General features: G+C 71.5%; 51 protein-coding genes, 1 pseudogene and 1 riboswitch. Of the genes and pseudogenes, 18 read left to right on the forward strand and 34 right to left on the reverse strand.

The genetic code is table 11. The features are described from left to right. Positions 1-21: 21 nt before the first annotated feature. Positions 22-663, reverse strand: coding sequence for an ECF transporter S component (locus D8M34_RS13250; protein WP_025104860.1), 642 nt, complete (start codon positions 661-663; stop codon positions 22-24). After that, positions 654-765, reverse strand: a riboswitch (TPP riboswitch). It overlaps the preceding gene by 10 nt. Before the next feature lie 77 nt (positions 766-842). Here D8M34_RS13250 and D8M34_RS13255 point away from each other — a divergent pair. Further along, positions 843-2,333 (forward strand): D-alanyl-D-alanine carboxypeptidase family protein, encoded by a 1,491-nt coding sequence (locus tag D8M34_RS13255; RefSeq protein WP_126894227.1) that lies wholly within the window; start codon positions 843-845, stop codon positions 2,331-2,333. Between the two features lie 50 nt (positions 2,334-2,383). On the opposite strand, the gene D8M34_RS13260 is transcribed toward D8M34_RS13255, so the two are convergent. From D8M34_RS13260 to D8M34_RS13270, 3 genes are all read right to left on the reverse strand, one after another. Further along, on the reverse strand, positions 2,384-4,660 hold the full coding sequence (locus D8M34_RS13260; RefSeq protein WP_126894228.1) for an ABC transporter ATP-binding protein: 2,277 nt from the start codon (positions 4,658-4,660) through the stop codon (positions 2,384-2,386). Further along, a complete protein-coding gene (locus D8M34_RS13265) occupies positions 4,657-6,384 on the reverse strand; it encodes an ABC transporter ATP-binding protein (RefSeq protein ID WP_025104863.1) in 1,728 nt (575 codons plus the stop codon). The genes D8M34_RS13260 and D8M34_RS13265 overlap by 4 nt, the downstream gene beginning before the upstream one ends. A gap of 208 nt (positions 6,385-6,592) precedes the next feature. Next, positions 6,593-7,654 carry an enoyl-CoA hydratase/isomerase family protein gene (locus D8M34_RS13270; protein WP_126894229.1) on the reverse strand — a complete coding sequence of 354 codons (1,062 nt, stop codon included), beginning with the start codon at positions 7,652-7,654 and terminating at the stop codon, positions 6,593-6,595. A gap of 110 nt (positions 7,655-7,764) precedes the next feature. On the opposite strand from D8M34_RS13270, the gene D8M34_RS19420 reads away from it, so the two are divergent. After that, on the forward strand, positions 7,765-9,717 hold the full coding sequence (locus tag D8M34_RS19420; protein WP_202976265.1) for an ATP-binding cassette domain-containing protein: 1,953 nt from the start codon (positions 7,765-7,767) through the stop codon (positions 9,715-9,717). Between the two features lie 55 nt (positions 9,718-9,772). Here the strand turns inward: D8M34_RS19420 and D8M34_RS13280 are convergent, their stop codons facing one another. The 11 genes from D8M34_RS13280 to D8M34_RS13330 all read right to left on the reverse strand — a co-directional run bounded on the left by D8M34_RS13280 (position 9,773) and on the right by D8M34_RS13330 (position 18,634). Further along, positions 9,773-10,222: a hypothetical protein gene (locus D8M34_RS13280; protein WP_025104866.1), complete on the reverse strand. Its 450-nt coding sequence runs from the start codon at positions 10,220-10,222 to the stop codon at positions 9,773-9,775. Positions 10,223-10,523: 301 nt separating this feature from the next. Continuing rightward, entirely contained in the window at positions 10,524-11,846 is a 1,323-nt protein-coding gene (hemL, locus tag D8M34_RS13285; RefSeq protein WP_085605583.1) for a glutamate-1-semialdehyde 2,1-aminomutase, read from the reverse strand. 91 nt (positions 11,847-11,937) lie between these two features. Continuing rightward, complete coding sequence (hemB, locus tag D8M34_RS13290; RefSeq protein WP_126894230.1) at positions 11,938-12,915, reverse strand: porphobilinogen synthase; 978 nt, start codon at positions 12,913-12,915, stop codon at positions 11,938-11,940. Next, on the reverse strand, positions 12,912-13,709 hold the full coding sequence (locus D8M34_RS13295) for a uroporphyrinogen-III synthase (protein WP_025104869.1): 798 nt from the start codon (positions 13,707-13,709) through the stop codon (positions 12,912-12,914). Before D8M34_RS13295 ends, hemB begins: the two co-directional genes overlap by 4 nt. Next, positions 13,706-14,707, reverse strand: coding sequence for a hydroxymethylbilane synthase (gene hemC, locus D8M34_RS13300; protein WP_126894231.1), 1,002 nt, complete (start codon positions 14,705-14,707; stop codon positions 13,706-13,708). Before hemC ends, D8M34_RS13295 begins: the two co-directional genes overlap by 4 nt. A 5-nt stretch (positions 14,708-14,712) precedes the next feature. Beyond that, complete coding sequence (hemQ, locus tag D8M34_RS13305) at positions 14,713-15,390, reverse strand: hydrogen peroxide-dependent heme synthase (protein WP_174235391.1); 678 nt, start codon at positions 15,388-15,390, stop codon at positions 14,713-14,715. A gap of 80 nt (positions 15,391-15,470) precedes the next feature. Continuing rightward, entirely contained in the window at positions 15,471-15,743 is a 273-nt protein-coding gene (locus tag D8M34_RS13310) for a hypothetical protein (protein WP_025104872.1), read from the reverse strand. Then, positions 15,730-16,137: a phage holin family protein gene (locus D8M34_RS13315; RefSeq protein WP_025104873.1), complete on the reverse strand. Its 408-nt coding sequence runs from the start codon at positions 16,135-16,137 to the stop codon at positions 15,730-15,732. The genes D8M34_RS13310 and D8M34_RS13315 overlap by 14 nt, the downstream gene beginning before the upstream one ends. A gap of 1 nt (position 16,138) precedes the next feature. Further along, positions 16,139-16,552 (reverse strand): hypothetical protein, encoded by a 414-nt coding sequence (locus D8M34_RS13320; RefSeq protein ID WP_025104874.1) that lies wholly within the window; start codon positions 16,550-16,552, stop codon positions 16,139-16,141. Between the two features lie 169 nt (positions 16,553-16,721). Further along, the gene (locus D8M34_RS13325) at positions 16,722-18,230 is read right to left on the reverse strand and encodes a protoporphyrinogen/coproporphyrinogen oxidase (protein WP_126894232.1); all 1,509 of its coding nucleotides are present in this window, start codon (positions 18,228-18,230) and stop codon (positions 16,722-16,724) included. 92 nt (positions 18,231-18,322) lie between these two features. After that, positions 18,323-18,634 (reverse strand): metalloregulator ArsR/SmtB family transcription factor, encoded by a 312-nt coding sequence (locus D8M34_RS13330; RefSeq protein ID WP_029989796.1) that lies wholly within the window; start codon positions 18,632-18,634, stop codon positions 18,323-18,325. A 66-nt stretch (positions 18,635-18,700) separates the two neighbouring features. Here D8M34_RS13330 and D8M34_RS13335 point away from each other — a divergent pair, with 66 nt between their 5' ends. Then, positions 18,701-19,594, forward strand: coding sequence for an NAD(P)H-binding protein (locus D8M34_RS13335; protein ID WP_126894233.1), 894 nt, complete (start codon positions 18,701-18,703; stop codon positions 19,592-19,594). Between the two features lie 51 nt (positions 19,595-19,645). Here the strand turns inward: D8M34_RS13335 and hemE are convergent, their stop codons facing one another. Next, positions 19,646-20,668 (reverse strand): uroporphyrinogen decarboxylase, encoded by a 1,023-nt coding sequence (gene hemE, locus D8M34_RS13340; RefSeq protein WP_126894234.1) that lies wholly within the window; start codon positions 20,666-20,668, stop codon positions 19,646-19,648. Positions 20,669-20,740: 72 nt separating this feature from the next. Between hemE and D8M34_RS13345 the strand changes: the two genes are divergently transcribed. Genes D8M34_RS13345 through D8M34_RS13355 form a run of 3 tightly spaced genes read left to right on the forward strand, consistent with a single transcriptional unit; the run spans position 20,741 to position 23,098 of the window. After that, the gene (locus tag D8M34_RS13345; RefSeq protein WP_126894235.1) at positions 20,741-22,057 is read left to right on the forward strand and encodes a glutamyl-tRNA reductase; all 1,317 of its coding nucleotides are present in this window, start codon (positions 20,741-20,743) and stop codon (positions 22,055-22,057) included. 25 nt (positions 22,058-22,082) lie between these two features. Further along, positions 22,083-22,673 carry an HhH-GPD-type base excision DNA repair protein gene (locus tag D8M34_RS13350; RefSeq protein ID WP_085605601.1) on the forward strand — a complete coding sequence of 197 codons (591 nt, stop codon included), beginning with the start codon at positions 22,083-22,085 and terminating at the stop codon, positions 22,671-22,673. Then, positions 22,673-23,098: a DUF1801 domain-containing protein gene (locus D8M34_RS13355; protein ID WP_085605603.1), complete on the forward strand. Its 426-nt coding sequence runs from the start codon at positions 22,673-22,675 to the stop codon at positions 23,096-23,098. The genes D8M34_RS13350 and D8M34_RS13355 overlap by 1 nt, the downstream gene beginning before the upstream one ends. Before the next feature lie 93 nt (positions 23,099-23,191). On the opposite strand, the gene D8M34_RS13360 is transcribed toward D8M34_RS13355, so the two are convergent. The 3 genes from D8M34_RS13360 to D8M34_RS13370 form a co-directional block, all read right to left on the reverse strand. After that, positions 23,192-24,871, reverse strand: a complete 1,680-nt coding sequence (locus D8M34_RS13360; RefSeq protein WP_126894236.1) for an ABC-F family ATP-binding cassette domain-containing protein — start codon at positions 24,869-24,871, stop codon at positions 23,192-23,194. 278 nt (positions 24,872-25,149) lie between these two features. Next, on the reverse strand, positions 25,150-25,848 hold the full coding sequence (locus D8M34_RS13365; protein WP_062765568.1) for a hypothetical protein: 699 nt from the start codon (positions 25,846-25,848) through the stop codon (positions 25,150-25,152). A gap of 46 nt (positions 25,849-25,894) precedes the next feature. Further along, positions 25,895-27,280, reverse strand: coding sequence for a glycine--tRNA ligase (locus tag D8M34_RS13370; protein ID WP_062765571.1), 1,386 nt, complete (start codon positions 27,278-27,280; stop codon positions 25,895-25,897). Between the two features lie 116 nt (positions 27,281-27,396). Between D8M34_RS13370 and D8M34_RS13375 the strand changes: the two genes are divergently transcribed. Beyond that, positions 27,397-28,866 carry a peptide MFS transporter gene (locus tag D8M34_RS13375; protein WP_025104884.1) on the forward strand — a complete coding sequence of 490 codons (1,470 nt, stop codon included), beginning with the start codon at positions 27,397-27,399 and terminating at the stop codon, positions 28,864-28,866. 12 nt (positions 28,867-28,878) lie between these two features. Here D8M34_RS13375 and D8M34_RS13380 read toward each other — a convergent pair whose 3' ends face one another. Together D8M34_RS13380 and D8M34_RS13385 are read right to left on the reverse strand one after the other, a co-directional pair. Continuing rightward, positions 28,879-29,568 (reverse strand): GNAT family N-acetyltransferase, encoded by a 690-nt coding sequence (locus D8M34_RS13380; RefSeq protein ID WP_025104885.1) that lies wholly within the window; start codon positions 29,566-29,568, stop codon positions 28,879-28,881. Positions 29,569-29,616: 48 nt separating this feature from the next. Next, a complete protein-coding gene (locus D8M34_RS13385; RefSeq protein WP_126894237.1) occupies positions 29,617-30,237 on the reverse strand; it encodes a hypothetical protein in 621 nt (206 codons plus the stop codon). Between the two features lie 56 nt (positions 30,238-30,293). Between D8M34_RS13385 and D8M34_RS13390 the strand changes: the two genes are divergently transcribed. Next, positions 30,294-31,733 carry an MFS transporter gene (locus D8M34_RS13390; RefSeq protein WP_126894238.1) on the forward strand — a complete coding sequence of 480 codons (1,440 nt, stop codon included), beginning with the start codon at positions 30,294-30,296 and terminating at the stop codon, positions 31,731-31,733. A 90-nt stretch (positions 31,734-31,823) separates the two neighbouring features. Here the strand turns inward: D8M34_RS13390 and D8M34_RS13395 are convergent, their stop codons facing one another. From D8M34_RS13395 to D8M34_RS13410, 4 genes are all read right to left on the reverse strand, one after another. Beyond that, positions 31,824-32,222, reverse strand: coding sequence for a hypothetical protein (locus tag D8M34_RS13395; RefSeq protein WP_126894239.1), 399 nt, complete (start codon positions 32,220-32,222; stop codon positions 31,824-31,826). Between the two features lie 230 nt (positions 32,223-32,452). Next, positions 32,453-33,418 carry a serine hydrolase gene (locus D8M34_RS13400; RefSeq protein ID WP_025104889.1) on the reverse strand — a complete coding sequence of 322 codons (966 nt, stop codon included), beginning with the start codon at positions 33,416-33,418 and terminating at the stop codon, positions 32,453-32,455. Positions 33,419-33,529: 111 nt separating this feature from the next. Beyond that, positions 33,530-35,515 carry a M13 family metallopeptidase gene (locus tag D8M34_RS13405; protein ID WP_025104890.1) on the reverse strand — a complete coding sequence of 662 codons (1,986 nt, stop codon included), beginning with the start codon at positions 35,513-35,515 and terminating at the stop codon, positions 33,530-33,532. Between the two features lie 45 nt (positions 35,516-35,560). After that, positions 35,561-36,109, reverse strand: coding sequence for a DnaJ family domain-containing protein (locus tag D8M34_RS13410; RefSeq protein ID WP_126894240.1), 549 nt, complete (start codon positions 36,107-36,109; stop codon positions 35,561-35,563). Positions 36,110-36,203: 94 nt separating this feature from the next. Between D8M34_RS13410 and D8M34_RS13415 the strand changes: the two genes are divergently transcribed. Next, positions 36,204-37,526: an MATE family efflux transporter gene (locus tag D8M34_RS13415; protein ID WP_126894241.1), complete on the forward strand. Its 1,323-nt coding sequence runs from the start codon at positions 36,204-36,206 to the stop codon at positions 37,524-37,526. A 110-nt stretch (positions 37,527-37,636) separates the two neighbouring features. After that, a complete protein-coding gene (locus tag D8M34_RS13420; protein WP_105950556.1) occupies positions 37,637-38,005 on the forward strand; it encodes a hypothetical protein in 369 nt (122 codons plus the stop codon). Between the two features lie 27 nt (positions 38,006-38,032). On the opposite strand, the gene D8M34_RS13425 is transcribed toward D8M34_RS13420, so the two are convergent. After that, a complete protein-coding gene (locus tag D8M34_RS13425; RefSeq protein ID WP_126894242.1) occupies positions 38,033-38,698 on the reverse strand; it encodes a TrmH family RNA methyltransferase in 666 nt (221 codons plus the stop codon). Between the two features lie 128 nt (positions 38,699-38,826). Between D8M34_RS13425 and D8M34_RS13430 the strand changes: the two genes are divergently transcribed. From D8M34_RS13430 to D8M34_RS19290, 6 genes are all read left to right on the forward strand, one after another. Then, complete coding sequence (locus tag D8M34_RS13430; protein ID WP_085605622.1) at positions 38,827-40,110, forward strand: Nramp family divalent metal transporter; 1,284 nt, start codon at positions 38,827-38,829, stop codon at positions 40,108-40,110. A gap of 20 nt (positions 40,111-40,130) precedes the next feature. Then, positions 40,131-40,430, forward strand: a complete 300-nt coding sequence (locus tag D8M34_RS13435; protein ID WP_085605624.1) for a hypothetical protein — start codon at positions 40,131-40,133, stop codon at positions 40,428-40,430. A 44-nt stretch (positions 40,431-40,474) separates the two neighbouring features. Then, positions 40,475-41,107, forward strand: coding sequence for a metal-dependent transcriptional regulator (locus D8M34_RS13440; RefSeq protein WP_126894243.1), 633 nt, complete (start codon positions 40,475-40,477; stop codon positions 41,105-41,107). Between the two features lie 95 nt (positions 41,108-41,202). Continuing rightward, on the forward strand, positions 41,203-42,012 hold the full coding sequence (locus D8M34_RS13445) for an HAD-IIA family hydrolase (RefSeq protein ID WP_025104898.1): 810 nt from the start codon (positions 41,203-41,205) through the stop codon (positions 42,010-42,012). Position 42,013: 1 nt separating this feature from the next. Next, positions 42,014-42,583 carry a YdeI/OmpD-associated family protein gene (locus tag D8M34_RS13450; RefSeq protein WP_126894244.1) on the forward strand — a complete coding sequence of 190 codons (570 nt, stop codon included), beginning with the start codon at positions 42,014-42,016 and terminating at the stop codon, positions 42,581-42,583. Continuing rightward, complete coding sequence (locus D8M34_RS19290) at positions 42,580-42,744, forward strand: hypothetical protein (RefSeq protein WP_164498178.1); 165 nt, start codon at positions 42,580-42,582, stop codon at positions 42,742-42,744. The genes D8M34_RS13450 and D8M34_RS19290 overlap by 4 nt, the downstream gene beginning before the upstream one ends. 21 nt (positions 42,745-42,765) lie before the next feature. On the opposite strand, the gene D8M34_RS13455 is transcribed toward D8M34_RS19290, so the two are convergent. From D8M34_RS13455 to D8M34_RS13490, 8 genes are all read right to left on the reverse strand, one after another. After that, complete coding sequence (locus tag D8M34_RS13455) at positions 42,766-44,397, reverse strand: ABC transporter ATP-binding protein (protein WP_126894245.1); 1,632 nt, start codon at positions 44,395-44,397, stop codon at positions 42,766-42,768. Next, positions 44,394-45,473: a serine hydrolase domain-containing protein gene (locus D8M34_RS13460; protein ID WP_126894246.1), complete on the reverse strand. Its 1,080-nt coding sequence runs from the start codon at positions 45,471-45,473 to the stop codon at positions 44,394-44,396. Before D8M34_RS13460 ends, D8M34_RS13455 begins: the two co-directional genes overlap by 4 nt. After that, complete coding sequence (locus D8M34_RS13465; RefSeq protein WP_126894247.1) at positions 45,470-46,597, reverse strand: enolase C-terminal domain-like protein; 1,128 nt, start codon at positions 46,595-46,597, stop codon at positions 45,470-45,472. The genes D8M34_RS13460 and D8M34_RS13465 overlap by 4 nt, the downstream gene beginning before the upstream one ends. After that, complete coding sequence (locus D8M34_RS13470) at positions 46,594-47,784, reverse strand: anhydro-N-acetylmuramic acid kinase (protein WP_126894248.1); 1,191 nt, start codon at positions 47,782-47,784, stop codon at positions 46,594-46,596. The genes D8M34_RS13465 and D8M34_RS13470 overlap by 4 nt, the downstream gene beginning before the upstream one ends. Beyond that, positions 47,784-48,689 (reverse strand): N-acetylmuramic acid 6-phosphate etherase, encoded by a 906-nt coding sequence (gene murQ, locus D8M34_RS13475; protein WP_085605635.1) that lies wholly within the window; start codon positions 48,687-48,689, stop codon positions 47,784-47,786. The genes D8M34_RS13470 and murQ overlap by 1 nt, the downstream gene beginning before the upstream one ends. Continuing rightward, positions 48,686-49,573 carry an ABC transporter permease gene (locus D8M34_RS13480; RefSeq protein WP_085605636.1) on the reverse strand — a complete coding sequence of 296 codons (888 nt, stop codon included), beginning with the start codon at positions 49,571-49,573 and terminating at the stop codon, positions 48,686-48,688. Before D8M34_RS13480 ends, murQ begins: the two co-directional genes overlap by 4 nt. Next, positions 49,570-50,541, reverse strand: coding sequence for an ABC transporter permease (locus D8M34_RS13485; RefSeq protein WP_025104906.1), 972 nt, complete (start codon positions 50,539-50,541; stop codon positions 49,570-49,572). Before D8M34_RS13485 ends, D8M34_RS13480 begins: the two co-directional genes overlap by 4 nt. Positions 50,542-50,608: 67 nt before the next feature. After that, positions 50,609-52,159, reverse strand: coding sequence for an ABC transporter substrate-binding protein (locus D8M34_RS13490; protein WP_025104907.1), 1,551 nt, complete (start codon positions 52,157-52,159; stop codon positions 50,609-50,611). Between the two features lie 165 nt (positions 52,160-52,324). On the opposite strand from D8M34_RS13490, the gene D8M34_RS13495 reads away from it, so the two are divergent. Further along, entirely contained in the window at positions 52,325-53,227 is a 903-nt protein-coding gene (locus D8M34_RS13495; RefSeq protein WP_085605640.1) for a MurR/RpiR family transcriptional regulator, read from the forward strand. 1 nt (position 53,228) lies between these two features. Further along, positions 53,229-53,662: pseudogene (locus D8M34_RS13500) on the forward strand (hypothetical protein); the annotation flags it as partial.

Raw genomic sequence — 53,662 nt, forward strand, 5'->3', positions numbered from 1 at the left:
TGGGAGCGACCTGCGCCGCCATCAGACGCGCACGCGCGCCTCGCGCCCGGAGCCGAAGCGGTCCAGCGCCCCCGTCGCCGCGATGCCGCGGGCGAGCACCCACGACAGGGCACCGGCGATGACGGCGCCGGAGATCACGGTGCTCACGAGGTAGATCACGGTGAACGCGGGACCGGAGCCGGCGTACCAGAGGATGAGGTTGTTGATGCCTCCCGCGAGCGCAGCGCCGGCACCGGCGAGGATCGCGACGGGCAGCGACCAGCGACGGTAGAAGAACAGCAGGAAGACGAGCTCGGCGCCGAGACCCTGCACGAGGCCCGCTTCGAGCGTGAGGAAGCCACCCCACTGGTTGCCGATGAGCGCCGAGACGACGGCGGCCAGCAGTTCGACGTAGATCGCCGCACCGGCCTTGCGGATGATGAGGCCGCCGAGCACTCCGGCGAACAGCCACGGTCCGTCCAGGAGCCCCTGGAGCCCGGGGAGCAGCGGCTCGAGCAGGGCCTTGGGGCCGAGGTACCCGACGTTCCAGGCCAGGAAGATCAGGCCGGCGGCGACGCCGAGCACGCTGGCGACGACGATGTCGACGATGCGCCACCGCAGATAGCTGCGCGCCGGAGCGCCGGTCGTCTTCGTGGACGAGGATGCGGACGTGGACGTACTCATGTGAACTCCTCCCTGCGCTGGCATGACCCAGATCAGGTTCGACGGTCGAAGCGCGATTCGCTCCCTCTCAGCCCGGCCCGCCGGACTCCCGTGGTTGTGCTGTCGATCCTAGCGTCTTCCGCCCGCGCGTCCCGAGCCGCGCACGGCGGATTCCTGGCGGCATTCGGTACCGTAAGCGAGTGACCGCTTCCGATCCCCCTGAAGAGGCGTCCGGCGGCGTCGGCGTCGACGCGCGGCCCGAGGACTCCACCCCCGCGTCCTCGCAGACCGTCGACACGCTGCCTGCGACCACGACGGAGACCGTCGCGTGGGCCGATGCCTCGACACCGGCGACCGCGCTGACCTGGGTCGACACGGACGTGGTCGAGTCCGGGTCGTCGACGCCGGAGTTCGACGCCACCCCGGAAGCCGAGGCCGCCCCCGGCCTGCTGCGCGACGCGACGCTGCGTCCGGCGATCGCCGGCCCCGGCCTGCTCGTCCCGCTCGGGGTCCTCGCCGGGCTCGTCGCCTCCTACGCCGGAAGCACGCTGCTCTGGCCGTTGCACGAGGTCGCCCCCACCGTCCAGGCCGTGGAGGTCACCCCGGTGGCCGCCCCCACCGCCGCGCTCGCCTGGCCGGAGGTGGGCGACGGCGCCGTGGGCATCGCCGGGATGACCACGGCCGCGTCCACGACCGCCCCGGTCAGCATCGCGAGCATCACCAAGGTCGTCAGCACGCTCATGGTGCTCGACCGCCTGCCCCTCGCCCCCGGGGAGCAGGGCCCCGAGTTCTCCTTCACCTACGCCGACAGCATCCGGTACTGGGACTACCGGATCTCGAACCAGTCCGCGCTGGATGTCCCCGTGGGCGGGGTGCTGACCGAGTACCAGCTCCTGCAGGGCACCCTGCTCGGTTCGGCCAACAACTACATCGATCGGCTCGCCGCGGAGATCTGGGGCTCCAATCGGGAGTTCGCGGCCGCCGCCGAGGTCTGGCTCGGCGAGCGCGGGCTCTCCGGGATCACCGTGGTCACGCCGTCCGGATTCGACGCGCGCAACGTCGCCACCCCGGAGGCGCTCGTGGCTCTCGGCGAGCTCGCGATGCAGAATCCCGTGTTCGCGGAGATCGTGGGCACCCGGTCGGTCGAGCTGCCGGGGGCCGGCACGGTGGAGAACACGAACGGCATGCTCGCGGACCCGGGGGTCGTCGGCATCAAGACCGGCACACTCGTCGGCTGGAACCTGCTGACGGCGAAGGACGTCTCCGTGGGGGACTCGACGGTCCGCCTCTACGCCGCGGCGCTGAACCAGGAGGACGACGAGGCGCGTCTCGCCCTCACCCGAGCCCTCTTCGCGCAGACCGAGGCGGCGCTGCAGGCGCAGGGCCCCGCCGTTCCCGCCGGGACGGTGGTCGGACGCGTCCGCACCGCCTGGGGCGAGGAGGTCGACGTCGTGACCGGTGAGGACGCGGATGTGGTGCTGTGGAACGGGGCGAGCGCGACCGCGTCGGCTGTGTTCGATCTCGGCGAGCAGCGCGAGGCGGACGGCGACGTCGGCACCCTCACCACGGCCGGCCCCATCGACACCACCGAGACCGCACTCGTCCTCGCCGAAGACGTGGACGGCCCGAGCCCGTGGTGGCGCCTCACCCATCCCCTCGAGCTGTTCGGCATCGACGCGGACCGCTCCTGACGACTGACGCCCCGCTCCGAGTCCGGAGCGGGGCGTCAGGGCGATGACGATCAGGGACGAGGCGACGCGCCGTCCGCCCCGTCGTCGAGGAGCGCCTGCGCGGCGGCCGCCTCCGCTCCGGGAAGCTGGGCACCGACGGCGGCACCCGCCACGGCATCGGCCGCCTGCTCCTCCGCGCGGACCTCGGCGTCGGCCTCTCCCGTCACCACGACCGGAGACGACCCGGTCAGGGCCGCTTCCGCGTCGAGGTCGGTCGCCGCCTGCTCGAACTGCGACTGGTACAGCCGCCAGTACGCGCCCTGGGCGGCGATGAGCTCGTCGTGCGTGCCCTTCTCGACGATGTCGCCGTGCTCCATCACGAGGATGAGGTCCGCGTCGCGGATGGTCGACAGCCGGTGCGCGATGACGAACGAGGTGCGCCCCTGCCGGAGAGCGGCCATGGCGTTCTGCAGCAGCAGCTCGGTGCGGGTATCGACCGCCGAGGTGGCCTCGTCAAGGATGAGGATCGACGGCTGCGCCACGAACGCCCGGGCGATCGTGATGAGCTGCCGCTCACCGGCCGAGACATTCGACGCGTCCTCGTCGAGCACGGTGTCGTACCCATCCGGAAGCGCGTGCACGAAGCGGTCGACGTAGGTCGCCCGCGCGGCGGCCAGCACCTCCTCGTCCGTCGCGGTCGAGCGTCCGTAGCGGATGTTCTCGCGGATGCTCCCGGCGAACAGCCAGGGGTCCTGGAGCACCATGCCGGTGCGGGACCGGAGGTCGTCACGCGTGATGGTCGAGATGTCCTGACCGTCCAGCGTGATCCGTCCGCCGCTGAGTTCGTAGAACCGCATGATGAGGTTCACGAGCGTCGTCTTGCCGGCACCCGTGGGTCCGACGATCGCGACGGTCTGCCCCGGCTCCACCCGGAACGACAGATCGGTGATGAGCGGACGCTCCGGCGAGTAGGAGAAGGAGACGTTCTCGAACTCGATCACGCCCTCCCCTTCGCGCAGAGCAGGGGCGTCGGGGGCGTCGGCGTCCTGCTCATCGGCGTCGAGCAGGTCGAACACCCGCTCCGCCGAGGCGGTGCCGGACTGCACGACCGCGGCCATGCCGCCCAGCTCGGACAGCGGCTGCGTGAACTGCTGCGAGTACTGGATGAACGCCTGCACGTCGCCGAGCCGGAGCTGCCCGCTCGCGACCATGAGCCCGCCGAGCACCGCGATGCCGACGTAGGTGAGGCTGCCGACGAAGGTCATCGCGGGCATGATGATGCCCGAGAGGAACTGCGCCTTGAAGCTCGCCTGGAAGAGCTCCTCGTTCTCGGCCTTGAACTTGTCCAGCGCGTCCTGCTCGCGGCCGAACACCTTGACCAGCGCGTGGCCGGAGAAGGCCTCCTCGACCCGGGCGTTGAGCCGGCCGACCTTGCGCCACTGCGTGCCGAAGGCCTTCTGCGACCGCGGTCCGATGACGCCGAAGATCACGCCCATGAGCGGAAGCGCCACGAGGGCGACGAGGGCGAGCTGCCACGAGATCGAGAACATCATCACGAGCACGCCGATCACCGTCAGCACGGCGGTCAGTGCTCCCGACAGCGACTGCTGCATGGTCTGGGTGATGTTGTCGATGTCGTTCGTCACCCGCGAGATCAGCTCGCCGCGCTGCACCTTGTCGAAGTACGCCAGCGGGAGCCGGTTGATCTTCGCCTCGACGGCCTCGCGCAGCCGCCACATGGTGCGCACCATGATGACGTTGATGACGTATCCCTGCAGCCAGCTGAGGAACGCGGCCACGACGTAGATCGCGAGAACCGCGGCGATCACCCAGCGCAGCGCGTCGAAGTCGATGCCGTCGCCGACCCGGAAGTCGCCGAGCGCGCCCACCTGGTTGGCGAAGTCGTTCTGCCCGGCGTCCCGCAGCGCGTCGACGACGACGTCCTGCGGGGTCCCGGCCGGGAAGCCGGGGAAGTCGCCGGTGGGCTGACCGAGCTGGATCGAGATGAAGCCGCGATAGACGATGTTCGTCGCCTCGGCGAGCACCTTCGGGGCGGCGACGGTCAGCACGACCCCGATCGCACCGAGGATCGACACGAAGACGAACCACACCGCGGAGGGCTTGAGCAGCCCGATCATCCGCGCGAAGCTCGGGCCGAAGTTGTCGGCCTTGCCCGGCGCGACGCTGTCCCAGTCGCCGGAGTTCTGCCGCGCCTGCTCGGCGAGCTCCGCCTCGTACTGCTCCTCGGCGGTGAGCTCCCGCTCGACCGTGGGCGCGGCGGCCGCGCCCCGTCCGCGACGGCGCCGACCCTGGGTCCCTGAGCTTGTCGAAGGGTCCTGCTCGCTCATGCGTCCACCCCCAGCTGCGACTCGACGATCTCGCGATAGGTCTCGCTGGTCTCCAGCAGCTCCTCATGGGTTCCGACGCCGACCATGGTGCCGCCCTCGAGGACCACGATGCGGTCCGCGTCGGTGATCGTGGAGACGCGCTGCGCGACCACGATCTTCGTCACGTGCGGGAGCTCGCGCCAGAGCGCCTGCCGCAGCCGGGCATCCGTCGTGAGGTCGAGCGCGGAGAAGGAGTCGTCGAACACGAGCACCTGCGGCCGGTGCACGATGGCCCGCGCGATCGCCAGGCGCTGGCGCTGACCGCCGGACACGTTCGTGCCGCCCTGGGCGATGCGGGAGTCGAGGCCGTCCGGCATCTCCTCCACGAAGTCGCGCCCCTGGGCGATCTCCAGCGCGTGCCAGAGCTCCTCGTCGGTGGCGTCCTCGCGGCCGTAGCGCAGGTTGGACGCGACGGTGCCGGTGAAGAGGAAGGGACGCTGCGGCACCAGGCCGATGCTGTCCCACAGCGCCTCGACGTCGGCCTCGCGGACGTCTACGCCGCCGACGTGCACGGACCCGCCGGACACGTCGAACAGGCGCGGGATGAGCGAGACGAGCGTGGTCTTGCCCGACCCGGTGGAGCCGACGATCGCGACGGTCTCGCCCGGCTCCGCGGCGAAGCTGATGCCGGTGAGGACGGGGGCGTCGGCGCCGGGGTACGTGAACTCCACGTCGTCGAACGCGACGGCACCCGGGGTCGGGAAGACGGTGACGCCGTCCACCGGGCGGGTCATCGTGGACTCCGTGTTCAGCACCTCGCCGATGCGCTCGGCGGAAACCGCGGCGCGCGGGATCATCATCGCCATGAAGCTCGCCATGATGACGCCGCCCATGATCTGGCCGATGTACTGCATGAAGGCGAACAGGGTGCCCACCTGCACGGTGCCGTTGTTGACCTCGATGCCGCCGAACCAGATGACGGCGACGACCGTCACGTTGAGGATGAGCATGAAGAGCGGGAACAGCAGCACGAACAGCGAGCCGACCTTGCGGCCGACGACCATGATGTCGGTGTTCGCGCCGCGGAAGCGCTCCTCCTCGATGCGCTCCCGGACGAAGGCCCGCACCACGCGCACGCCGGTGAGCTGCTCGCGCATGATGCGGTTCACGTTGTCGAGCTTGCCCTGGTAGCTGCGGAAGAGCGGGACCATCCGGCCGATGACGAGCGCCGCGAGGACGAGGAGCACGGGGACGGCGACGGCGATCAGCCAGCTCAGCTCGGCGCTGGTGCGCACGGCGAAGATGATGCCGCCGATCGCGAGCAGCGGAGCGGTGACGAGCATGGTCGCGCCCATCATCGCCAGCATCTGCACCTGCTGCACGTCGTTCGTGTTGCGGGTGATGAGGGATCCGGCACCGAACTGCGAGACCTCGCGCTCGGAGAAGCCGCTCACCTTGCCGAACACGTCGGCGCGGATGTCACGGCCGGCGCCCATCGCGGCGCGGGCGGCGAAGAAGGTCGCGATGACCGAGGCCACGATCTGGCCGAATGACACGGCCAGCATGAACAGGCCGGTGCGCCAGATGTACGCGGTGTCGCCCTGCGCGACGCCCTTGTCGATGATGTCGGCGTTGAGGTACGGCAGGTAGAGGGTGGCGGCCGCGCTGGCGAACTGGAAGACCAGCACGGCGACGAGGAGCCACTTGTAGCGTGACAGATATCGGAGGAGGAGTTTTCCCAGCACAGGCGTACTTTCTCGGAAGGAGGAGGCGGCGGATCTCCCGGCAGACGGATGCCGACCGACGACCGGCCATAGGACAGGGTGCCACGAAGCGGCGACATTCGGATCCCCCTCCGGGAGGACCTTCGCTCACAGCGAACCGGTGCCGTGTCACCCACGTCTTTCTGCACGCAGGTGATCAATGGCCGCCCCTAGAGAACTGAGGCGCGCGTCAGAACAGCGCGGGCTGCGGAACGTAGTCTCGGGCGGGCGCCCCGGCGTCGGGGCCGAGCTCGGCGAGGGAGGCCGGCTGCCACCGCGGGTTGCGATCCTTGTCGACGAGCTGCGCGCGGATGCCCTCCACCAGGTCGGGGTGTTCGTTCACGAACCAGAGCACCCGGCGGTACTCGCCCTCCAGCGCGGCGCGGAGCCCGGTCATCTCCCGGGCCTCCCGCACGGCGTCGAGCGTCACGACGAGGCCCGTCGGAGCCAGATCGTCGAGCAGGTCGGCGACGGCCGCCGCTTCCTCGGTGCCGAGCGCGCGGAGCCGCTCGAGGATCTCGGGCACGGTCGGGGCGGCGAACGCCTCGTCGATCCACTCCCGCGCGGCGGGAAGCGAGGACGGCTCCGGCGTCTCGTCGAAGAGCAGGACGATCTCGCTGGGACTCGTCGGGTCGGCGCGGTAGGCCAGCGCCTCGCGCAGCGCGTCGAGGCGGTCGGAGGGGACGAAGTGATCCGCGAAGCCCGCGTACACGGCGTCGGCACCGTTCATCGTGGCCCCGGTGAGGCCGAGGTACTCGCCGAGCCGTCCCGGCGCCTGCCCCAGCAGCCAGGTGCCGCCGACGTCGGGCGTGAAGCCGATCCGGGTCTCCGGCATGGCGAGCTTCGAGCGTTCGGTGACCACGCGGATCGCGGCATGCCCTGCCAGACCGATACCGCCGCCCATCGTGATCCCGTCGGCGAGCGCGACCACATGCTTCGGGTACTCCGCGATCATGGCGTTCATCGCGTACTCGCCTCGGAAGAACTCCGCAGACTGCTCCGGATGGCCGGACGTGATCTGGCCGTGCAGGCGACGCACGTCGCCGCCCGCGCACATGCCGCGCTCCCCCGCGCCGTCGATGAGGACGATCTGCACGTCGGAGTCGTCGCGCCAGGCCACCAGCGCCTCCGTGATGGTCGCGATCATGTCCTCGTCGAGCGCATTGATCGCCTCCGGGCGGTTGAGCGTGAGTCGCCCGAGCGCTCCTTCGGTGCGGATGAGGACACGGGGCGCGGCGGGGGTATCGGTCACGGGTGCCAGGCTACCCCGTCGCGTGCGGCCGGATTCCGCACGAAATGCGGGTTCCGGGGCGGTTTTCCGGCAGGATAGGAGGAACTGTTCATCGCAACGAGAGGTCCCGGATGCCCGAAGGACAGGTGCTCGAGTTCACGAATGTGACGAAGCGCTTCAACGAGGTGACGGCCGTCTCGGATTTCTCCGCCCGTGTCGAGCCCGGCGCCGTCACCGCCTTCCTCGGCCCCAACGGTGCCGGCAAGACGACGACCCTGCGCATCCTGCTCGGCCAGGTGCGCGCCACGTCCGGCACCGCCACGATCGGCGGGGCCGCCTACGCCGAGCTGCGGCAGCCGCTGCGCACGATCGGCGCCGTGCTGGAGGAGACGGCCTATCGGCCGCGCCGCACGGCGAGCCGTCAGCTCACCATCGCCGCGAAGGCCAACGGCATCCGCCTGGCCCGCGTCGACGAGGTCATCTCCCTCGTCGGCCTGGAGGGCGAGGCGGACACGCGCATCGGCGGGTTCTCTCTCGGCATGCGCCAGCGCCTCAGCGTCGCCCACGCGCTCCTCGGCGACCCCGGCGCCCTCGTCTTCGACGAGCCGGCGAATGGCCTCGACCCGGAAGGCATCCGCTGGATGCGGCTGCTGATGCGTCGCCTCGCCGACGAAGGGCGCACGGTGCTGGTCTCCTCCCACGTGCTTAGCGAGATCGAGCAGGTCGCCGACCACGTGCTCGTGCTCTCCAAGGGACGCCTCGTGCTGTCGAGCGGCATCGAGACGCTGGCCGATCCGGCCGGCGGCTCCGTGGTCGTCGACTCGGCCGATCGCCCCGGCCTCACGACCGCGCTGGTCGCCGCCGGGTTCGACATCGAGGTGCTCCGCTCCGGGCTGACCGTGCGCGGGACCGACGCCAGCCGCGTCGGCGCCGTCGCTGCGGAGGCCGGTATCGCTCTCAGCACGCTCGTGCAGCGTGGCCCGACGCTGGAGGACGTCTTCATCGACCTCATGCGGGGCGGCCGCTTCGACACCGCCCCGGCGCTCGATCAGACGGAGGCTGCCGCCGAGGATGCCGAGTCCGCGACCGCCGCCGAGGCTCCGGCAGAGGAGTCTCCGACGGACGGCCCGTCGACGGATGAAGCCGCCGGGACCGCCGCTGCGGCTCTCGCAGCCGGCGGCACCGCCGCGCTCGCCGACGACCTGACGCCTCAGGCCACGGGCCCTGTCACCGCCGAGAGGATCGCCGACGACACCGCTCCGACCGACGAGGCGGATGCCACCGCGGACGAGGATGCGACCCGGGCTGTTCCCGTCGTCTCCGCCGACGACGACGCGACCCGGATCCTGCCCGTGGTCGACACGACCGCAGACGCGCAGCCCGCGGATGCGGATGCCGACGCGGAGGCCGAGGACTCGCCGTCGTTCGACGACATCCTCTTCGGTGCGCCCGCGCCCGTCGCCGAGTCTCCGCGGCGGTCCTTCGCCGCCCTGTTCGCAGCCGCGTCCGCCGACGCGGAGACCGAGTCGTCCGCGCAGCCGGCGGCGACGGACGCTCCCGGCGAGACCGAGTCCGAGTCCGAGTCCGAGACCGAGGCGGAGTCGCCGTCGACGACCGACGAGACCCCCGCCGAGACCCCCACCGAGGCCGTCGGCTCGGCTGCCGATGCACCGGACGACAGCACGAGCACCGACGCGCCCGACAGCGCCTCCGGTGACGAGGAGCCCGCGGGCGTGGAGTTCTTCACCGGCTTGGACGCCTCGTCGGCGGACGATGAGACCGCGCCGTCCGAGGACACCGCCGAGGCCGCAGCGCAGGGTGAGGACGCCTCTCCTGCGTCCGACGACGACCCGCGATCGGCCGCCGTGAGCTCGATGCTGGCCGCCGCCGCACGCGCCTACTACGAGGACGAACCGCGCGACTACCCGCTCGCTCCGGCGGAGGAGACGTCGCCCGGCGAGGGGGCTCCGCAGGACGAGATCGCGAGCGACGAGTCTGCAGACGACACGGAGACCCCGGCGGAGCAGCACGCCCCCGCGGACGACCGTGGGGACGAGCACCACCACGACGAGCACCACGGCTAAGCCCCCGCAGCAGAACGCCCTCCCGGTCGACCGGGAGGGCGTTCTGCATCCGGGATCAAGCCGGACGTGGTCGGATGACCGGGCGCCGACTGCCCTTCGACACCGGGGTCGGAGCCGTGGCGACGATCTCCTCGACCGTCGTGGGCTCCTCGGACACCGGAAGGCGCAGCGCCTGCGTCAGCGCCAGGCCGTGCCGTGTGGTCAGGATCAGGCGGTTGTACTGCGGATCGCCCTCGAGATCGACGACCACGCTCGGACGTCGACGGCGGATCAGCACGAAGTCGAGGCTCCCCGCGGCCTTCCAGCTCCCGGCGGCCAGCACGCCCGGGATGTGGGTACCCGGATTCGGGACGCCGCGGAGCCAGGTCCAGGCGTCGTCTGTCAGCTGGACCTTGGTGATCGTGTCGCGCACGATGCGGACGTTCTCGCGGTGGAAGGTGGCGGCACGTTCGATGGGCGAGAGCACGACCTCGAGTTGCGTCTGGTCCAGCAACAACGTCACCATGCCCCCAGTCTGCCAGCGCCGTCCTCCCGGTTGGCTGGAAGTTGCTCACAGGAACGCAACGATCCCTTGTCGGATTCCCTCAGTCCTGCCCTCACGACTCCTTCGCGAGGACAGGCTCCCACGCACGAACAGGCGCTGCCGCGGGCGGAAGCCTGGCTCCGCGTGAAGGCCTGATGCCGACGGCCTTCGGGCCCGCAGGCGTTCGCGGGAGATCAGGCAACGGTGTCCAAGGGTTCCTGCCCCCGCGCGGCTGCCTGTTCTCACGCGAACGAGTCACGCGAACGAACAGCGGGAGCAGCGATCAGGGGCGCGCGGTGTGGGCGGCCTGGGCGGCGTGCGGCAGGGCGGCCTCGATGCGCTGGAGCTCGTCCTCGCCGTGCGCGGCGGTGAGGAACCAGGCCTCGAAGACGCTCGGCGGCAGCGCGACGCCGTGCTCGCGCATCGCGTGGAAGAACGCCGCGTACCGGAACGACTCCTGCGCCTGCGCCTCGGCGTAGTCGCGCGGGGCGGAGGCGCGGAACGAGGCGCTGAAGAGGTTGCCGGCGGAGGCGAGGGCGTGGGTCACTCCGGCCTCGGCGAGTGCGCGGTCGAGAGCCGACGAGACCCGAGCGGCTGCGGCGTCGACGGTCGCGTAGACCTCCGGCGTCGCGAGGCGGAGCGTGGCCAGGCCCGCGGCCACGGACAGCGGGTTCCCGGAGAGCGTCCCCGCCTGGTAGACGGGGCCGAGGGGCGCCAGGAGGTCCATGACCTCGGCACGGCCACCGAGCGCCGCCAGCGGCATACCGCCGCCGACGACCTTGCCGAAGGTGAGGATGTCGGGAAGGTAGTCCTCCCCCGCCTGCGCCTGGAGGCCCCAGAAGCCGGCCGGGTGCACCCGGAAGCCGGTGAGGACCTCGTCGAGGATCATGAGGGCGCCGTGGGCGTGCGCGGTCTCCGCGATGAGGCGGTTGAAGCCCGGGAGCGGGGGCACCACGCCCATGTTCGCGGCCGAGGCCTCCACGATGACGGCCGCGATGCGGGGACCGTGCTCGGCGAAGACGGCGGCGAGCGCCTCGGGGTCGTTGTAGCGGATCACGAGCGTCTGCGCGGCGATCGGTGCGGGCACGCCGGCAGAACCGGGCAGCGCGAGCGTGGCGACCCCGGAGCCCGCCTCGGCGAGCAGGCCGTCGGAGTGGCCGTGATAGTGGCCGGCGAACTTCACGAGCAGATCGCGGCCGGTCGCACCGCGGGCGAGGCGGATCGCGGTCATGGTGGCCTCGGTGCCCGTCGAGACGAGACGGACGCGCTCCACGGGACGGATCTCGCCGAAGCGGACGCGGTCGGCGATGAGCGCGGCGAGCTCGACCTCCCCCTCGGTCGGAGCGCCGAAGGAGAGCCCGCGGGTGGCGGCCTCCTGCACGGCGGCGACGACCTCGGGCTGCGCGTGTCCGAGCAGTGCGGGACCCCAGGAGGCGACGAGGTCGACGTACTCGCGACCCGCGGCGTCGGTCACGGTGGCGCCGCGCGCCGAGGCGAGGAACCGCGGCGTCCCGCCGACCGACCCGTAGGCCCGCACCGGAGAGTTCACCCCGCCGGGGATCACCGCACGGGCGGCAGAGAAAAGGTCGTCATTGCGGTCGGTCATCGAGGCTCCTCCGTGATGCACGGAACTCTCCCGGCATCCCTTCCAGGCTAACCCGCCGCGTCTCCCCCGGAGGCCGCCGGCCGACGAAGGCTCAGCCGCGCAGCCAGCGGGCTGCTTCGGTGGCCCAGTACGTCAGCACCGCGTCGGCGCCCGCCCGGCGGATCGACAGCAGCGACTCGAGGACCGCGGCGCGCCGATCGATCCATCCGTTCGCGGCGGCGGCCTCGATCATCGCGTACTCGCCCGACACCTGGTACGCCCAGACCGGGACGGTCACGGCGTCGCGCACCTCGCGCAGCACGTCGAGGAAGGCCATCGCCGGCTTCACCATGACGATGTCCGCGCCCTCGTCCTCGTCGACCAGCGCCTCCCGCACGCCCTCGCGACGGTTGCCGGGGTCGAGCTGATACGTGCGGCGGTCGCCCTGGAGCTGCGAGTCCACGGCTTCGCGGAACGGGCCGTAGAACGCGCTCGCGTACTTCGCGGCATACGCCAGGATCAGGGTGTCGGTGAAGCCCTCGGCGTCGAGCGCCTGACGGATCACGGCGACCTGGCCGTCCATCATCCCGGACAGCCCCAGCAGCTGCGATCCCGCGCGCGCCTGGGCGAGGGCCATCGAGGCGTATCGCTCCAGGGTCGCGTCGTTGTCCACCGAGCCGTCGGCGGCGAGGACGCCGCAGTGCCCGTGATCGGTGAACTCGTCGAGGCAGAGGTCGGTCTGCACGACGAGCGCGTCGCCGACCTCGGCCGCCAGCGCCTCGGTGGCGACGTTCAGGATGCCCTGCGGGTCGTCCGCGCCGGAGCCCCGGGCGTCGCGCACGGCGGGAACGCCGAACAGCATGACCCCGCCGATCCCGGCCTCCGCGGCCTCCACGGCCGCGGAACGCAGCGAGTCGATCGAGTGCTGGGCGACGCCGGGCATCGACCCGATGGCGACCGGCTCGCTGATCCCTTCGCGGACGAAGAGCGGGAGCACGAGCTGACGCGGCTCGAGAGAGGTCTCGCGCACGAGGTCGCGGACGGCGCGCGACTGACGCAGTCGGCGCAGGCGGATGTCGGGGAAGCTCACGGCGCGAACTCGTCTGCCGCATGCGGAAGGGTGAACTGCGACACGGCCTCGATCAGCGCATCGATGGTCTGCCGATCGGCGACCACCGAGACGGGCAGGCCGGCGCGCTCGGCGTCCTTCGCCGTCCGCGGGCCGATCGCCGCGAGCAGCGTCTCGTCCGGGATCTCGGGGAACTGCTCCCGCACCTGCTCGGCCACCGAACCGCTGGTGATGAGGATCGCGTTGATCCGGCCGTTCTCGACGTCGCGCCGGATGCGCTCCGTCACCGGAACGCCGACCGTGCGATAGGCGACGACGCCGTGCACGTCGTGTCCCGCCTCGGACAGCAGGATGCTCAGGACGGGCTTGGCGATCTCGCTGCGCAGCGCCAGGATGCGGCGCGGCTCGTGCTCCAGAGCGATGAGCTGCTGCGCCATGCCCTGCGCGGAGTTGTCCTGTTCGGGGACCAGGGCCACCTCGTAGCCCACGGCCTGCAGCGCCGCGGCCGTCGTCTCCCCCACGGCCGCGATCTTCGTGGTCTTCGGCACGACGGCGCGGTGGGCGAACAGCACGTCCACCGTGGTCGCGCTCGTGACGGTCAGCCAGTCGAACTCGCCGGCCGCGAGCTGCTCCAGCGCACGGTCGAGGGTCGCCTGATCCGTGGTCGGAGCGAAGTTGATGAGCGGGGCGACGACGGGGACGGCGCCGAGAGCGCGGAGGCTCGCGGCGACGCTGTCGCCCCAGGGGCCGCCACGGGGCACGAGGATGCGCCAGCCGTCCAGCGGTCGGTCCTGCTTGCTTTCAGAAGTGGTCATGACAATTCGGATTGCTCTTGAGGGACGAGGTCGGCCGCCCCTTGATCGAGCAGCCGACGGGCAACAGCGAGCCCGAGCTCACGCGCTGCGTGCATCGGGTCTGCACCATCGGCAGCATCCGCACCATTGCCACTGCCGTTCCGATGAATATACTCCCCGTTCAGGGCTTCCGTGACGTCCAGACCGATCCGCCGACCGCCGTCCGGGGCGTAGACGACCGTCCTGACGCGGATCTCGGAGTCTTGGACGACGGCGTACGCCGCCATGGGGGCTTGACAACCGGCATCCAGTCCCTCCAGGATGGCGCGCTCGACGGTGATCGCGAGCCGCGTCTCCCGATGATCCAGCGCCGACAGCGCCGTGCGCAGCTCCTCCGGCGCGTCCGCCCGTGTCTCGACCGCCAGGGATCCCTGGCCGGGAGCGGTCGGCCATTCCGCGAGGCCGAGCTCCTCCCGATGCAGCGGCGAATCCGTGCCGAGTCGCGAGAGGCCGGCGGCGGCGAGGATCACGGCGTCCAGCTCTCCAGAGGCGACGCGCGCGAGGCGGGAGTCGACGTTGCCGCGGATGTCCACGACGTGGGCGCGAGGCGCACGGCGGTGGACCTGAGCGATACGTCGCGGCGACCCGGTACCCACGGCGCTCCCCGCCGGGAGCTCGTGCAGCGGGATGCCGTGTCGGGTGAGCACGACGTCGCGGGCATCCTCCCGTCGGGGCGTCGCGGCGATGACGAGCGACTCCGGCACCGCGGTGGGGAGGTCCTTGAGGGAGTGCACGAGGAAGTCGCACTCGCCGTCGAGGAGGGCCTCACGGAGACGGGTGGCGAAGATGCCGAGGCCGCCGATCTCCGACAGCGAGGCGCGATTGGTGTCGCCCTCGCTGGTGATCGGGACGAGCTCGACGCGGCGGCCGGTGACCTTCTCGAGCGCGGCGGCGACGTGACCCGACTGCGCCTGCGCGAGCGCGCTGCGGCGGGTGCCGAGACGGATGGGGGTGCTCATGGCGCTTACTGCAGCACGTCCGCGATCTCGTCGAAGCGCAGGCGGCGCCCCGTGTAGAAGGGCACCTCCTCCTTCACGAACATGCGGGCGTCGGTGTAGCGGAGGTCGCGCATCATGTCGACGAGGTCGGTCAGCTCGTCGGCTTCCAGCGGCAGCAGCCACTCGTAGTCGCCGAGGGCGAAGGAGGCCACCGTGTTCGCGATGACGCCGGTGAACGCCGCACCCTTGCGTCCGTGATCAGCGAGCATCGCGCGACGCTCGCTCTCCGGCGCGAGATACCACTCCGGCGTGCGGACGAACGGGTAGAGGCAGAGCCAGTCCTTGGGCTCGATGCCGCGGAGGAAGCCGGGGACGTGCGCGCGGTTGAACTCCGCGTCACGGTGGACACCCATGACGTTCCACACCGGGAGGAGCGAGCGCAGCATCTCGGTGCGGCGCAGGCGGCGGAGAGCCTTCTGCAGCTCCTCGGCGGTGGCGCCGTGCAGCCACACCATGAGGTCGGCGTCGGCCTTGAGCCCGGAGACGTCGTAGAAGCCGCGGACGGTGACGCCGGAGTCCTCGACGTGCGAGACGATCGACTCGAGCTCGGTCGCATCGTTCTCGGTGACGGGGGCGTCAGGATTGCGTCGCCAGACGGCCCAGAGGGTGTAACCGGACGGGTTCTCTTCGCGCAGGTCGGACATGATCCCAGTCTGCCCCCTTTGCGGAGGCGCCGCTAATCAGGGGAATACTGCCCCCGCCCGAGGGCGGTGCGGGGGGTGGCTCAGCGCGCGATGGCGCGGGCGATGGCCCACACGGCCCCGCCGACGGCGGCGGCGATCCCGACCGTCGCGGCGATCGCGGCAGCCGGATTGCGGTCCGCGAACGCACGCGCCTTGACGGCGGCGCGCGCCGACGCCTTCTCGACGCGCCGCGGGATGTTCCCCTTGACCTCGATGGCGGCGAGGGCCGCCTTCAGCTCGGCGCGCGCGGAGGCGACGGGATCGACGATTCCCGCGGGGACCGCGGTGCGCGGCAGCGACTCAGGGGTGCTCATCGCCGGCCTCCTTCACGATTCGGATGTCTTCGGCCACGGCTTGCGCGGGGTTCTGGCGACGGAGCACCTTGCGGAACTTCAGGATGCCGAGCAGTGCGAACAGCAGCACGGCGATGATGAGGATGCCGAACACCGCCAGCGCGGACAGCCACACCGGCCACCACGACGACAGTCCCGCGATCGCGAAGACGAGGATCACGGGCACGGCCCAGAACAGGAAGAACAGCGCGACGAGGAACCAGACGGAGCCGACCCCCGCGTCCTTCGCGGTGCGCGACACCCACGCCTTGGCCGCGTCGATCTCGGCCTTGACCAGATTCGTGACGAGCTCCGGCAGGTCGCCGAGCAGCGTCAGCAGGCTGTCGTCGGCGCGATCCCGATATCCGCGGGGCATGTCAGTCGTCGGACTTCCGCGGGGCGGGCTTCTTCGCGGCCGGCTTCGCCGCGGCGGGCTTCTGGGCCTCGGCGGCGCGCTCCTTGACCTCGTCGACCGCGTCCTCCGCGGCGTCCGAGATCTCCTCGGCCGCGTCCTTGCCGGAGGCGATGACGGCATCGAGCTTCTGTCCGGGGGTGCCGTCCCCGGTGACCGACTTCACGATCTTCACGGCACCGGTCCAGACGGCTCCCGGGACCGCGGCGGCCTTGTCGCCGACGAAGCCCTTGACCTTGTCGACGCGCTCCTGCACGGGGTCGGTGTTCCAGACCTTCAGCCACTGCGTCTTGATCTGCTCGTAGCGCTCGCGTCCTGCGCGGGTGCCGAGCACATAGCCGACGCCGAGTCCGACGACGAGTCCGATCTTCCCCTTCATGGGGTCTCCTCACGTTGTTCCGGCTGTGGTCCGTCCCGGGGGACGCCGATCGCCCGCGTCTCCACCGCGATCAGGTACCCAGCGTAACGCCGTATGCCGATTTCGGCATCAATCGATCAGAGGGTTGACACAGAGGCGTCGAGCGCACTCGCGCGTGCTCGGCGGACGCTCAGTCCCAGAGGAGAGCGCGGCGCAGGCGGTCCGCCTCGTTCGCAGCGTCCGGCACGACCTGCGCGAGCCCCGTGCCCGCGAGCCAGGCGCCCACAGCGGCCAGTCCTGGCACGGCCTGCACGGCCTGACGCGCTGCGGCACGCCGCTCCCCCGAGCCGATGATCGACGCGGGCTGCGCCTGCACGAAGCGCCCATGATGACCCGCCACGACCTGATCGGGCGACAGCGGGACGCCCAGGAGCGCCGAGGCCTCCCGACGGGCGAGGTCAATTGCGGCCTCGTCCTCCAGCGCCGCGGTGGCCGCCGGTTCCCCCTGCGCACCGAAGGAGACGCGGACCACCTCGCGGTCGCCCGCGGCCTCCCGCACCCACGACCACTTCGCCGTGGAGTGTGTGAGCGCCTTCGCCGTGTGGCTGTGCGGAACGGTGAGCACGCCGGTGCCGCGGGGCGGGGTGCGCAGCGCGGGCGCGTCGAGCAGCAGACTGATGATCTCGATCTCGGGGGCGGGCGCGGCGTCGGCGGCCGCGAGGGCGGGTACGGCGCCCGCGAGCAGCTCCCGCGCGCCGTGCTCGGAGGTCGCGACGATCACGGCGTCGGCGACGAGCTCCGCCTCCTGGGTCGCCTCCTCCCCCTCGATCGGCTGGTCCGCGGCGGGCTCCTCGACCACGACGCGCCAGGTGGTGCCGTCGGTGGTGAGGCGACGGGCCCGGACGCGAGTACGGACGGTCGCACCGAGTTCGTCGAGGTCGGCCGCGAGGGCGTCGACGAGCACGCTCATGCCGCCGACGAGCCCCTCGACGGCGGCACCGGGTGTCTTCGCGCCGCGCGACGCACCCTCTCCGCGGAGGGCCAGCACCGCACCGGACAGGGAGCCGACGCGGGTGAGGGCGGCGTTGAGCCCGGGGGCGGCGACATCGATGTCCACGTCCTCCGGGGATGCCGAGTAGACGCCCGTGGTGACGGGGGCGACGAGGCGGTCGCGCACCTTCTCCCCCATACGCGAGGCGACGAGGCGGCCGAGGCTCAGCTGGTGCCCGATCGTGAGCGGCGGGCGCACCCGGTCGAGATAGGCCCGCCAGGCGCCGGACCAGCCGATGATGCGGCGGACGTCGTCCTGGAACGGGTTGCCGGGGATGCCGAGGATGCCGCCGGCCGGAAGCGGAGCCGCGCCGCCGCCGGGGAGCCCGGCGAGCCACGCCCCTCCCGCCTGCGGCGTCACGACGCGGTCGGAGAGGCCGAGGTCGTCCACGAGGGCGCGGACATGCCCGCCCTTCGTCGCGTAGCTCTCCGCCCCGGCGTCGACGACGACCCCGTCCAGGGCGACCCTGCGGATCACGCCGCCCAGGGCCTCGGACCCCTCGAGCAGCGTCACCCGCATGCCGACCTTCGCGCACTCACGGGCGGCCACCATTCCGCCGACGCCGCCTCCCACCACGACGACGTGCTTCTGTGCGGCACGGGCGGCCAGGTCGGCCGGTTCAGCGGGTGCGGGGCGCTCGGGGCTCATGCCTCCATCCTTCCACCGCCCCTGTGCTTCGAATCGCCCGATTGGCCGGATAATCGCCGCGGATGCAGCCAGGTGCGCGATTCGAACGGAGGTCAGGCCCGACTACGCTTGCGGACCTCGCGGAGGACGATCTGCTCGGGGCAGACGGTGGAGAGGAAGTCGCCGACCGAGAGGGCCAGGCGTTCGCCGACGAGCGAGTAGAAGATGCGATTGGCGTCGCGACGCTCGGAGACGAGGCCCGCCTGCCGCAGCACGCTCAGGTGCCGGGAGATGGTCGGTCCGCTCGCGGAGAACCGCGACGCGATCTCCCCGGCGGCGAGCTCCCCCTCCTTGAGGTCCTGCAGGATCTGCCGCCGGGTGGGATGGGCGAGCGCCGCGAAGATGTCGGATGCGCTGTCGGCCATGCTTGCAATATAGCACCTTCGCTAGATACAGTTTCGCCAGATAGCTAATTAGCGAAGGAGAACACCATGAAGGTCGCCATCACCGGAGGCAGTGGATTCGTCGGCCGCGCCCTCGCCGATCGCCTGGAGGAGCCCGTGGTGATCTCCCGACGCTCCGGCACGGACATCACGGACGTCGATGCGCTGACCGCAGCGTTCGCCGGGTGCGACGCCGTGGCCCACTGCGCCGGGATCAACCGGGAGATCGGCGACCAGACCTTCCGCCGCGTGCACGTGGAGGGGACGGCCGCCGTCGTCGAAGCCGCCCGCCGCGCCGGTGTCCGACGCCTCGTCATGGTGAGCTTCCTCCGCGCCCGTCCCGACTGCGGCTCCGGCTACCACGAGTCGAAGTGGGAGGCCGAGGAGATCGTCCGCGGCTCCGGGCTGCCGCACACGATCCTGAAGTCCGGGATGATCTACGGCCCCGGCGATCACATGGTCGATCACGTGACCCGCGCCGTCCGCACCCTCCCCTTCTTCTGGACGGTCGGCTACCGCGAACGCACCGACCGCCCGGTCCCGGTCGAGGATGCCGCGGACGTGCTGGTGGCCGCGCTGGAGGGGCGGATCCCGGAGCCGACGGTCGCGGTGATGGGGGCGGACGAGGTGACGCTCGGAGAGGCCATCCGCCGGATCGCCCGTGTCGCCGGACGCCGCCCCGCCTTCCTCCCGGTGCCGACCTGGGTCCTACGGGTGCTCGCGCAGCTCACGGAGTGGACCATGGTCGTGCCCCTGGTGGCGAAGGCGCAGGCGCGGATGCTCGCGGAGGGTGTGAGCGAGCCGGCACCGTGGGCGCCGGAGCCGCCGGAGGGCATCCGCCCCTCACGACCGTTCGACGACGACAGCATCCGCGCGGCACTGCCCACCGGGCGCTTCGGCCTGTCGGACCTGCGGCTGGCGCGCGCGCTTCGAATCGCGTGAATGGCTGCATCTGGGCCGCAGATGCCGCAAAGCAGGCGATTCGAACGGAGGTCAGCCGGCGTGCACGAGCTCGACGATGCGCGTGAGCTGGTCGGGATCGGTCTCCGGGGGCACGCCGTGGCCGAGGTTGAGGATGTGCCCGCGGGCCGCGCGACCGCGCTCGAGCACGTCGCGGACATGCGCCTCGAGCACCGGCCACGGCGCGCCGAGGAACGCGGGGTCGATGTTGCCCTGCACCGACACGTCGGGGCCGAGGATCGCGGCGGCCTCGTCGAGGGGCAGCCGCCAGTCGACCCCCACGCCGTCCGCGATGCCGTCGAGCCGCATGTCGCCGAGGAAGGGCCCGGTGCCGACGCCGAAGTGGATGGTCGGGACGCCGATGCCGTCCAGAGCCGTGCGGGAGTGCGGCGCCACGAAGGTGCGGTAGTCGGCGGGGCTGAGGGAGCCCGCCCAGCTGTCGAAGAGCTGCACGACCGCGGCGCCGGCATCGCGCTGCGTCTCCAGGAACCGCCGCGAGATCTGCGCCAGCCAGCCCGCGAGACGGTGCCAGGCCTCGGGCTCCGCATGCATCATGCCGCGGGCGCGCAGGTGCTCCTTGGACGGACCGCCCTCGACGAGGTACGCGGCGAGGGTGAAGGGCGCCCCCGCGAAGCCGATGACCGGAGTGTCGCCGAGCTCCGCGACGACGATGCCGACGGCCTCCGCGATGGCGCTGCCGTCCAGGATCTCCGGGTCGATGGCCGTGATGCGGTCGACGTCCGCGACCGTCCGCACCGGGTTCGCGAAGACGGGGCCGCGGCCGGGCTCGATCTCGACCTCCACGCCGGCGAGACGCAGCGGGATGACGATATCGCTGAAGAACACCGCCGCGTCGACGCCGTGCCGTCGCACCGGCTGGAGGGTGATCTCGGCGGCGAGGTCGGGGGTGAGGCAGGCGTCGAGCATCCTCGTGCCGACCCGCAGCTCCCGGTACTCGGGCAGGGAGCGGCCGGCCTGGCGCATGAACCAGACCGGAGCGGTGGCGGGGCGGTCGCCGGTGAGGGCGCGCAGCAGCGGGGCGTCGGAGAGTGCCATGCCCCCATCCTCCCATCCGGCGTATAGGGAGCAGCCGAGTCTCGGGTTCGGATGCTCGGGTACAATCGAAGGGTGCTGCTGTGTGTGACGGCGAGTCACAAGACCGCCTCCTTCGAACTGCTCGAACGCCTGAGCCGCACCCCCGACGACGTCGCTCCCACCATCGTGGGCATGGCGCCGTGCGTGCAGGGTGCCGTGGTCCTGGCGACGTGCAACCGCTTCGAGGCGTACGTGGAGATGGACGAGCCGGTGACCGCGGCCGGCGCCATCGGCGTGGAAGCCGTCATCGAGGCGGTCGAGTCCGCCACCGGCATCCCCGCTGCCGACCTCGACGGCGCCTACGCCGTGCACTCCGGTCGCCGCGTCGCCGAGCACCTCTTCTCCGTCGCCTCCGGCCTCGAGTCCGTCGTCTCCGGTGAGGGTGAGATCGCCGGCCAGGTCCGTCGGGCGCTGAAGTCGGCCCGCAAGGACGGCACCACCTCTCCCGAGCTCGAGCGGCTGTTCCAGCGCGCGAGCCAGGCGCAGCGCAAGGTCAAGAACGTCACCGCCCTCGGCCGCGCCGGTCGCTCGCTCGTGCGTCTCGCACTGGAGCTCGCCGACAGCCGCATCGCCGACTGGTCCGCCGAGCGCGTGCTGCTGGTCGGCACGGGCGCCTACGCGGCCGTCACCCTCGCGACCCTGCGCGAGCGCGGCGCCGTCGACATCTCCGTCTACTCTCCCTCCGGCCGCGCGGAGATCTTCGCAGCCAAGCACGACATCCGCCCGGTGCCGGCCGAGGAGTACGCGCGCACGGCAGCGCACTCCACGTTGCTGATCACCTGCACCACCGCGACCGAGCCCGTGCTCGGCCCCGAGCACCTGCAACTCCCGGTCGGCCTCGCCGCCGCGGGCTGCCCCGTCGCCGCGACCAGCGGCACCACCGGGGTCCCGAGCCGGCTGGTGGTCGACCTCGGCATGCCGCGGAACGTCGACCCGGCCGTGGCTGCGCTGGAGGGCGTCGCGCTGCTCGACCTGGAGACCATCCGCCTGCACGCCCCGCTGGAGGAGCTGCAGGCGACGGATGCCGCCCGGAGCGTCGTCCGCGAAGCCGCGGAGACCTTCCACGTGGTCGGTGCCCGCCAGAGCGTGACCCCGTCGGTCGTCGCCTTCCGCTCGCACATCTTCGAGCTGCTGGAGCGCGAGATCGACCGCGCCCGTGCCCGTGGCGACGAGGACGGCAAGGTCGAGCAGGCGCTGCGGCACCTCTCGGGCGTGCTGTTGCACACGCCGACCGTGCGGGCTCATGAGCTCGCCGCCGCCGGTCGCGCGGACGAGTTCGCCGCCGCGCTCGCGACGCTGTACGGGATCACCCCTGCCGCGGACACGGTCGAAGACGCCGCCACAGCCTGATCCGGCGGGGTGGGAGACTGGAGGCATGGCCCTTCACATCACCGGAGACACCGCCGCCGACGCCCTGCTGACCGAGAACTCGACGGCTCTGCTCATCGGCATGCTGCTGGACCAGCAGATCCCCATGGAGACCGCGTTCACCGGACCGCTCAAGATCGAGCAGCGGACGGGAGCCGCGGATGCTGCGGCGATCGCGGGCATGGCACCCGAGGAGTTCCTGGAGGCCTTCCGCCAGACCCCCGCAGTGCACCGGTTCCCCGGCTCCATGGCGACGCGGGTGCAGACCCTGTGCCAGGCGCTCGTCGACGACTGGGACGGGGATGCCGCCGCCCTCTGGACGCGCCCGTCGACAGACTCAGGGACCCAGCCGAGCGGTGCCGAGGTACTCAGACGACTCAAGGCCCTTCCCGGCTTCGGCGAGCAGAAGGCGAAGATCTTCCTCGCCCTCCTCGGCAAGCAGTACGGGTTCACCGGCGAGGGCTGGCGGGAGGCTTCGGCGCCCTACGGCGAGGACGGGTCGTACCGCAGCGTCGCCGACATCGTGTCGCCGGAGTCGCTGACGAAGGTGCGCGAGTACAAGAAGGCGATGAAGGCCGCGGCGAAGGCGGCGAAGTAGTGCAGCCGACCGGGGACGACGTCGCGGGCCTGATCGCCCGCTCCTCCCCGGCCGTGCGTCGCCGTGATGCGGAGACGCTGACCGCTCTCCTGCAGGACATCACCGGGCGCGAGCCGCAGACCTGGGGGTCGATCATCGGGTTCGGCTCCTGCCATTACCGCTATCCCACCGGGACGGAGGGCGACAGCGGCATTCTGAGCTTCGCCCCCCGGAAGGCCGCGACCACGATCTACCTCCTCGACGGGGTGGACGCCCACGCGGAGGCTCTCGGCGCGCTCGGCCCGCACACGACGGGGGTGGGCTGCCTCTACCTCAAGGACCTCGACGAGGTCGACCTCGACGTGCTGCGCGGGATCCTCGAGCGTTCGCGCGCCTGGGTCGAGTCCGGCGGCGACGCGCGCATGCAGCTGACGGTCACGTCGTAGCTCCCCCTCTCCTGCCGCCGAGACCCCGGGTTCCCGCCGAAACCCCGGCGTGCGGACGTGCGGAGTCCGGGGTCTCGGCGGGAAGGCGGGGTCTCAGGTGGTAGCCACCCCCTCGTCAACCTGCACGCGCCGTGCGTCCGCCGCGTGACGACGCCACCGCCGATCGTGCGTCACCGTGACGACGGCGGCGGGGTGGTCCACGAGAGCGTGCTCGAGCTGCTCCACGAGCTCGGGATCGAGATGGTTCGTCGGCTCATCGAGCAGCAGCAGATCGAACGGCGACGACAGGGCGACCGCGAGATCCAGCCGCCGACGCTGCCCGACGGAGAGAGCCCGCACGTCGCGGTCCACCTCCGACCCGCGGAAGAGCCCATGAGCCAGGAGAGCGTCGTGCGCATCCGCCGGCGGCGTCCCGGTCCGAGCCGCGAAGACCTCGACGGCGGAACCCCGCGGGCGCGTGTCGACCTCCTGCCGGAGGAACGCGATCCGCAGCCCGTCCCCGCGGACGAGCGTCCCGGATGCGGGGAGGAGCTCGCCGGCGAGGAGACGGAGGAGTGTCGTCTTCCCGGCTCCGTTCGGCCCGGTCACGAGCCACCGCGAACCGGCCTCGATCGTCCACTGCGACACGGCGAGCCGTCGTCCCGGTTCGCGGAGGGAGACGGCATCGAGCGTCAGGAGCGGGTCGTCGAGCGGTGCGCGATCCTCTGCCGCGACCGTGAACCGCAGGGGCTCGGGCGGCGCCGGGCACGGGTTCTCCCGCAGCCGCGACAATCTCTCCTTCGCCATGCGGATGCGCCCGACGGCACCGTGGTCGCGGCTCCGCGCCCGGAACGCGCCGTGACCGAAGCCGTCGAGCTCGAGCTTGCGCGGGATCGCCTGCAGCCGGAACGCGTTGGCGGCGAGCAGGGCCTCGGTGCGGGCGACCTCGGCCTTCCACTCCTCGTGGCGCGCGACCGCCGCCCGGCGTTCGGCCTCGCGCGCCCGCAGGAACCCGGCGTAACCATCGCCGTAGCGCCGGATCCGACCGTCCTGCACCTGCACGACAGCGGTCGCGAAACGGTCCAGGAAGTCACGGTCGTGCGTCACGACCACCAGCGCTCCCCGATGCGCCGCGAGACGGTCCTCGAGCCAGGTCAGCGCCCGGTCATCGAGGTCGTTCGTGGGCTCGTCGAGGAGCAGCAGCTCGGCTCCGGAAGAGAGCGCGACCGCGAGAGCGAGCCGCGCCCGCTCTCCGCCCGATAGCGTGGCCACCGATCGCCCGCGGTCCAGCCCGCCCAGCCCGAGCTGTTCGAGGGCGGTGTCGATGCGACGGTCGACCTCGTATCCGCCGCGGGACTCGAAACGGTCCTGCAACAGGGCCACGGCGGCCATCTGCTGCGCACGCTCGGAAGGGGTCGCGGCGGCGAGGAGGTCGTACGCACGGGCGAGGTCGTGCTCCAGCGCGCGGAGGTCGCCGAGGAGCTCGTCGATGGCGTCGGCCACTGTCGCTCCGTCCGCGAACACCGGGTTCTGCCGGGCATGCGCGATCCCGCCGGGGAGGTCGAGCCGCACCTCCCCGGACGTCGGCGCGAGAACACCGGCGAGCAGATCGAGCAGCGTCGACTTCCCGGCGCCGTTGTCGCCGATGACGGCGAGGCGGTCGGCGGGGCCCACGACGAGGTCGATCCGGTCCAGGACGAGTCGGTCGGCGAACCGGACGGAGACGGCCTGCAGCGCGCACTCGCGATGAGCGCGGGCCGAGGAGTCGGAAGGGGTCGAGAGTACAGGGAACATGAGGGGTCCTCTCCCGCGGCGCACGCGCACCGCCGGGATCTGCGTCGATGACGCGGGGAACAGGAACCTCGACCGCACCCGGAGCCGGGCACGTTCGCTCAGGACCCACCGCGGAGAAGAGCTCTCGACGCGGCGTCCCGATCTAGCGAATCAGAGTACCCACGAGGAGCGACCATAGCAGGGTCGCTCAGCGCCCGCCAGACCCCGCTTTCTCGGCGAGACCCCGACGTACCCCCGCACGCGCCCCGGGGTCTCGGCGGGGACCCGGGGTGTCGGCGTCAACGGCGACGGCGAGGGAGGGAGGAGAGGGAGGAGAGGCGGGAGTGGGCGGCGGGGACGGCGAAGAGGAGGACGATCGCGAGGACGATGCCGCGGACGATCCAGAGGCCGGGCTCCCAGATCACCTCGTAGTTCCCGGGGAGGCCGAGGAACGCGGCGATGATCGATCCCCACGACGCGCGGCCGCTGCTGTCCGTATCGATCGAGAGTCCGCCCACGATGCTCAGCACGCCGAGGCTCAGCAGCACGATCGGCATGATGAGGGCGCCGGGCTTCGCCTCCCCGCGCGCGATCAGGCGGATCACCGTCACGAGCGAGACGAGCGGGAACACGAAGAAGAACCAGACGAGGGCGCCGAGCAGCAGCCCCACGACGATGAAGACCGGCACCCAGAGGAGCATCCAGGGGCTTTCGTCGGCGATGAAGTAGTCGGGGTCGCGGAGGATCGCGACGACGAAGCCCGCCAGGGTCCCCAGCGGAAGCACCGCCAGCACCCACCAGAACACGGCCTTCGGCACGCGTTTCCGGTCCCCCAGCCGCGTCATCACGATCTGGATGATGACCGCGGCGGCGAGCGCCGGGAGGCCGAACATCGCGATGATGGGCCCGGCGCCGTCGTTCTCCCGCAGGTCGAGCACAGTGAGGATCATCCACGACACGGCGAGCGCCCCGAGCACGATGGCCGCGACCGGACGCACGGGCGAGGCTTCTCCCCGTGCGCCGGCTCCCCCCGGTGCCGTCACGTCAGGCGCCGCGGAGGCGCTCCGCCAGGTAGGCGTGCAGCTCGTCGATCGGGACGCGCTCCTGCGCCATCGTGTCGCGGTCGCGCACGGTCACGGCACGGTCGTCGAGCGAGTCGAAGTCGACCGTGACGCAGAACGGCGTGCCGATCTCGTCCTGGCGGCGGTAGCGACGACCGATCGCACCGGCGTCGTCGAAGTCGACGGCCCACGAACCGCGGAGTGCGTCGGCCACCTCGCGGGCGAGCGGCGACAGGTTCTCGTTGCGCGACAGCGGGAGCACCGCCGCCTTGACCGGAGCCAGGCGCGGGTCGAGCTTGAGCACGGTGCGGGTGTCGGTGCCGCCCTTGGCGTTGGGCACCTGCTCCTCGACGTACGCGTCGACGAGGAAGGCCATCATCGCGCGGGTGAGTCCGAACGACGGCTCGATCACGTACGGCGTGTAGCGCTCGCCCGTGGCCTGGTCGAAGTACGTCAGGCTCTGGCCGGAGGCCTCGCTGTGGCTGGAGAGGTCGTAGTCGGTGCGGTTGGCGACGCCCATGAGCTCGCCCCACTCCTTGCCCGCGAAGCCGAAGCGGTACTCGACGTCGATGGTGCCGGCCGAGTAGTGCGCGCGGTCCTCCTCCGGCACGTCGAACTGCCGCATGTTCTCCGGGTCGATGCCGAGGTCGATGAACCAGTTCCAGCACGCCTCGACCCAGTGGTCGAACCACTGCGGCGCCTCAGCGGGCGGCGTGAAGAACTCGATCTCCATCTGCTCGAACTCGCGGGTGCGGAAGATGAAGTTACCGGGGGTGATCTCGTTGCGGAACGCCTTGCCGACCTGGCCGATGCCGAACGGCGGCTTCTTGCGGCTCGCGGTGAGCACGTTCGAGAAGTTCACGAAGATGCCCTGTGCGGTCTCGGGGCGCAGGTAGTAGAGGCCGGACTCGTCGTCGACGACGCCGAGGTAGGTCTTCACCAGACCGGAGAAGGCCTTCGGCTCGGTGTACTGCCCCTTGGTGCCGCAGTTCGGGCAGGGGATGTCGGCGAGACCGTTCTCGGCCTTGCGACCCTTGCGCGCCTCGAAGTCCTCGATGAGGTTGTCGGCACGGAAGCGCTTGTGGCACTGCAGGCACTCGACGAGCGGGTCGGTGAAGGTCGCGACGTGACCCGAGGCCTCCCACACGCGCTTCGGCAGGATGATGCTGGAGTCGAGACCGACCATGTCGCCGCGGCCGCGCACGAAGGTCTGCCACCACTGCCGCCGGATGTTCTCCTTCAGCTCGGTGCCGAGGGGTCCGTAGTCCCAGGCCGACCGGGAACCGCCGTAGATCTCACCCGCCTGGAACACGAAACCGCGGTGGCGGGCGAGGGCGATGACCTTGTCGAGGCGGGACTGTTCGGCCACGGTGGCTCCAATGGTCGGATGCGGAGAATGCCCGTGAGCACGGGCACCCCCATTCTATCCGGGGCCGGAGCGCAACCCCTGGCCGCGGGACCCGCGGGAGGAGTACCGTCCCACGCATGAGCACCACCGCGCAGCCGCCCGCCTCCCGCGACGAGGACACCCGCTTCTTCGGACAGCCGTGGTCGCTCGTGCACATCTTCGGCGTGGAGATGTGGGAGCGCTTCAGCTTCTACGGCATGCAGGGCATCCTGCTCATCTACCTGTACTTCTCGGTGGCCGATGGCGGTCTCGGCCTTCCGGAGGCGGTGGCGGGCGGGATCGTCGGCGCGTACGGCGGCTCGGTGTACCTGTCCACCATCCTCGGGGCCTGGCTCGCCGATCGGCTGTTCGGCTCCGAGCGGGTGCTGTTCGTCAGCGCCATCGTCATCGTCTCGGGCCACCTCGCCCTCGCCCTCCTGCCGGGGTTCGTCGGCGTGGGGGTCGGACTCGTGCTCGTGGCCCTCGGCTCGGGAGGCCTGAAGGCGAACGCGACGTCGGTCGTGGGGACGCTGTACCGTCCGGACGACGTGCGGCGCGATGCCGGGTTCTCGCTGTTCTACCTCGGCATCAACCTGGGCGCGTTCCTCGGTCCGATCCTCACCGGGCTGCTGCAGTCGACCCTGGGCTTCCACTGGGGATTCGGCCTCGCCGCCCTCGGCATGACCCTGGGTCTCGTGCAGTACTCGTTCGGCCGCCGCGGCCTGCCCGCCTCCGCGCGCGCGGTGCCGAACCCGCTCCCCCGCTCGCGCTATCCGCTGGTCGCCGGCATCGCCGTCGGGGCGGTCGTCGTCATCGCGGTGCTCGTGCTGACCGGGGTCATCCAGGCCGACAACCTCGCCACCATCGTGATCGTGGTCACGGTGGTCGCCGCCGTCGCCTACTTCGCGGTGATCCTCGGCAGTCGCCGTATCGACGCCACCGAGCGCTCGCGTGTCTGGGGCTTCCTGCCGCTGTTCCTCACCAGCGTCGCGTTCTGGTCGCTGTACCAGCAGCAGTTCACGGTGCTGACGATCTACTCCGACAAGCGCCTCGACCGCGACCTGTTCGGGTGGGAGATGCCGGTGTCGTGGGTGCAGTCGATCAACCCGGTGTTCATCATCATCCTGTCCGGGGTCTTCGCGGCCATCTGGACGAAGCTGGGGACGCGTCAGCCGTCGACCCCCGTCAAGTTCGGGCTGGCCGCGATCATCATGGGCTCCGCGTTCCTGCTGTTCCTGCCGTTCTCCGGCGGCGGTGCGAACTCGACGCCGCTGCTCGCGATCGTCGGCATCCTCTTCGTGTTCACGGTCGCCGAGCTGCTGCTGTCGCCCGTGGGGCTGTCGGTGACGACGAAGCTCGCCCCGGCCGTGTTCCACACGCAGATGGTCGCGCTGTTCTTCCTGTCGATCGCCCTCGGCACCGCCATCTCGGGCGAGCTCGTGAAGTTCTACGATCCGGAGAACGAGGTGCCGTACTTCTCGATCCTCGGCGGCATCGCGATCCTCGTCGGCATCGGACTGCTGCTGAGCGTGAAGCCCGTGCTGCGGCTCATGCGGGGCGTGCGGTGACGGCCCCGGCGATCACGCGGTGAAGAGGTAGCCCCGGCCGGTCTCGAAGCCCGCGATGTGGAGGCCGCTGCCGAGCAGCCCCTCCATCTGCGCGCGCAGCCGCAGCCGCCACTCGTGCGCGGCCGCCGGGTCGGACTCCCGCATGCCCTCGATGTCGTCCGGGATCTCCAGCGTCTCGACGACGGCGTCCTCCGCCGGGGGCTTGGCGATGTCCGCGAGCGCCCACTCGACGTCGAGGCGGTCGCTCTCGTCGCCCGCGTCGCCGCCGCCGAAGATGCCGTACCGGTTCACCGAGTAGCCCGTGGCGCGCGCGCCGAGGACGGTGAGGAAGAAGTGCGCGTTCCGGGCGACCAGCGGGTCGAAGGTCCAGGTGATGCGGCCGACGTCGCGGGAGAACGCCCACTGCCGCTGGTGCTCCTTGAGCTCACGGCCCCATCCGCGCCCCCGGTACTCGGGCAGCAGAGCCGTGATGTGCGAGTGCATGGCGCGACGGGCCGGTTCGCCGAAGAAGGCGATCGAGGCGCCGACCATGCGCTCCTCGTCGCCCTCGCCGTCGAAGAAGCCGACGACGTAGTTGCCCGACTGCTGCAGGGCACGGAGGGTCCCGGCGTCCACCACGCGCTGCGGGCCCCGGATGGAGTCGAGCAGGCTCTGGGCGTCGAGGATGAGTTCAACGGTGTCGAGATCGCGGATGGTTCGCACGATCCCAGTCTGCCCCTCCTCCGCCCGTTCGCGGAAACCGACTCCGGCTCACCGGTACGGGAAGGCCTCGCCCCCACCCGCGGCGAGCGCCTCCGCGACGATGCGGAGGTGTTCCTCGGCCATGTCCGCCGGCAGCGGCGGCAGGATCCCGTCCCAGAACGCGAGCACCGCGCCGCGGCCCTGCATCATCCCGGCCGGACGACCCAGCGCCCACAAGTGCATGTGCGCGGAGCCGTCGTTCCAGCGCCCGAAGTGACAGCGGGCGACGCCGGGGATGCTCTTCACCGCCTCGGACACGCGCTGCATCAGCGGCCCGAGGGCGGCGAGCACGTCCTGCGGCGCGTTCTCCAGGAGCCAGTGCTCGCGCGGTGCGACGCCGCCGATGAAGGGCAGACCGCCGACGTCCCACCCGGCGCGCACCTGCCAGAGGTCGTCGTGCCAGATGGTGTGCACGCTCGGACCGCAGTGGCCGCACGCGGCCGGATCGTGCTCGCCGGCGCGGGGCTTCTCCGGCACGAGCATCGGCTCGAGCGGCCGCATCGTGACGCTCTCGAACGCCCAGGGCAGCCCCTCCGCGAGCGCCGAGGCGTCGAGCACCTCGCCGATCGGGAGCCGGCGGTGGTACGCGGAGTCGGCGGGGTGCTGCGCGGGCGCGGAGTCGTCGGTCATCCGGCCATGCAACCACATCGGCCCCTCCCCTCCGGGAACGCCGATAGCCTGAGCCGGTGGGTGCGAACGACGACAGAGCCAGGAAACGCCTCTCCCGTACCCCTCCGCGGTGGGCGATCATCGCGGTGCTGGCGTTCGCGGGCCTGTGCTCCTCGTTCATGTTCACCCTCGTCGTGCCGCTGCAGGCCGAGCTGCCGCAGCTGCTGAACTCCTCGCGCGAGGACACCACCTGGGTGGTGACGATCACCCTGCTCGTGGCCGCCGTCGCGACCCCGATCTCCGGCCGTCTCGGCGACATGTACGGCAAACGCCGGGTGGTCATCGCGCTCCTCGCGATCCTCATCGTGGGGTCGGTCATCGCCGCGCTCTCCGGATCGATCGTCGGCGTCATCATCGGCCGCGCCCTCCAGGGGGCCGTGACCGGCGTCGTACCCCTCGGCATCGCCATCATGCGCGACGTGCTGCCACCCGAGCGCCTCGGCACCGCGGTGGCCCTGATGAGCGCCACCATGGGCGTCGGCGGGGCGATCGGCATGCCCGTCGCCGCGCTGCTCGCCGAGAACGCCGACTGGCACATGCTGTTCTGGCTCGCCGCCGCCCTCGGAGTCCTCGGGCTGCTGCTGGTGCTCGCCGTGGTGCCGGAGGACGTGCTCCGCTCCCCCGGGCGCCTCGACGTGCTCGGGGCCATCGGACTCGCCATCGGCCTCACCGGTCTGCTGCTGTTCGTATCGCGCGGCGCCGAGTGGGGCTGGACGGCGCCGCTCACCCTCGTCTGCGTGATCGGCGGCGTGGCGGTGCTGCTGCTGTGGGGCTGGTACCAGCTGCGCACGGACGATCCGCTGCTCGACCTCCGGGTCGCGGCCCGGCCCGCCGTGCTCTTCACGAACATCGCCGCCATCGGCATGGGCTTCGCCCTGTTCGCCTCGAACGTCACGTTCCCGCAGATGCTGGAGATGCCGGCGGTGGGCGGTGCCGGCTTCGGGCTCGACATGGTGGCCGCGTCGCTCGTGATCATGCCGGCGGGTCTGGTCATGATGGTGATCTCGCCGCTGTCCGGGTGGCTGGAGCGCACCGTGGGGCCGCGCCCGCTCTTCACCGTCGGGGCCATCGCGATCGTGCTCGCCTACGTCTTCGTGCTGCTGTGGTCGACCGAGGTGTGGCACATCTTCGTCGCCAACATCTTCATCGGCGTCGGCATCGGGTTCACCTTCGCCGCGATGCCCATGATCATCATGCGCTCCGTGCCCGCGAACGAGACCGGGGCGTCGAACGGCCTCAACGCGCTGTTGCGCTCCGTGGGCACCTCGACGGCCTCGGCCGTGATGGGCGGGGTGCTCGCGGCGATGAGCGTGGACGTCGGCGGGGTGGCCGTGCCGACGCGGGCCGCGTTCGAGGTCTGCTTCTGGCTCGCGATCGCCGCCGGCATCCTGGCCGTGGTCCTGTCCCTGTTCATTCCGCGACGGCGCGCCGAGGAGCCGCACCCCTCCCTGCGCTGACCCGTTCGGCGGTCGTGGATTCGCATCGAGGTCGCAGAGATTCCCGCAGAACGTGCGACCTACGGCGGATCTGCGACCTGCGGCGGAGGGTCAGCGGGAGATCGTGCGCGGATCCGGGTCGTCGGCACGCGGTGGCCGCAGCCGGGCGGGAAGCGGCCACGGCAGGGTGAACTGCGCGGTCGCGGGACGGGTCATGTCCCCGAAGTCGTCGACCTTCACGACGATGCGCCCCGGCGTGCCCTCTTCGTCCGGCGTCACTTCGAGGATGCGCACCCGCAGCGGGCGCTCACCCTCTCCCTCGAGCACCCACGGATCAGCGAGCCAGGCGATGCCGTGGACCTCCAGCGCGGCCTCCGCGTCGAGCCACTCGCCCGGGCCGGAGACTCTCCGCCCGAGGACATCGACGGCGATCCAGTCCTCGCCCTCCGGATGGATCCAGCCGAGCAGCTCGCCGTCGTCGCGGCGGTGCGGGGTATAGGCATGAGGCATGCCCCGATGCTAGCCCGTACGTCGCACGATCAGGCGCTCGCGCGACATCAGGCCGGGTGCGCCCCCGTCGCCTGACGCCACGCGGATGCCTGCGTTCGCGCGCGGGATTCCGGGGACGTGGGAACAGGAGCACACGCGAGGTCAGGCGACCGCGGGAGGTCAGGCTCATTGTCACCCTGGACGCCTGATGCCACGCGGATGCCTGCGTTCACGCGCGGGGTCAGGCGGGGTCAGTGCGTGTACTCCATGAGCTCGACGCCGAGCACGCGGAAGGCGTCGTGCGCGCGGAGGCGGTGGCTGATCGACAGGTCGTCGAAGCACACGATCATCGAGTAGGCGACACCGGCCCGCGGCCCCGCGAGCACGCCCGCCTCAGCGCGCACTCCCCGGTCGCGGCCGGTCTTGTTCACGAACAGCAGGCCGTGCGCGTCGTGCTCGTGCGCGAAGGGGTCGAGCCCGGTCGAGGCGGCCACGAGGCTGAGGTCCTGGTTGAGGCTGAGCCATTCCGACACCTGGGCGCTGACGGCGGCATCCACGACCTGGGAGTTCACGAGCGCGGAGAACAGCCCGGCCAGCTCGCGCGCCGACCCCACCGCGACCTGCGGGGCGTCGTCCGGACCACGGCGGTCGCGGAACCGGTCGAGCAGGGCGGTGCGACGCAGCCCCAGCCCCTCGATGCGCTCGCGCACCCGGTCGTGCCCCACCTTCTCCAGCAGGATGTTCACGGCGATCGGGTCGCCGGCCGTCGCGGCGAGCACGGCGAGGTCTTCCAGCGGCAGCGCCGGGGCCCGCAGGTGTCGCCACAGCCCGGAGCTCTCCACGGCCTCGACGCTCGTGCGCTCCACGATCTCGAGCGGGTCGAGGGCGCCGGACTCGAACGCCGCCGCCACCTCGATGAGCAGCGGGACCACCCCGAGGCCGGCGACGGGCATGGTCACGTGGTCGTCTCCCGCCAGCACGTGCACATGGGAGTCGAGGTCGACCACATGCACCGACACCTGCGCCCCGGAGTTCGCGAGGCCTTCGAGGGCCTTCAGCGTCGACGTGAACGACCGCCGGCCGACGGCCACGCGGCGCGGCAGCCGACGGGCTCCCGGCCGCTGCGAACGGCGACCGCTGGACGACTCGGGCGCGCTCCCGGACGCTCCGGGAGCCGAGGGGTTCCGGAACGCGTCACCAGGGTCGGTCGCACCCACGCGTGGTCCTTCAGGAGGGGGAGGAATACTGCACATCCGGGAAGGGGCGCCCGGCGGCAGGGCTATCGTAACCCCACCGCCGGAGCGTGCCTCACAGAGTCCGGAGGTTCGTCACCAGATGGTCACACGGGACGACTCCGGCAGCCAGAGGGCATCCTTCTCGGTGACGCCGAAGGCGTCGTAGAACGCATCGATGTTGCGGACGATCTGGTTGCACCGGAACTCGTTGGGCGAGTGCGGGTCGATCGTCAGCAGGCGCAGCGTCTCGGCCTCGCGGCTCTTCTGCTGCCACACCTGCGCCCAGGACAGGAGCAGCCGCTGCACACCGGTGTAGCCGTCGATGACCGGCCCTTCGACGGGCTCCGGCACCGACGGATCGGCCCGCAGCGACAGCTCGTACGCCTTCAGCGCGATCCCGAGGCCGCCGAGATCGCCGATGTTCTCACCGATGGTGAGGGCGCCGTTCACGTGATGCTCGGCGTCCAGTCCCTCCGGCACGAGGGCGTCGTACTGCGCGATGAGCGCCTTCGTGCGCTCCTCGAAGGCCGCGCGATCCGCGTCGGTCCACCAGTCCTGCAGGCGCCCCTCGCCGTCGTATCGGCTGCCCTGATCGTCGAAACCGTGGCCGATCTCATGCCCGATGACCGCGCCGATCCCGCCGTAGTTCGCGGCCGCGTCCCGTCCGGCGTCGAAGAACGGGTACTGGAGGATGGCCGCGGGGAAGACGATCTCGTTCATCGAGGGGTTGTAGTACGCGTTCACCATCTGCGGCGGCATGTGCCACTCGGTGCGGTCGATCGGCTTCCCGACCTTGTCGATGTTGCGGTCGTGCTCGAAGATCGCCGCGCGGCGCACGTTGCCGAGGAGATCGGTCCGGTCGATCACGAGGGCCGAGTAGTCACGCCACACCTCGGGGTGCCCGATCTTCGGGGTGAACGCGTCCAGCTTCGCCAGCGCCCGCTGCCGGGTCTCCGCGGTCATCCACTCCAGGGTCTCGATGCTCTGCCGATAGGCCTCGACGAGGTTCGCGACGAGCTCGTCCATGGCCGCCTTCGCCGTCGGCGGGTAGTGCCGCTCGACGTAGACCTTGCCGATCGCCTCGCCCAGGGCCCCTTCGGTGACGGAGACGCCGCGCTTCCAACGTTCGCGGATCGTGGGGACGCCGGTGAGCTGGGTGCCGTAGAACGAGAAGTTCTCCTGCACGAGCTCGTCGGTGAGGTAGGGCGCAGCCGCATGCACGACCTTCGCACGCAGCCAGGCCTTCCAGTCGTCCAGCCGCTCGGGAGTGAGCAGAGCGCCCAGCCCCTCGAAGAAGCTCGGCTGCGCGACGACGACCTCGTCGAACGCCTGCGGGTTCGTCGGCGTCACGGCTTCGCGCCACGGACTGAGGTCGACGCCGGCGAGCTCCTGCAGCTCGTCCCACGTCTTGAGGTTGTAGGTCGCCACCGCGTCACGGCTGCGCACGTTGTCCCAGTGGTGTCCGGCGAGCTCGGTCTCCAGCGCGATGGAGCGCTCGGCCTGCGCCGCGGCATCGGTCACGCCGGCGAGCGAGAGCAGGCGCTCCAGGTGCTCCCGGTACGCCGCGCGGGTCTCCGCGAAGGTGTCGAGACGGAAGTAGCTCTCGTCCGGCAGCGAGAGCCCGGCCTGCACGAGCACCGGGAGGTAGCGCTCCGGGTTCCCGGGGTCGCCGTCGACGTAGAGGCCGATCACCGCCGCCCGGCCCTCCCGGTCGTAGGTGCCCACGGTGCGCAGGAAGGCCGGGATGCCGTCGATCGCGTCGATCTCGGCGAACGTCTCGGCCAGCGGGGTCACGCCGGCGGCGGCGATGCGGTCGGTGTCCATGAAGCTCGCGAAGAGGTCGCCGATCTTGCGGGCGAGGGTGCCCTCCTCCGCCTCCTGCGACTCCTCGACGATCGCACGGACGTCCTTCTCGGCCTGCTCGGCCAGCAGATGGAAGGAGCCCCAGCGCGCCTTGTCCCCGGGGATCTCGGTGCGAGCGATCCAGGCGCCGTTCACGTGGCGATACAGGTCGTCCTGCGGGCGGATGTCGGGGCTGAGGTCGTCGAGCGCGAGGCCCGCGGGAAGCACGTCGGTCATGCGCTCCAGCCTATGGCCGGGGTCCCCCACGGTGTCCAGAAGACCTCAGTCCCGGCGTCGGCGCCCGAAGCGTCGGCGCCGCGGCGACGTCTCGGGCAGCGGTGTCCGCGCGGCCCGGCGTTCCGCCCACGCGACGACCTCGGCGTCGACGTCGCGCAGCGGGGTCACGACGGGAGGTCCGCCCTGGAGCTGGCGTCGGGCCTCGCGCACACGCCGGTTGAAGTCCTCGAGCACCTCGCGCACGTCGGACTCGCGACCGAGGAGGTCGAGCTGCCCGTCGAGCTCGCGGTCCTCCGTGCGCAGGAGGATGGCGGGAGGGCCGAGCCCGGTCAGGCCCTCGGTCTCGATCTTCCGGCGGATCCACCAGTCCGGGTCGTGGTGGTCGCCGAGACCTTCGAGCGGTTTCCCGGCTCCCGGCAGATCGTCGAAGTCGCCGCGACGGATGGCGACCTGGATGGCGGATTCAACGAAGGCGGCGCGGTCCACCGCGGCCGCGGCACCGGGCGGCGCGGCGGTGTCCGCCTCGTCCGGGACAGCATCGCCCTGCTGCTGCCGCGCTCGATAGCGCGCGGCCGCCTCCCGGGGATCCGTCATGGTGCGCCTCCGTCCGCTGGGAGCTCCTCCTTCACCCTACGTCCGGTCGAGGCCGGCGGTCTCGGGCGTCGACGACAGGTCATAGGCTCGGAGGATGGCCGCCCGCACCTCCCTGAACCGCGAGATCCTGCGCCTGGCGGTCCCCGCCCTCGGCGCGCTCATCGCGGAGCCGGCCTTCCTCATCGTCGACGCCGCCCTCGTCGGCCATCTCGGCACCGTCCCCCTCGCCGGGCTCGGCATCGCCGGAGCCGTGCTGCAGACGATCGTCGGCCTCATGGTGTTCCTCGCGTACTCCACGACCCCCGCGGTCGCGCGACGATTCGGGGCCGGGCGTCCGGGAGAGGCGGTCTCGGTCGGGATCAACGGCATGTGGCTCGCGCTCGGCCTTGGTGCCGTGCTCGCCGTCGTCGGCGCCGTCTCCTCGCCCTGGCTCGTCTCCCTGTTCGGCGCGAGCGCGGAGGTCGCGGCACAGGCGAACGAGTACCTCGTGATCTCGATGTGGGGGCTCCCGGCGATGCTCATCGTGTTCGCCGCCACCGGGCTGCTGCGCGGGATGCAGGACACCATGACCCCGCTGTGGATCGCGGGGCTCGGCTTCGCGGCGAACGCCCTGCTGAACTGGCTCTTCATCTACGGACTCGGCTGGGGCATCGCCGGCTCCGCGGCAGGTACGGTGACGGCGCAATGGGGCATGGTCGCGGCGTACGCGCTCGTGGTCCGGCGGCTGGCGGCCCGGCACAGCGCCTCGTTGCGCGCCCAGCGGGAGGGCCTGCGCCACACCGCGACGTCGGGCGGCTGGCTGTTCCTCCGCACCGTGAGCCTGCGCGTCGCCCTGCTCGCCACCGTGGCCGTGGCGACCGGGATCGGCACCGAGGAGCTCGCCGGGTGGCAGATCGTGTTCACCATCTTCTCGGCGGCGGCCTTCGCCCTCGACGCGCTCGCGATCGCCGCGCAGGCGCTGATCGGCAAGGAGCTGGGTGCCGGTGACGAGGAGCAGGTGCGGCGAGTGCTGGCGCGGACGGTCGCGTGGGGAGCGTGGTTCGGCGTCGTGGTCGGCGCCGTCATCGCCGCCCTCTCCGGGGTGCTCGGCATCGTCTTCACCGGCGATCAGGGCGTGGCAGAGGTGGTGCAGCCGGCCCTGATCGTGCTCGCGGTGGCGCAGCCGGTCGCGGGCGTGGTGTTCGTGCTGGACGGAGTGCTCATGGGAGCGAACGACGCCCGGTACCTGGCGATCGCGGGCGGTCTGAACCTCGTGCCGTTCCTGCCCACCCTGGCGATCATCGCCGCGACGGGGGTCGACGGCACCGCCGGCCTCGTGTGGCTCGCCGTCGCGTTCTTCGGGGTGTACCTGCTCGCACGGCTGGCGACGCTGGGGTGGCGAGTGCGCTCCGGGCGATGGCTCGCCGCGTCGGCGTAGCTCCTCCACAGTCGACCCGAAGAACGACTTATCCCCCGCCGCCGGGCACAGCGGAATACAGCGCCCCGCCACTCTGTCGCTCCGGTCCAGCATGGAGCGACACTGAAGGGATGCTGGGGATGAACGACGCGCAGGTATGGACGACGATCGGGGTTCTCGCCTCGGGCATGTACGCCACGATCACGCTCATGGCGACGATGTTCGTGAGGATCATCAAGACGGAGATCGGCACGGTCCGCACGGAGATCGGCGGGATCCACACCGAGATCGGTGGGATCAAGGGCGAGATCGGTGGGATCAAGGGCGAGATCGGCGGGATCAAGGGCGAGATCGTCGGGATCAAGGGCGAGATCGTCGGCGTGAAAGCCGAGATCGGGGATCTCCGGAAGGAGGTGCACGGTCTGAGCCGGCGCATGGACGGCCTCGACCGCGACGTCAGCGCGATCTCGCGGCACCTCTTCGGCATCGATCCGGCCTGACGGAGCAGGTACGACCGCTCCTCGTGCTCACTCCGCGTGGCGACGACACCACTCGTACATGATGACGGCGGCGGCGGCACTCGCGTTGATCGAGCGGGTCGAGCCGTACTGCGTGATCTCGATGTGACCGGAGGCGGCAGCCAGTGCCTCCGGCGACAGCCCTGGCCCCTCCTGACCGAAGAGGAGCACGCACGAGCGCGGCAGGTCGGCGCGGTCCACCGGCACGGCCCCGTCGACGTTGTCGATCGCGATGACGGGCAGCCCCTCGGCGGCCGCCCAGGCGGCGAAGGTCGCGATGTCCTCGTGGTGCACGACGTGCTGGTAGCGGTCGGTCACCATGGCGCCACGCTTGTTCCAGCGACGGCGGCCGATGATGTGCACCGTATCGGCGAGGAACGCGTTGGCGCTGCGCACGATGGAACCGATGTTCATGTCGTGCTGCCAGTTCTCGATCGCGACGTGGAACGGATGACGCCGCGTATCGAGATCAGCGACGATCGCCTCCATGCGCCAATAGCGATAGCGGTCGATGACGTTTCGCGTGTCGCCGTGCGCGAGGAGCTCGGGATCGTACTGCTCTCCCTCGGGCCAGGCCGACGGCCCTCCGGGCCAGGGGCCGACGCCGTATCCGGGCTGCGCCGAGGACCCCCCGGGGGTGGTCGGTTCCGTGCTCTCGGGGCGCTGCGCTTCCATCCCGCCAGGCTATCGCCGCCTCCGCTTGGTCGCCGTGGGGCGGAGGAGCCGGCGCCCCGTCGTCGAAGGGGGCCCGGCCATCGCGACACGATATTTAGGTGCGCCGAAAAATACGCTACGGTTTCGGTGTGCCTAAAAATTCCGCCGCCTCCGTGATCCCTGCTCGCACCGCTTCGCCGCGCCTGCTGTGGCTGCTGGGACCGGCGCTGGTGGCGGGCGTGGCCTATCTCGACCCGGGCAACGTCGCCAGCAACATGACGGCGGGGGCGCAGTACGGCTATCTGCTCGTGTGGGTGGTCGTCGCCGGCAACGTGATGGCCTGGCTGATCCAGTACCTGTCCGCGAAGCTCGGCGTCGTCACCGGCCAGAGCCTCCCGGAGGTGCTGGGCCAGCGGCTGCGCCGCCCCTGGGCCCGCCGCGCCTACTGGCTCCAGGCGGAGCTGGTCGCGATGGCGACGGACCTCGCCGAGGTCATCGGCGGCGCCGTCGCCCTGAACCTTCTCTTCGGCGTGCCGCTGCTGTGGGGCGGCCTCATCACCGGGGCCGTGTCCATGGTCCTGCTCGCGGTGCAGAACCGTCGCGGCGCCCGACCGTTCGAGTTCGTGATCATCGGCCTCATGTTCGTGATCACGATCGGCTTCATGGCCGGCCTGTTCCTCGCGCCACCCGACCCGGCCGGCGTCGTGAGCGGCCTCGTGCCGCGCTTCGAGGACACGGGGTCCGTGCTCCTCGCCGCCTCGATCCTCGGCGCGACGATCATGCCGCACGCGATCTACGCGCACTCCTCTCTGGCCCGCGACCGGTTCGGTGCGACGAGTGCCGAGACGACCGAGGAGGCGGCCCGGATCGAGACCTCGCGGATCCGCCGCCTGCTCACGGCGACGCGCTGGGATGTGACGATCGCGATGGTCATCGCGGGCTCGGTGAACCTCGGAATCCTCCTGCTCGCGGCGGCGAACCTCGCGGGCGTCGCGGGCACCGACTCGCTGGAGGGGGCGCACGCCGCCCTCGCCGCAGGCCTCGGCCCGGTCGTGGCGACCTTCTTCGCCGTGGGACTGCTCGCCTCGGGTCTCGCCTCGACCTCCGTCGGCGCGTACGCGGGCGCCGAGATCATGCACGGCCTCCTGCACGTGCGCATCCCCCTGCTGGCCCGCCGACTGGTGACGCTCATCCCCGCGCTGGTGATCCTCGGCATCGGGGTGGACCCCACGCTCGCCCTCGTCCTCAGCCAGGTCGTGCTGTCGTTCGGCATCCCGTTCGCGCTGATCCCGCTCGTCGCCCTCACCGCGCAGCGCCGCACGCTCGGCGCCTGGGTCAACCGGCCGTGGACGACGGTCGCCGGGGTCGTGGCCTCCGTGCTCCTCATCGCCCTGAACGGCGCCCTGCTCTGGCTGGTGCTGACGGGGGCATGACGCCGGATAGGCTCGACATCATGTCTGCAGACTCCTCCCGTCGCACCGTCCGCCTCCTCACCTGGAGCGGCTTCGCGACCGGCGTCATCGGCGGTCTGCTCATCGCGTTCCCGAAGGTCATCGGCCCCGCCAGCCCGTGGGTCCAGCTCGCCCTCGGCGTCGCGACCCTGATCTTCGCCTTCCGTGCCCGCAAGGTGGGCATCGCCGAGGTGGAGGGCTTCGACGGGCGCCTCTCGCTCGCCGCCGCCCTCCTGGGATTCCTCGTGCTCTTCTTCGCGGGGCAGGCGACCGTGATCCTGCTCGGCTCCGCGGGCGCCTGACTCAGGCCGCGAGGCCGGCCGACCCGGACACGTAGAGTGGTGGGGTGGCATCCCCGGCAGCTGACGACTACCTGAAGACCGTCTACGCGCACACCGAGTGGCAGGATGCGCCGATCACCCCCTCGGTCCTGGCGACCAAGCTCGGCATCGCCCCGTCGTCGGTCACGGAGATGGTGAAGAAGCTCGCCGCGGCGGGACTCGTGTCGCACGTGCCCTACGGAGCGGTCCGGCTGACGGACGCGGGGACCACCCGGGCCCTCGCGATGGTCCGCCGCCACCGCCTCATCGAGACCTGGCTCGTGCAGGAGTTCGGGTACGGATGGGATGAGGTGCACGACGAGGCCGAGGTCTTGGAGCACACCATCAGCGACCGGCTGCTCGAGGGCATCGACGAGCGCCTGGGGCGGCCGCGCTTCGACCCTCACGGAGACGCCATCCCGGACGCGGAGGGCCGCATCGAACGGGAGCCCTTCGTCCTGCTCGCCGACGCCCCGGACGGACACACCGGCCGCGTGCTGCGCGTCGACGACCGCGACCCGGAGCTCCTGCGGACCCTCGACTCCCACGGGGTCGTCGTCGGGACGACCGTGACGGTGACCCCGTCCGGCATCGCCCTCGACGGCACCGAGCCGCCGCTGCCCCCCGCCGCCCGCGACGTGGTGTGGTTGTCGGCCTGACCCCGGCTTCGAATCGCGCACTTTGCGGCAGATCGGCCGGGGATGGGGCCAATCAGGCGATTCGAAAGGAAAGGTGGGGCCTCTAGGCTGAGCACATGGCACACCGTGACGACATCGAATGCTGGCTCACCGACATGGACGGCGTGCTCGTCCATGAGAACGACGCCATCCCCGGGGCCTCCGAACTCCTCGCCGGATGGGAGCGCAACGAGATCCCGTACCTCGTGCTCACGAACAACTCCATCTTCACCGCCCGCGACCTCTCGGCCCGCCTCCGTGCGAGCGGCCTGATCGTGCCGGAGGAGCGCATCTGGACCTCGGCGCTCGCGACCGCCGACTTCCTCGCGCAGCAGCTCCCGGGCGGCTCCGCCTTCGTCATCGGCGAGGCCGGCATCCTCACCGCGCTGCACGAGGCCGGCTTCATCATGACCGAGACGAACCCCGACTTCGTCGTCGTCGGCGAGACCCGCAACTACTCGTTCGAGGCCATCACGAAGGCCATCCGCCACATCATCAACGGCTCGCGCTTCATCGTGACCAACCCGGACGCCACCGGCCCGAGCGCCGACGGGGTGCTGCCGGCCACGGGAGCGATCGCCGCCCTCATCACCAAGGCCACCGGCAAGGAGCCCTACGTCGTCGGCAAGCCCAATCCGATGATGTTCCGTTCGGCCCTGAACAAGATCGGCGCGCACTCGAAGAAGACCGGCATGATCGGCGACCGGATGGACACGGACATCGTCGCCGGCATCGAGGCGGGTCTGCACACGGTGCTCGTGCTCACCGGCATCAGCGACCAGCGGATCATCGAGCAGTACCCCTTCCGCCCGGACGAGATCGTCGACTCGGTCGCCGACCTGCTGCCGACCATCACCGACTCGATCCCCACCCTCGACGAGGACTGACGTGGGCGCCCTCGACGACGGCGAGCGGGTCACGGCGGCGGACGCCGCGGCCTGGCGCGCCTGGCTCGAGGCGAACCACGAACGCACGGCCGGGGTGTGGCTGCTGAGCGTGCGCGGGCGATCCGCCACCGGCGTCGGCTACGAGGACGCCGTCCGGCAGGCGCTGTGCTTCGGGTGGATCGACGGCCCGGTGCGCACGTTCGACGACGAGACCGGTGGCCAGTGGTTCTCCCCTCGACGCCCGGGGAGCGGCTGGGCGGCGACGAACAAGGCCCGCATCGCGGAGCTGGAGGCCGCGGGGCTCCTCGCCCCCGCCGGCATCCGAGCGCTGGAGACGGCGAAGGCGAACGGTTCGTGGACCGTGCTCGACGGCCCCGAGGCCGGCATCGAGCCGCCCGAGCTCACGGCCGCCCTCGACGCGGTGCCCGCGGCGAGGGGGAACTGGGATGCGTTCCCGAAGTCGGTGAAGAAGTTCGGCCTCACGCACATCGCGATGGCAAAGCGGCCGGAGACCAGGGCCGCGCGCATCGCGAAGATCGTGGCGGATGCCGCGGAGGGGAAGCGTCCATGAACCAGAGCGACCTGCTGTTCCTCGTCCTGTTCCTCATCATGCTCACGTCGCTGGTCGTGTTCGTGGTGCAGTTCGTGCGCTCCCGCCGCCGCGGCGGCGAGGACGACGGCCGTGCCGGCTGGTGGGAAGGCCCCTGGGACGACGACGACCGCCGGCGCTGAGCCGACGGCCGCCGGGAGGTCTCAGGAGGCGAGCGACGCCCCGGGGATCGCGGCGAGCAGCTCCCGGGTGTACGGATGCTGCGGCGTGTCGAAGATGCTCTCCGGGGTGCCGCTCTCGACCACGACGCCGCGCTGCATCACGTGCACCTCGTCGGAGATCATGCGCACGACGGCCAGGTCGTGGCTGATGAAGAGGTAGCTGAGCCCGAGGCGCTTCTGCAGGTCGGCGAGGAGATCGAGGATCTGCGCCTGCACCAGCACGTCGAGCGCGGAGACCGCCTCGTCCAGCACGACGAGCTCGGGCTCCAGGGCCAGGGCGCGGGCGATCGCGACGCGCTGCCGCTGTCCGCCGGAGAGCTCGTGCGGCAGCCGCTCGGCCATGGCCGCGGGCAGGGCGACCTGCTCCAGGAGCTCCAGGACGCGGGCGTGCCGGGAAGCGGCGGTGCCGATCCGGTGTACGCGCAGCGGCTCGGCGATCGACTGCTCGACCGTGTAGCGCGGGTCGAGCGAGGCGTAGGGGTTCTGGAACACGGGCTGCACGCGACGGCGCAGCGCGAACAGCTCCGTGCGGCGGAGGGTCGTGAGGTCGGTGCCGTCGAAGAGGATGGACCCCGAGGTCGCGTCCTCGAGACCGAGCACCATGTTCGCCGTCGTGGACTTGCCCGAGCCCGACTCGCCCACGATGGACACGGTCGTGCCGCGACGGATCGAGAAGCTCACGCCGTCGACCGCCGTGAAGGTCTGCGGCTCCCCGGCCTTCGCGTTCCGGAGCGGGAACTCCTTGCGCAGGTCCCGGATCTCGACGAAGGGCACGGCGTCGGCGGCGACCTCGCGCGCAGGCAGGGCGTCGCGGCGGGACGCGAGGCTCGGTGCGGCGGCGAGCAGCTGCCGGGTGTACTCGTGCTGCGGGTTCCCGAGCACCTCCGCCGATGTCCCCTCCTCGACGACGTGGCCACGGAACATCACGACGATCCGGTCGGCGCGCTCGGCGGCGAGGGCGAGGTCGTGGGTGATGAGGAACACCGCGGTGCCCAGCTCGTCGGTCAGCTGGTCGAGCTGGTCGAGGATCCGCCGCTGCACCGTGACGTCGAGCGCCGACGTGGGCTCGTCGGCGATGAGCAGCCGCGGCTTGCAGGCGAGCCCCATCGCGATGAGCACCCGCTGCCGCATGCCCCCGGAGAACTCGTGCGGGTACTGGGTCGCGCGGCGGGCGGCGTCGGGGATCCCGACCATCTCCAGCAGCTCGACCACACGGGCCTTCGTCGCGTCGCCGCTCGTGTACCCGTGGACCTCGAGCGCCTCCCCGATCTGCTCACCCACGCGCAGGAGGGGGTTGAGGTTCGACATCGGATCCTGCGGCACGAGGCCGATGCCGGCCCCGCGGAGCGACACCATCGCGTTCTCGGGGAGGTCGGTGAGCTCGCGGCCGTCGAAGCGGATGCTGCCCGCCGTGATGACGCCGTTCTCCGGCAGCAGGCGGTTGACCGCGGCCGCCGTGGTGGACTTCCCGGAGCCGGACTCGCCGACCACGGCGACCGTCTCCCCGGCGGCGATGTCGATCGAGATGTCGCTGATGGCGGTGACCAGCTCGGAGCCGGTCCGGAAGGCGACCGCGAGGCCGTCGATGCTCAGCACGGGCGGAGTGGTGCTCATGGGGTACTCGTTCCTTCGGGGTCCAGGAGTGCGGGCAGCGCTGCGCGCCACAGGGTCTCGGTGGGGGCGATCTCGTCGGCGAACAGCCGGTTCGCGAGGAGGACGACGGCGGTTCCGGTGGCGGGGACCACGCCCAGCGCGCATCCGGTGTAGCCGGGATGCCAGAGCACCCGGGTCGAGCGCCCGTCCGCCGTCACGGTGTCGCTGCGCCAGCCGAGGGCCTGCCCGGGGTCGGGGCCGTCGCGGAACAGCTCGGTCACGAGCGCCGGGTCCCACAGCTCGGGGTGCGTCTCGGGGGCGGCGAGCGCGACGCCGAGGGTCAGCAGCTCGTCGACCGTGCCGAACAGGCCGGCGTGCCCGGAGACGCCGTGCAGGGCGTGGAAGCAGTTGCCGTCGTTGGCGACCCCGGTGATCTCCCCCTCACGCCAGGGGAAGTGCCGGCGAGAGGTGAGGATCGGGTAGGGCGTGCCGGTGGCGACCATGCGTCGCTCGGCGGCATCCCCGTCGCCCGCGGATGACGCGACCGGACCGGAGACGGGCCCGTAGCCCGTGCGCGTGAGACCGAGGGGCCCGGTCACGAGCTCGCGCACGGCGGCGTCGAGGGGGAGGCCGGTCGCGGCGGCGATGATCCGTCCGAGGATCAGGAAGCCCAGGTCGGAATAGTGCCGTCCTTCGTCCACGCCGTAGCGGAGCGGGAGAGTGTCGGCGGCGGCCGCGCCGTCGTTCGTACCGTCGAGGTAGAGCGGCTGCCACTCCCAGAGCCCCGCCCGGTGCAGGAGCAGGTGCCGCACGGTCGTCCCGGGGGCGCAGGCGGTTCCGGGGACGAAGCGGTCCACCGGATCGTCGAACCGGAGGTCGCCCCGGGAGACCAGCCGGAGGATCGCGGTGGTGGTGGCGGCGACCTTGGTGACCGAGGCGAGGTCGAACGCCGTGTCCGTCGTGACCGGCGTCCCCGCGAGATCGGCGAGGCCGCCGGCGGCCGTGTCCCGGCCCATGCGGGTGGCGACACCGGCGACGGCTCCGCGCGGCGCGGTCGGCCCGGCGAGGACTGCGGCGATCGCCTCGGCGGCGCTCATACGAGAGCTCCGGTCCGGGAGCGGTCGAGCAGCACCTCGGCATCGGGGGCGATCCCGGTGATCCCCAGTCCCGCCGCCGCGGCGAGGGTGAGCCACTCCGCGTCGGCGGTCAGCCCTCCGGTCACCGGCGACCGGCGCAGCCACGATGCCGCGTCGAGGTCGTGCACGACGTCCGGAGCGATGGCGGCGGCGAGGTGCGCGGCGGCGGCCACCCCGACGTGCGACTCCATCATGCAGCCGACGATGACGCCGAGTCCGGCGGAACGGGCGGCCTGCACGCACGCGAGCGCCTCGCGGAGCCCGCCGGTCTTGGCGAGCTTGACGTTCACGAGCCCGGCGGCTGCGCGCGCGGCGATGTCGCGGACATCCTGCGCGGTGCGGACCGACTCGTCCGCCATGATCGGCGTGTCGACGGCGGCGGTCACCACGGCCAGCGCATCGAGGTCGCGCGCGGCGACGGGCTGCTCGACGAGTTCGAGTCCGAGACCGGCGTCCTCCGCCGCCCGGATGACGCGGATCGCGGTCTCGGCGTCCCACGCCTGGTTCGCGTCCACGCGCAGGGTGATGTCGGCACCGACGGCGGAGCGGACGGCCAGGAGACCCGCGACCGTGTCGTATTCGCGGGACGCCTTGATCTTGAGGCAGCGGAATCCCGCCGCCGCATGCTCGACGGCGGTCGCGGCCAGTGCGGCCGGCTCCGCCACCGACAGCGTCATGTCGGTACGGATGCGCGCGGGCGCGTCTGCGTGCGGGGCGAGCGTCTGCGCGAGCGGCTCGTCCCGGTGCTGCGCGGCGAGATCGGCGACCCCGCAGGCCACCGCACTGCGAGCAGCGGCGTTGCCCCAGGCCGCCGCGGCGAGGGCGTCCGGCAGCCCGGGGTCGTCGACGGAGCGCCCGAGCACGGCGTCGGCGAAGGGACCGGCGACCACGGCCGTCACGCTCTCCGGGCTCTCCCCCGTGACACGCCAGCTCGTCGCGGCCTCCCCGTATCCGCGGCGGCCGTCGGCGTCGGTCACCTCCACGAGCACGACATCGAGGTGGTCCGTGCGACGGACGGCCGTGACGAAGGGACGCGCCAGGGGCGAAGGCACCCGCAGCACGCGCATCCGCTCGACGACGGTCACGATCCCGCCGCCTCCGTGAGGGCGAGGGAGTCGATGGCCGCCACCGGCTCTGGCATCTGCAGCGGACCGGCGCCGGGCGTGATCGTGCCGAGGATGCGCGGCTCGCGCGCCCCGGTCCCGCCGGGGACGATGGCGGGGACGCCGTGCAGGGTCGACCAGCCGATGAGCGCGAGGAGGATGGCCTCCTTGCTGTCGGCGGGGGCGCCGAGCTCGTCGGCCAGGACGACCTCGGTCTGCGGCAGCGCGGTCCGCAGCCCGTCCAGGATCAGCGGGTTGCGGCAGCCGCCGCCGGACACCGCGAGGAAGCCGATCCCGGCGGCCTCGACGTCGCGGGCGACCGTGCGGACCGTGAGCTCGGTGAGCGTGCGCACGACGTCGGCGACCGCGATCTCACGTCCCTGCGCCGCGAGGTGCTCCTGCACGTAGGCGAGGTGGAAGTGCTCCTTGCCCGTGCTCTTCGGCGGGGTGAGGGCGTAGTACGGGTCCGCGAGCATGGCGTCCAGCAGCGCCTGGTCGATCCGTCCGGTCCGGGCGATCGCCGCATCGTCGTCATAGCCGAGCGGGTTGAGGTCGTGCGCGACGATGACCGCGTCGACCAGGGCGTTCGCGGGGCCGATGTCGTAGGCGACGAGGCCGTCCGGGCGGACGACGGTCATGTTGGAGATGCCGCCGAGATTGAGCGCCGCCGAGACGCCGGCGCGGCCACGGAGCAGCAGCTCGTCGAGGAACGACACGAGCGGAGCGCCGTGGCCGCCCGCGGTGATGTCGCGGATACGGATGTCGGAGACGACGGGCACACCGACCTTCTCGGCGATCCAGGCGGGCTGCCCGATCTGGAGGGTGCCGAGGGCGTGGGCGCCGTCGACCCAGTGGTAGACGGTCTGGCCGTGCGAGCACACCGCGTCGACGCCGCCGACCTCGGCCGCGACCTCGGCCGCGACATCGGCGAACGCCTGCCCGATGAGGGTGTCGAGCTCGGCCACCTCGGCCAGGGTGGTCTGCGCCGGAGGGAGCGCGGCGATGAGGCGTGCCCGCAGCGCGGGATCGTAGGGGACGCTCGTGGACGCGAGCACCGTGCCCCGAAGGTCGACGCCGTGCGCCGTGAATCCCCCGTTGGTAGCGAAGTCGACGACGGCGGCGTCGATCCCGTCGTGCGAGGTGCCGGAGATCAGTCCCAGGACGCGCATCAGTTCTCCTCCAGTGCGGTGCGCAGACGGCCGTCGGCCGCCGCGAGTCGGTCGGTGGCCGCGGCGAGGTCCTCCCCGCGGCGGATCATGATCGTGGCGAGCTTCACATCCCACCCTGCGCTCTCCAGCGCGGCGGCCGCCGTGTCGCGATCGACGTCGGCGATCGTCCGCACCATGCGGATCGCGCGCTCGCGGAGCTTGTGGTTCGTGGCCTTCACGTCGACCATCAGGTTGCCGTAGGCCTTGCCGTTCCGGACCATCGCGATGGTCGAGAACATGTTCAGGACGAGCTTCTGCGCCGTGCCGGACTTGAGGCGCGTGGAGCCGGCGAGCACCTCGGGGCCGACCTCGACCTCGATGCCGTGCTCGGCGACCGCGCTCAGCGCGGTGCCGGTGTTGCAGGACAGGCCCACGCTGAGCGCCCCGCGCTCCCGCGCCCGTCGGACGGCGGCGACCACGTACGGCGTGCGGCCGCTGGAGGCGATGCCGATCACGGTGTCGAGCGGGCCGATGTCCGCGGCGTCGATGGCCGCGGCACCCGCCTCCGCGTCGTCCTCCGCGCCTTCGACGGGGTTCACGATCGCGCCGGGACCGCCGGCCATGATCGCGAACACCAGCTCCGGCGGGGTGCTGAACGTGGGCGGGCACTCGGAGGCGTCGAGCACGCCGATGCGTCCGGGGGTGCCTGCGCCGACGTAGACCAGGCGTCCGCCCTGCGCCATGCGCGCGGCCGTCTGCTCGATCGCCGGGACGATCTGCGGGAGGGCGCGCTGCACGGCCGCGGGCACGGTGGCGTCGGCCTCGTTCATGGTCTGCGCGAGCTCGGCCACGCTCATCTGATCGAGGCGGGCGTACCGGGGGTCGCTCGCCTCGGTGGCGAGGGCGCCGAGGTCTTCCGCGATCATCGCTTGCCCCGGTTCCGCGGGTCGAGGCTGTCGCGCAGCCCGTCGCCCAGCAGGTTCAGGCCGACGACGAGGAGCACGACGACCACGCCGGGGGCGATCATCGTCCACGGGGCGATGGTCACGAGGGTCCGCGCCTCGAAGATCATGGAGCCGAGCGAGGGCGCGGGCGGCGGAGTCCCGAGTCCGAGGAAGCTCAGCGACGCCTCCGTGAGCACCGCCCACGAGAGGGAGAGCGTGACCTGCACGATGATGATCGAGGTGATGTTCGGCAGGACGTGGCGGAACATGGTCGCCATGCGGCTCTGCCCCGTGCTCTTGGCCGCCTTGACGTACTCCACCTCGCGCAGCGACAGCACGGGGCCGCGGGTCACGCGGATGAAGATCGGCACGTAGACGATCGCGATGGCCACGGCGATCGTGAACCAGTTGCGGTCGAACACCGAGGCGAGCGACAGGGCGAGCAGCAGCGGCGGGAACGCGAACAGCACGTTGGTGACCGCCGTGATCGCCCCGTCGGAGAAGCCGCGGTAGAAACCGGCGATGAGTCCGCAGACCGTGCCGACCACGGTCGCGAACGCCACGGCGACCACGGAGATGAGCGCCGAGTTGGCGACACCGGCTGCCACCCGCGAGAACACGTCGCGGCCGAACTGGTCGGTGCCGAACCAGTGCACCGCGGACGGCGGCTGCAGCCGGGACGGCGGGTCCTGCGCGAGCGGGTCGAACGGCAGCAGGCCGAACGCCGAGACGAGGCTCAGCACCGCGAGCAGGACGACGATGATGAGGCCGGCGAGACCGCTGCGGCTGCGCAGCAGGAGACGCACGCGCTCCATGGTGCGCCCGCCGCCGGGAGCGAGGGCCGGGGTCTGAGAGATGTCGGTCATGCGGCACGCACCCGGGGATCGATGACCCGGTAGAGCAGGTCGGTGAGCAGGTTGACGATGACGAAGGCGAGCGCGATCACCAGGACGGTGCTCTGCACGAGCGCGTACTCCTTCTGCTGGATGCCGAGCAGCACCTGGCGGCCGATGCCGGGGAGCGAGAAGATCTGCTCCACCACGACCGCACCGCCCAGCAGGTAGCCGAACTGCAGACCGGTCATGGTGACGATGGGGACCAGCGCGTTGCCCAGCACATGGCGCACCTGAAGGCGGCGGGGCGGCACGCCCTTGGCCTTCGCGGTGCGGATGAAGTCGTTGGCACGGATCTCCAGGACCGCGGTGCGCGTGGTGCGCATGATCGGCGCGGCGATGCCGAAGCCGAGCACGATCGACGGCAGGAGCATCTGCTGGAGGTTCAGAGCGGGGTCGTCGAAGAGCCGCGCGTAGCCCTGGCCGTTCGGGTTGAAGCCGAGGGACTGCGCGAGGATCGCCAGCAGCGCCGTGCCGAGCAGGAACGCGGGGATCGAGAGGCCGGCGAGGCCGACGACCTGACCGACGCCGTCACGGAACGAGTCGGGCTTCGAGGCGGACAGCATGCCGAGCGGGATGCCGATGGCGAGCGCGATGACGATCGAGAAGATCGCGAGCTCGAAGGTGACCGGCAGCGCGGCGGCGGTGAGCTCGAGCACGCTGGTCTGCGCCCGAGAGGAGAAGCCGAGGTTGCCGGTGAAGATGTTGCCGAGCCAGGAGAAGAACTGCACGACGAGCGGCTGGTCGAGACCGTAGTACGCCTCGAGCGCGGCACGCTGCGCCGGAGTGAGCGCGGCCGCCTCGGTGCCGAGGCCGGAGCTGATCTGGTCGCCGGGGATGGCGCGCAGCATCAGGAAGACGAAGACGGCGACGCCGAAGAGGGTGCCGAGGGCTGCGAGGATGCGTCGCAGCACGCTGTTGCGGAGGAGCTGTCTGAACATGCGCGTGGGAGAGGTGCCTGTCGTCGGGGAGCCGAGGGGGCGCGGACGTCCGCGCCCCCTCGTTCCGCTACTGGATGGAGGTGGTCCGCAGGTACTGCAGCGAGCCGTTCGCCATCGGGGTGAAGCCGTCGACGGTCGAGGCCGTCGCGGTGTAGGTGTAGCTGGTGAACAGCCAGATCCAGGCGGCGTTGTCCTCGAGGTTCTCGGAGACCTGCGCGTAGATGTCCTTGCGCTTCTCCGGGTCGGCCGTCTCGCGTCCCTCGGCGAAGAGCGCGTCGAGCTCGGGCGAGGAGTACCCCGCGACCTGGTTCAGGTTGCCGGTGCTGGTGAAGTAACGGCCGTACATGCCGTCCGGGTCCGGGCGTCCGCCGTTGAGGGCGACCGCGGCGTCGAAGTCGGCCGCGATCCAGCGGTCCACGAACGCGCCGGACTCGAGCACCTCGAGGTCGAGCGTGATGTTCGCGTCGGCGAGCTGCGCCTTGAGGTTCTGCGCCTCGTTGACGGAGGTGGCGTACTCGCCCTGGGACACGATCGTCTTGACGGTGACGCCGTCCTCCTTGCCGGCCTTCTTCAGGTACTCGGCCGCCTTGTCGAGGTCACGCTCGGGGCACGGGCGCGCGTCGGGGTCGGACTTGAACGCGGGAGAGGTGATCGGACCGGTGACCTCGCCCTCGCCGAGCGCGGCGGTGTCGAGCACCTCCTGACGGTCGATCGCGCACTGCATCGCGAGCCGCACGTTCACGTCGGCGAGGTCGCCGCGCTGCGCGTTCAGCTGCAGGGCGTGGTAGCTGAGCTGCGGGGTGGTGGCGACCTCGACGTTCGCGCCCTCGGCCGTCTGCGCGACGAGCGGGTCGTCGAACACGGCCAGCTGCACGTTGCCGGACTGCATCGCCGAGACGATGGACGACTCGTCGGGGATCACGCGGAACTCGACGGTGTCGAGCAGCGCGGTGTCGCCCCAGTAGTCCTCGTTCTTGGCGAGGGTGAGCGACTGGCTCGCCTTCCGGTCCTCCAGCACGAACGGGCCGGTGCCGTTCGGGGTGGTGTTGAGCGCCTCCTCGGTGTCGTCCGACGAGAGCATCGCCATGTTGATGACGGCGAGGTTCGCGGGCAGCGCGGCATCGGGGGCACTGAGGGTGAGGGTGACGGTGCTCTCGTCGGTGGCCTCGACGGCGGCGACCGAGGCGAGGGAGCTCGCGGCCACGGCAGCGGTCGCCTCATCGGCGATCGCGTCCAGCGAGTACTTCACGTCGGCGGAGTCGAAGGCGCTGCCGTCCGCGAACGTGACGCCCTCGCGGAGGTGGAGGGTGACCGTGAGGCCGTCTTCGGAGACGTCCCAGGACTCGGCGAGACCGGGGACGACGTTGAGCTCCTCGTCGAACTCGGTCAGCGTGCCGTACAGGTTCTGCAGGACGTTGACCGCCTGGAACTGGGTGGCCTTCCACGGGAAGAGGGTGTCGGGATCGCTCGTGACGCCGATGACCAGGTCGCCGCCGGCGGATCCGGATCCGGTGTCGGACGGGTTCGACGCCGGTGCGGAACACCCGGTGATGACGAGCGCCGCGGCGAGGCCCGTGGCGGTGAGGGCGCCGAGAGACGCCCACCGTGCTGTGCTCATTGCTGTTTCCTCCTGGCTGGGACCGCGTCGCCCTGGCTCGGATCAGGCGGTGCTGCCTGATGCCCCGCGAACATCGTCGGTCTGGGTAAGTACCAAAAGTACACGAAAGCATCTACGCATGTAACAGAAGTTCCTCTAGTGTTATGAACACCGATCGGAGACCCCATGCCCCACGATGCCGCTCGCGACGACGCCGGCACCCATCTCGTGCTCGTGCGGATGCGCGCCCTGCGCCCAGAACTCCGTCCGAGCGAGCAGCGCATCGCCGACCTGTTCCTCGCCGACCCCGCCGGAACCGCCGGGCTCTCCGTCGCCGAGCTCGCGCACCGCTGCGACACCTCGACCACGTCCGTCGTGCGGTTCTGCAAGCGTCTCGGGTACGAGCATGTGCGCGAGCTGCGCAACCACGTGCTGCGGGAGGTCGAACGCGAGACCTTCGACACCGCCGCGCTCCCCGCCGTGTCCGGCGACATCGACCGCAACGACACCCTCGCCGACATCGTCGCGAAGGTGTCGCTCGCCGAGACGCTCTCCCTCGCCGACACCGCCAAGGTGCTCGACACCGACGCGCTCCGCGCCACGGTCGAGGCGATCACCTCCTCCACCCGGGTGGACATCTTCGGCGTGGGGGCGAGCTCCATCGTCGGGCTCGACCTCCAGCGCAAGCTCACCCGAATCGGGCGGACGGCGTTGGAGTGGTCCGACCCGCACGCCGCCTGGACCTCGGCCGCCACCCTCGGGCCGGGGAACGTCGCGATCGCCGTCTCGCACACGGGCGCCACGACCGACACCATCGAGTTCCTCCTGCTCGCCCGGCAGGCGGGCGCGACGACCATCGCCATCACCAACCATGCCGGCTCCCCGCTCGCCGGTCAGGCCGACATCGTGCTGACCACCGCCGCGCGCGAGACGGGCTTCCGCTCCGGGGCCCTGGGCAGCCGGATCGCCCAGCTCATGGTCGTCGACTGCATCTTCATCGGGGTCGCGCAGTCCAACTACGATCGCTCGATGGAGGCCCTCCGCGACACCTTCGCCGCCGTGCATCACGTGCGCGCGGGCGGTGCCTGAGATGAGCGCGAGCCGACTCCGCGTCGGGCTGTTCACGGCGTTCGGCGGCCTCGGCGTGACCGCGGCGTTCGTCCCGGCCGTCCTTCCGTCCGCAGAGCACGCGACGGATGCCGACCTGAGTGCCGCCGTGCCCGTCCTCTTCGCGGGACTGCTCGTGGGCGTGCTGCTGTCGGGCCCGCTCCTGGTGCGCCGACCTCCCCGGACGACGCTCGTGCTGGGCAGCCTCCTCCAGGCGGCCGCCATCGTCGGTGTCGCCCTCGCGACGGATCCGGGCGTCTTCATCGCGGCCGCCGCGCTCGCGGGGCTCGGGTTCGGTCTCGTCGAGGCCGCGGGCTCCGTGGCAGCCAAGGCCGCCAGCACGGGGAGCGCGACCGGGGTGCTGAGCGCCCTGATGGGCACGGTCGCCGTGTGCGCCGCCGTCACACCGCTCGTGGT

The sequence above is a fragment of the Microbacterium sp. HSID17254 genome (assembly GCF_003989315.1).
GTDB lineage: Bacteria > Actinomycetota > Actinomycetes > Actinomycetales > Microbacteriaceae > Microbacterium.

Excerpts from the sequence above, each read along its gene's own strand:
- D8M34_RS13420 (WP_105950556.1), top strand. The coding sequence starts at position 37,637 with ATGCTGGGGATGAACGACGCGCAGGTATGGACGACGATCGGGGTTCTC.
- D8M34_RS13490 (WP_025104907.1), bottom strand. The coding sequence starts at position 52,159 with ATGAGCACAGCACGGTGGGCGTCTCTCGGCGCCCTCACCGCCACGGGC.
- D8M34_RS13295 (WP_025104869.1), bottom strand. The coding sequence starts at position 13,709 with ATGACCACTTCTGAAAGCAAGCAGGACCGACCGCTGGACGGCTGGCGC.
- D8M34_RS13360 (WP_126894236.1), bottom strand. The coding sequence starts at position 24,871 with ATGTTCCCTGTACTCTCGACCCCTTCCGACTCCTCGGCCCGCGCTCAT.
- murQ (WP_085605635.1), bottom strand. The coding sequence starts at position 48,689 with ATGATCGCGGAAGACCTCGGCGCCCTCGCCACCGAGGCGAGCGACCCC.
- D8M34_RS13435 (WP_085605624.1), top strand. The coding sequence starts at position 40,131 with ATGTCTGCAGACTCCTCCCGTCGCACCGTCCGCCTCCTCACCTGGAGC.
- D8M34_RS13335 (WP_126894233.1), top strand. The coding sequence starts at position 18,701 with ATGAAGGTCGCCATCACCGGAGGCAGTGGATTCGTCGGCCGCGCCCTC.
- D8M34_RS13480 (WP_085605636.1), bottom strand. The coding sequence starts at position 49,573 with ATGACCGACATCTCTCAGACCCCGGCCCTCGCTCCCGGCGGCGGGCGC.
- hemE (WP_126894234.1), bottom strand. The coding sequence starts at position 20,668 with ATGGCACTCTCCGACGCCCCGCTGCTGCGCGCCCTCACCGGCGACCGC.
- D8M34_RS13250 (WP_025104860.1), bottom strand. The coding sequence starts at position 663 with ATGAGTACGTCCACGTCCGCATCCTCGTCCACGAAGACGACCGGCGCT.
- D8M34_RS13415 (WP_126894241.1), top strand. The coding sequence starts at position 36,204 with ATGGCCGCCCGCACCTCCCTGAACCGCGAGATCCTGCGCCTGGCGGTC.
- D8M34_RS13260 (WP_126894228.1), bottom strand. The coding sequence starts at position 4,660 with ATGAGCGAGCAGGACCCTTCGACAAGCTCAGGGACCCAGGGTCGGCGC.
- D8M34_RS13350 (WP_085605601.1), top strand. The coding sequence starts at position 22,083 with ATGGCCCTTCACATCACCGGAGACACCGCCGCCGACGCCCTGCTGACC.
- D8M34_RS13460 (WP_126894246.1), bottom strand. The coding sequence starts at position 45,473 with ATGAGCGCCGCCGAGGCGATCGCCGCAGTCCTCGCCGGGCCGACCGCG.
- hemL (WP_085605583.1), bottom strand. The coding sequence starts at position 11,846 with ATGACCGACCGCAATGACGACCTTTTCTCTGCCGCCCGTGCGGTGATC.
- D8M34_RS13315 (WP_025104873.1), bottom strand. The coding sequence starts at position 16,137 with ATGCCCCGCGGATATCGGGATCGCGCCGACGACAGCCTGCTGACGCTG.
- hemC (WP_126894231.1), bottom strand. The coding sequence starts at position 14,707 with ATGAGCACCCCCATCCGTCTCGGCACCCGCCGCAGCGCGCTCGCGCAG.
- D8M34_RS13470 (WP_126894248.1), bottom strand. The coding sequence starts at position 47,784 with ATGCGCGTCCTGGGACTGATCTCCGGCACCTCGCACGACGGGATCGAC.
- D8M34_RS13495 (WP_085605640.1), top strand. The coding sequence starts at position 52,325 with ATGCCCCACGATGCCGCTCGCGACGACGCCGGCACCCATCTCGTGCTC.
- D8M34_RS13455 (WP_126894245.1), bottom strand. The coding sequence starts at position 44,397 with ATGAGCACCACTCCGCCCGTGCTGAGCATCGACGGCCTCGCGGTCGCC.
- D8M34_RS13445 (WP_025104898.1), top strand. The coding sequence starts at position 41,203 with ATGGCACACCGTGACGACATCGAATGCTGGCTCACCGACATGGACGGC.
- D8M34_RS13375 (WP_025104884.1), top strand. The coding sequence starts at position 27,397 with ATGAGCACCACCGCGCAGCCGCCCGCCTCCCGCGACGAGGACACCCGC.
- D8M34_RS19420 (WP_202976265.1), top strand. The coding sequence starts at position 7,765 with ATGCCCGAAGGACAGGTGCTCGAGTTCACGAATGTGACGAAGCGCTTC.
- D8M34_RS13280 (WP_025104866.1), bottom strand. The coding sequence starts at position 10,222 with ATGGTGACGTTGTTGCTGGACCAGACGCAACTCGAGGTCGTGCTCTCG.
- D8M34_RS13485 (WP_025104906.1), bottom strand. The coding sequence starts at position 50,541 with ATGTTCAGACAGCTCCTCCGCAACAGCGTGCTGCGACGCATCCTCGCA.
- D8M34_RS13395 (WP_126894239.1), bottom strand. The coding sequence starts at position 32,222 with ATGCCTCATGCCTATACCCCGCACCGCCGCGACGACGGCGAGCTGCTC.
- D8M34_RS13310 (WP_025104872.1), bottom strand. The coding sequence starts at position 15,743 with ATGAGCACCCCTGAGTCGCTGCCGCGCACCGCGGTCCCCGCGGGAATC.
- D8M34_RS13385 (WP_126894237.1), bottom strand. The coding sequence starts at position 30,237 with ATGACCGACGACTCCGCGCCCGCGCAGCACCCCGCCGACTCCGCGTAC.
- D8M34_RS13325 (WP_126894232.1), bottom strand. The coding sequence starts at position 18,230 with ATGAGCCCCGAGCGCCCCGCACCCGCTGAACCGGCCGACCTGGCCGCC.
- hemQ (WP_174235391.1), bottom strand. The coding sequence starts at position 15,390 with ATGTCCGACCTGCGCGAAGAGAACCCGTCCGGTTACACCCTCTGGGCC.
- D8M34_RS13330 (WP_029989796.1), bottom strand. The coding sequence starts at position 18,634 with ATGGCCGACAGCGCATCCGACATCTTCGCGGCGCTCGCCCATCCCACC.
- D8M34_RS19290 (WP_164498178.1), top strand. The coding sequence starts at position 42,580 with ATGAACCAGAGCGACCTGCTGTTCCTCGTCCTGTTCCTCATCATGCTC.
- D8M34_RS13410 (WP_126894240.1), bottom strand. The coding sequence starts at position 36,109 with ATGACGGATCCCCGGGAGGCGGCCGCGCGCTATCGAGCGCGGCAGCAG.
- D8M34_RS13320 (WP_025104874.1), bottom strand. The coding sequence starts at position 16,552 with ATGAAGGGGAAGATCGGACTCGTCGTCGGACTCGGCGTCGGCTATGTG.
- D8M34_RS13425 (WP_126894242.1), bottom strand. The coding sequence starts at position 38,698 with ATGGAAGCGCAGCGCCCCGAGAGCACGGAACCGACCACCCCCGGGGGG.
- D8M34_RS13405 (WP_025104890.1), bottom strand. The coding sequence starts at position 35,515 with ATGACCGACGTGCTTCCCGCGGGCCTCGCGCTCGACGACCTCAGCCCC.